At 63.9% G+C, this 57671-nt stretch carries 40 protein-coding genes and 5 pseudogenes (2 of these 45 running past the window's edge); 23 read left to right on the top strand and 22 right to left on the bottom strand.

Translation table 11 applies throughout. The annotated features are described in order from the left end of the window. Both LRS56_07260 and LRS56_07255 read right to left on the bottom strand, forming a co-directional pair. Nucleotides 1–206: the 5' end (the start) of a SidA/IucD/PvdA family monooxygenase gene (locus tag LRS56_07260; GenBank protein ID WDU64285.1), read on the bottom strand. The gene continues 1132 nt to the left of window position 1, outside the view; 206 of the gene's 1338 nt are visible here — the first part of the coding sequence; the start codon lies at nucleotides 204–206; its stop codon lies off the left edge, out of view. 120 nt (nucleotides 207–326) lie between these two features. After that, nucleotides 327–854, bottom strand: a complete 528-nt coding sequence (locus tag LRS56_07255; protein WDU65703.1) for a sigma-70 family RNA polymerase sigma factor — start codon at nucleotides 852–854, stop codon at nucleotides 327–329. A gap of 210 nt (nucleotides 855–1064) precedes the next feature. Between LRS56_07255 and LRS56_07250 the strand changes: the two genes are divergently transcribed. The 14 genes and pseudogenes from LRS56_07250 (at nucleotide 1065) to LRS56_07185 (ending at nucleotide 17297) form a co-directional block, all read left to right on the top strand. After that, the gene (locus tag LRS56_07250) at nucleotides 1065–2234 is read left to right on the top strand and encodes an efflux RND transporter periplasmic adaptor subunit (protein ID WDU64284.1); all 1170 of its coding nucleotides are present in this window, start codon (nucleotides 1065–1067) and stop codon (nucleotides 2232–2234) included. After that, a complete protein-coding gene (locus tag LRS56_07245; GenBank protein WDU64283.1) occupies nucleotides 2224–4206 on the top strand; it encodes a MacB family efflux pump subunit in 1983 nt (660 codons plus the stop codon). The genes LRS56_07250 and LRS56_07245 overlap by 11 nt, the downstream gene beginning before the upstream one ends. Next, a complete protein-coding gene (locus tag LRS56_07240) occupies nucleotides 4199–5614 on the top strand; it encodes an efflux transporter outer membrane subunit (GenBank protein ID WDU64282.1) in 1416 nt (471 codons plus the stop codon). The genes LRS56_07245 and LRS56_07240 overlap by 8 nt, the downstream gene beginning before the upstream one ends. A gap of 102 nt (nucleotides 5615–5716) precedes the next feature. Further along, the gene (locus tag LRS56_07235; GenBank protein WDU64281.1) at nucleotides 5717–6463 is read left to right on the top strand and encodes an alpha/beta fold hydrolase; all 747 of its coding nucleotides are present in this window, start codon (nucleotides 5717–5719) and stop codon (nucleotides 6461–6463) included. 107 nt (nucleotides 6464–6570) lie between these two features. After that, complete coding sequence (locus LRS56_07230; GenBank protein ID WDU64280.1) at nucleotides 6571–7338, top strand: FCD domain-containing protein; 768 nt, start codon at nucleotides 6571–6573, stop codon at nucleotides 7336–7338. Between the two features lie 228 nt (nucleotides 7339–7566). Next, nucleotides 7567–8769 carry an ABC transporter substrate-binding protein gene (locus LRS56_07225; GenBank protein WDU64279.1) on the top strand — a complete coding sequence of 401 codons (1203 nt, stop codon included), beginning with the start codon at nucleotides 7567–7569 and terminating at the stop codon, nucleotides 8767–8769. 57 nt (nucleotides 8770–8826) lie between these two features. Then, a pseudogene (locus LRS56_07220) lies at nucleotides 8827–9688 on the top strand (branched-chain amino acid ABC transporter permease). A gap of 48 nt (nucleotides 9689–9736) precedes the next feature. Then, nucleotides 9737–10699 carry a branched-chain amino acid ABC transporter permease gene (locus tag LRS56_07215; protein ID WDU64278.1) on the top strand — a complete coding sequence of 321 codons (963 nt, stop codon included), beginning with the start codon at nucleotides 9737–9739 and terminating at the stop codon, nucleotides 10697–10699. Next, nucleotides 10696–11445, top strand: coding sequence for an ABC transporter ATP-binding protein (locus tag LRS56_07210; GenBank protein ID WDU64277.1), 750 nt, complete (start codon nucleotides 10696–10698; stop codon nucleotides 11443–11445). Before LRS56_07215 ends, LRS56_07210 begins: the two co-directional genes overlap by 4 nt. Beyond that, a complete protein-coding gene (locus LRS56_07205; protein WDU64276.1) occupies nucleotides 11445–12140 on the top strand; it encodes an ABC transporter ATP-binding protein in 696 nt (231 codons plus the stop codon). The genes LRS56_07210 and LRS56_07205 overlap by 1 nt, the downstream gene beginning before the upstream one ends. Nucleotides 12141–12154: 14 nt before the next feature. Then, entirely contained in the window at nucleotides 12155–13423 is a 1269-nt protein-coding gene (locus tag LRS56_07200; protein WDU64275.1) for a Zn-dependent hydrolase, read from the top strand. Next, a complete protein-coding gene (locus LRS56_07195; GenBank protein WDU64274.1) occupies nucleotides 13420–14823 on the top strand; it encodes an amidase in 1404 nt (467 codons plus the stop codon). Before LRS56_07200 ends, LRS56_07195 begins: the two co-directional genes overlap by 4 nt. A gap of 547 nt (nucleotides 14824–15370) precedes the next feature. After that, nucleotides 15371–16234 (top strand): LysR family transcriptional regulator, encoded by an 864-nt coding sequence (locus LRS56_07190; GenBank protein ID WDU64273.1) that lies wholly within the window; start codon nucleotides 15371–15373, stop codon nucleotides 16232–16234. Nucleotides 16235–16292: 58 nt separating this feature from the next. Then, a complete protein-coding gene (locus tag LRS56_07185; GenBank protein ID WDU64272.1) occupies nucleotides 16293–17297 on the top strand; it encodes a LacI family DNA-binding transcriptional regulator in 1005 nt (334 codons plus the stop codon). Here the strand turns inward: LRS56_07185 and LRS56_07180 are convergent. The 6 genes from LRS56_07180 to LRS56_07155 all read right to left on the bottom strand — a co-directional run bounded on the left by LRS56_07180 (nucleotide 17294) and on the right by LRS56_07155 (nucleotide 24245). Then, the gene (locus LRS56_07180) at nucleotides 17294–18019 is read right to left on the bottom strand and encodes an SDR family oxidoreductase (protein WDU64271.1); all 726 of its coding nucleotides are present in this window, start codon (nucleotides 18017–18019) and stop codon (nucleotides 17294–17296) included. The genes LRS56_07185 and LRS56_07180 overlap by 4 nt on opposite strands. 134 nt (nucleotides 18020–18153) lie before the next feature. Next, nucleotides 18154–19686, bottom strand: a complete 1533-nt coding sequence (locus tag LRS56_07175) for an FGGY-family carbohydrate kinase (GenBank protein WDU64270.1) — start codon at nucleotides 19684–19686, stop codon at nucleotides 18154–18156. Between the two features lie 3 nt (nucleotides 19687–19689). Beyond that, on the bottom strand, nucleotides 19690–20769 hold the full coding sequence (locus LRS56_07170; GenBank protein WDU64269.1) for an alcohol dehydrogenase catalytic domain-containing protein: 1080 nt from the start codon (nucleotides 20767–20769) through the stop codon (nucleotides 19690–19692). 22 nt (nucleotides 20770–20791) lie between these two features. Beyond that, on the bottom strand, nucleotides 20792–21784 hold the full coding sequence (locus LRS56_07165) for a ribose ABC transporter permease (protein ID WDU64268.1): 993 nt from the start codon (nucleotides 21782–21784) through the stop codon (nucleotides 20792–20794). Continuing rightward, nucleotides 21750–23258, bottom strand: a complete 1509-nt coding sequence (locus LRS56_07160; GenBank protein WDU64267.1) for a sugar ABC transporter ATP-binding protein — start codon at nucleotides 23256–23258, stop codon at nucleotides 21750–21752. The genes LRS56_07165 and LRS56_07160 overlap by 35 nt, the downstream gene beginning before the upstream one ends. Before the next feature lie 63 nt (nucleotides 23259–23321). Further along, the gene (locus tag LRS56_07155) at nucleotides 23322–24245 is read right to left on the bottom strand and encodes a substrate-binding domain-containing protein (protein WDU64266.1); all 924 of its coding nucleotides are present in this window, start codon (nucleotides 24243–24245) and stop codon (nucleotides 23322–23324) included. Nucleotides 24246–24584: 339 nt separating this feature from the next. On the opposite strand from LRS56_07155, the pseudogene LRS56_07150 reads away from it, so the two are divergent. Then, a pseudogene (locus LRS56_07150) lies at nucleotides 24585–24836 on the top strand (sterol desaturase family protein). After that, a complete protein-coding gene (locus tag LRS56_07145; GenBank protein WDU64265.1) occupies nucleotides 24833–25930 on the top strand; it encodes an SMP-30/gluconolactonase/LRE family protein in 1098 nt (365 codons plus the stop codon). Before LRS56_07150 ends, LRS56_07145 begins: the two are co-directional and overlap by 4 nt. A gap of 59 nt (nucleotides 25931–25989) precedes the next feature. On the opposite strand, the gene LRS56_07140 is transcribed toward LRS56_07145, so the two are convergent. The 6 genes and pseudogenes from LRS56_07140 to LRS56_07115 form a co-directional block, all read right to left on the bottom strand. After that, entirely contained in the window at nucleotides 25990–27462 is a 1473-nt protein-coding gene (locus LRS56_07140; GenBank protein WDU64264.1) for a hypothetical protein, read from the bottom strand. A gap of 129 nt (nucleotides 27463–27591) precedes the next feature. Continuing rightward, the gene (locus LRS56_07135) at nucleotides 27592–27939 is read right to left on the bottom strand and encodes a hypothetical protein (protein WDU64263.1); all 348 of its coding nucleotides are present in this window, start codon (nucleotides 27937–27939) and stop codon (nucleotides 27592–27594) included. 2 nt (nucleotides 27940–27941) lie between these two features. Beyond that, nucleotides 27942–28936, bottom strand: a pseudogene (locus LRS56_07130) (hypothetical protein). 137 nt (nucleotides 28937–29073) lie between these two features. Beyond that, nucleotides 29074–30138 carry an iron ABC transporter permease gene (locus LRS56_07125; protein WDU64262.1) on the bottom strand — a complete coding sequence of 355 codons (1065 nt, stop codon included), beginning with the start codon at nucleotides 30136–30138 and terminating at the stop codon, nucleotides 29074–29076. Next, on the bottom strand, nucleotides 30128–32590 hold the full coding sequence (locus LRS56_07120) for an FtsX-like permease family protein (GenBank protein ID WDU64261.1): 2463 nt from the start codon (nucleotides 32588–32590) through the stop codon (nucleotides 30128–30130). The genes LRS56_07125 and LRS56_07120 overlap by 11 nt, the downstream gene beginning before the upstream one ends. After that, nucleotides 32587–33246 (bottom strand): ABC transporter ATP-binding protein, encoded by a 660-nt coding sequence (locus tag LRS56_07115; protein WDU64260.1) that lies wholly within the window; start codon nucleotides 33244–33246, stop codon nucleotides 32587–32589. Before LRS56_07115 ends, LRS56_07120 begins: the two co-directional genes overlap by 4 nt. A gap of 275 nt (nucleotides 33247–33521) precedes the next feature. Between LRS56_07115 and LRS56_07110 the strand changes: the two genes are divergently transcribed. Then, entirely contained in the window at nucleotides 33522–34196 is a 675-nt protein-coding gene (locus tag LRS56_07110) for a histidine phosphatase family protein (GenBank protein WDU64259.1), read from the top strand. A gap of 187 nt (nucleotides 34197–34383) precedes the next feature. After that, nucleotides 34384–36038 (top strand): annotated as a pseudogene (gene arnT, locus LRS56_07105) (lipid IV(A) 4-amino-4-deoxy-L-arabinosyltransferase). Here arnT and LRS56_07100 read toward each other — a convergent pair. From LRS56_07100 to LRS56_07075, 6 genes are all read right to left on the bottom strand, one after another. Continuing rightward, entirely contained in the window at nucleotides 36039–36962 is a 924-nt protein-coding gene (locus LRS56_07100) for an ATP-binding cassette domain-containing protein (GenBank protein WDU64258.1), read from the bottom strand. A gap of 145 nt (nucleotides 36963–37107) precedes the next feature. Next, nucleotides 37108–37935, bottom strand: coding sequence for an alpha/beta hydrolase (locus LRS56_07095; protein WDU64257.1), 828 nt, complete (start codon nucleotides 37933–37935; stop codon nucleotides 37108–37110). A gap of 127 nt (nucleotides 37936–38062) precedes the next feature. Next, nucleotides 38063–39670, bottom strand: a complete 1608-nt coding sequence (locus tag LRS56_07090; GenBank protein WDU64256.1) for an ABC transporter ATP-binding protein — start codon at nucleotides 39668–39670, stop codon at nucleotides 38063–38065. Further along, nucleotides 39667–40494: an ABC transporter permease gene (locus LRS56_07085; protein WDU64255.1), complete on the bottom strand. Its 828-nt coding sequence runs from the start codon at nucleotides 40492–40494 to the stop codon at nucleotides 39667–39669. The genes LRS56_07090 and LRS56_07085 overlap by 4 nt, the downstream gene beginning before the upstream one ends. After that, nucleotides 40491–41471: an ABC transporter permease gene (locus tag LRS56_07080; protein WDU64254.1), complete on the bottom strand. Its 981-nt coding sequence runs from the start codon at nucleotides 41469–41471 to the stop codon at nucleotides 40491–40493. The genes LRS56_07085 and LRS56_07080 overlap by 4 nt, the downstream gene beginning before the upstream one ends. Next, nucleotides 41468–43051, bottom strand: coding sequence for an ABC transporter substrate-binding protein (locus LRS56_07075; GenBank protein ID WDU64253.1), 1584 nt, complete (start codon nucleotides 43049–43051; stop codon nucleotides 41468–41470). The genes LRS56_07080 and LRS56_07075 overlap by 4 nt, the downstream gene beginning before the upstream one ends. 317 nt (nucleotides 43052–43368) lie before the next feature. Between LRS56_07075 and LRS56_07070 the strand changes: the two genes are divergently transcribed. Further along, complete coding sequence (locus LRS56_07070) at nucleotides 43369–44718, top strand: tetratricopeptide repeat protein (GenBank protein ID WDU64252.1); 1350 nt, start codon at nucleotides 43369–43371, stop codon at nucleotides 44716–44718. Nucleotides 44719–44788: 70 nt separating this feature from the next. Here the strand turns inward: LRS56_07070 and LRS56_07065 are convergent, their stop codons facing one another. Next, a complete protein-coding gene (locus LRS56_07065) occupies nucleotides 44789–45781 on the bottom strand; it encodes a P1 family peptidase (protein WDU64251.1) in 993 nt (330 codons plus the stop codon). A gap of 307 nt (nucleotides 45782–46088) precedes the next feature. Between LRS56_07065 and LRS56_07060 the strand changes: the two genes are divergently transcribed. Genes LRS56_07060 through LRS56_07045 form a run of 4 tightly spaced genes read left to right on the top strand, consistent with a single transcriptional unit; the run spans nucleotide 46089 to nucleotide 51990 of the window. Further along, complete coding sequence (locus LRS56_07060; GenBank protein WDU64250.1) at nucleotides 46089–48524, top strand: TonB-dependent receptor; 2436 nt, start codon at nucleotides 46089–46091, stop codon at nucleotides 48522–48524. A gap of 57 nt (nucleotides 48525–48581) precedes the next feature. Then, nucleotides 48582–49913, top strand: a complete 1332-nt coding sequence (locus tag LRS56_07055) for an LLM class flavin-dependent oxidoreductase (protein WDU64249.1) — start codon at nucleotides 48582–48584, stop codon at nucleotides 49911–49913. A gap of 3 nt (nucleotides 49914–49916) precedes the next feature. After that, nucleotides 49917–50882: an LLM class flavin-dependent oxidoreductase gene (locus tag LRS56_07050; protein ID WDU64248.1), complete on the top strand. Its 966-nt coding sequence runs from the start codon at nucleotides 49917–49919 to the stop codon at nucleotides 50880–50882. Further along, nucleotides 50872–51990 carry an LLM class flavin-dependent oxidoreductase gene (locus LRS56_07045; GenBank protein WDU64247.1) on the top strand — a complete coding sequence of 373 codons (1119 nt, stop codon included), beginning with the start codon at nucleotides 50872–50874 and terminating at the stop codon, nucleotides 51988–51990. The genes LRS56_07050 and LRS56_07045 overlap by 11 nt, the downstream gene beginning before the upstream one ends. Before the next feature lie 12 nt (nucleotides 51991–52002). Here LRS56_07045 and LRS56_07040 read toward each other — a convergent pair. Next, nucleotides 52003–57671, bottom strand: a pseudogene (locus tag LRS56_07040) (amino acid adenylation domain-containing protein); it runs 589 nt beyond the window's last position.

Raw genomic sequence — 57671 nt, 5'->3', positions numbered from 1 at the left:
TTGAGGAACGAAATCTGCAGTTCGCTCTGGGTCACCAGGGTATTGCCGTGCCAGCGGTAGTCGGCCTGTTTGTCGAGAAACAGCACGTCCAGTTTGCCCTGGGCCTTTTCACGCTCCTGCAGGGCGATGGCCAGCGCCAGGTTCGAAGGGCCAAAACCGATACCGATCAGGTCGTGAACCGCGGGCGAAGCAATTGCCTGTGTCATTCCAGTGTCCTCTGGATAAGCCCCTTGGCGGTCGGGGCGGGAATACCTTCAAAGCCTGAACAACAGGCCGTGTGTTGATAGGAAACGAGGACAGTGAAATAAAATTTAACTGATCGATGATCAGTAGGCTTCCCACTCGCGCATCCGCACCCGGCAGTGCTTCATCGCGTTGACGATGTGTTTTTCCACCAGCGCACGGGAAATGTTCAGGCGCTCGGCGATTTGCAGGTGGGTCAACCCTTCGAGTTTGCGCAGCAGAAAGCTGTCGCGACACGCCTGCGGCAGCTCGGACAGGGCGCGTTCGAGCATTTCCAGGCGCTGGCCGTGGTCGTGGCTGGTGTGGGGCGAACAGGTGGCAAAACGCTCTTCGGCGTCCAGCACGTCCAAAGGCTCGACCTGGCGCAAGGCGTTGCGCCGGTGACCGTCGATCACCAGGTTCAGCGCGGTGCGGTACAAGAAGGCGCGGGGTTGTTCGATCGGGGTGTCGCTGGAACGTTCCAGCACCCGGACATAAGCGTCATGCACCACATCCTCGGCCACCTGACGGTTGCCCAGCTTGGCGTTGAGGAAACACACCAGCTCGCGATAGTAGTTTTCCAACATGACTCCCGACCGCCGGGTGGCGGCATTAGGTCCTTGAGTGCAAATAGACAACGTATTCAGTAATGGCAGTTTGGGTGTGTGCAATTTATAGTAATTCTCATCTACTTTTAAAGCAGACTTGCATCAACGGACGATATTTTTTCTTCAAGGGACCTGTAACCGCTTGTGTAACAGCCTAAATCTCCGGGCAATTCTCTCGTTTAACTGACAGCTCCCCGCAACTGCGGTCCGAACTTTCCTGGCTGGAACCAAAGCATGAAACGCCCTCGCCCTGCCCGACGCGCCTTGCTCGTTATCGCGTGCCTGCTACCTATCATCGCCGTCGCCGCCTGGCAGGTGCTGCCGCCGGGGCGTGACGCCCTGGCCACTGTCACCGTCACCCGGGGCAATATCGAAAACAGCGTCACGGCCCTCGGCACCCTGCAACCGCGGCGCTATGTCGACGTAGGCGCGCAGGCCTCCGGGCAGATCCGCAAGATTCACGTCGAGGCCGGGGACAAGGTTCAGGAAGGCCAACTGCTGGTGGAAATCGACCCTTCCACGCAAAAGGCCAAGCTCGACGCCAGCCGCTATGCCATCGAAAACCTCAAGGCCCAACTGCAGGAGCAGAAGGCCCAGCACGAACTGGCACGCCAGAAATACCAGCGCCAGCAGCGCCTGGTGGCCGGTAACGCCACCCGTGAAGAAGACGTGCAAACCGCCAAGGCCGAACTGAGCGCCACCCAGGCCCGGGTGGATATGTTCCAGGCGCAGATCCGCCAGGCCCAGGCCAGCCTGCGCAGCGATGAAGCGGAGTTGGGCTATACGCGCATCTATGCGCCGATGACCGGCACCGTGGTCGCGGTAGACGCACGCGTCGGCCAGACCCTCAACGCGCAACAGCAGACGCCGTTGATCCTGCGCATCGCCAAATTGTCGCCAATGACCGTGTGGGCCGAAGTCTCCGAAGCCGACATCGGCCACGTCAAACCCGGCATGACCGCCTATTTCACCACCCTCAGCGGCGGTAGCCGGCGTTGGTCCAGCACCGTGCGGCAGATCCTGCCGATCCCGCCCAAGCCCCTGAATGAAACCCAGGGCAGTGGCAGCCCCAACAGCTCGAGTAAAAGTGGCAGCGGCCGCGTGGTGCTGTACACGGTGCTGCTGGATGTGGACAACAGCGACAACACGCTGATGGCCGAAATGACCACCCAGGTGTTTTTTGTCGCCGGTGAAGCCAAGGGCGCCCTTACCGTGCCGGTCGCCGCGCTGCAGGGCACGGCAAGTGCCGACCGGCAGATCGCCCGCGTGGTGGCGGACAACGGCCGCATCGAAGAACGCGAAGTGCGCCTGGGCATCAGCGATCGGCTGCGGGTCGAGGTGCTCGACGGCCTGAATGAAGGCGATCACCTGCTGATCGGTCCGGCCGACGGCAATGGGGGTTGAGGTGACCACGCCGCTGATCGAACTCAAGAACATCCGCAAATCCTACGGCGGCGGCGACAGCCCGCAGGTTGACGTGTTGCGCGGCATTGACCTGTCGATCCATGCCGGGGAATTCGTGGCGATCGTCGGTGCCTCCGGCTCCGGCAAGTCCACATTGATGAATATCCTCGGTTGCCTCGACCGCCCCAGCGTCGGCGAGTACCTGTTCGCCGGGGAAAACGTCGCGCACCTGGACAGCGACGAACTCGCCTGGCTACGCCGCGAGGCCTTCGGCTTCGTATTCCAGGGCTACCACCTGATCCCTTCGGGTTCGGCCCAGGAAAACGTCGAGATGCCGGCGATTTATGCCGGTATCAGCGCCGCCGAACGGCATGCCCGCGCCACCGCGCTGCTGACTCGCCTGGGCCTGGCCGAACGCACCGGTAACCGCCCTCACCAGCTGTCCGGCGGCCAGCAGCAGCGCGTGTCGATTGCCCGCGCACTGATGAACGGCGGCCATATTATCCTCGCGGATGAGCCCACCGGTGCCCTCGACAGCCATAGCGGCGCCGAGGTGATGACCCTGCTCGACGAACTGGCCGGCCAGGGCCACGTGGTGATCCTGATTACCCACGACCGCGAAGTGGCGGCGCGGGCCAACCGCATCATCGAGATTCGCGACGGCCTGATCATCAGTGACTCGGCCGCTGGCAACGAGGTAGCGCCAAGCGCCACTGCCGGTGCCTTGCAAGCGGTGGACCTGCGCCAGCGCCTGGTCGACGGCGCCGAGCACAACGGCGCCTGGAAAGCCGAGCTGGTGGACGCGGTACAAGCCGCCTGGCGCGTGATGTGGATCAACCGCTTCCGCACGGCGCTGACCCTGCTGGGGATCGTCATCGGCGTGGCGTCGGTGGTGGTGATGCTGGCAGTGGGCGAAGGCAGCAAGCGCCAGGTGATGGAGCAGATGGGCGCCTTCGGCTCCAATATTCTGTATGTCAGCGGGTCCTCGCCGAACCCGCGTACGCCCTTGGGCATCATCACCCCCGAAGATGTGGCCGCGCTGGCCACCCTGCCGCAGGTCAAACGGATCATGCCGGTCAACGGTGCCGAAGCCGGTGTGCGCTTTGGCAACATCGACTACATGGCCTATGTGGGCGGCAATGACACCAATTTCCCGATTATCTTCAACTGGCCGGTGGTGGAAGGCAGTTATTTCACCGAGGCTGACGAGCGCTCGGCCGCCACCGTCGCGGTGATCGGCGCGCGGGTGCGCGACAAGCTGTTCAAGGGCCTGATCAACCCCATCGGCCAGTACATCCTGATCGAGAATGTGCCGTTCCAGGTGATCGGCGTGCTCCAGGAGAAAGGCTCCAGCTCGGGCAACAAGGACAGCGACGACCGCATTGCCATCCCTTACACCTCGGCCAGCATTCGCCTGTTCGGCAGCTACAACCCCGAGTACGTAGTGATCGCCGCCGCTGACGGCAACCGTGTGCACGACGCCGAGCTGGCGATCGACCAGATGCTGCAACGCCTGCACCACGGCAAGCCGGATTACCACTTGACCAACAACGCGGCGATGATCCAGGCCGAGGCGCGCACGGCGAACACCCTGTCGCTGATGCTCGGCTCGATTGCCGCGATTTCGCTGCTGGTGGGCGGCATCGGCGTGATGAACATCATGCTGATGACCGTGCGCGAGCGCACCCGCGAAATCGGCATCCGCATGGCCACCGGCGCTCGCCAACGCGACATCCTGCGCCAGTTCCTGACCGAGGCGGTGATGCTCTCGGTGGTCGGCGGCCTGTGCGGTATCGCCCTGGCCCTGCTGGTGGGCGGCGTGCTGGTGCTGGCCAAGGTGGCGGTGCAGTTTTCCCTGGTGGCGGTGCTCGGCGCGTTTGGTTGCGCGCTGGTCACCGGCGTCATATTCGGCTTTATGCCGGCCCGTAAAGCTGCCCGGCTCGATCCGGTTAAGGCATTGACCAGTGAATAAACGATCCATCCCCACCCACCTGTCCCTGCTCAGCCTGTGCCTGTTACTCAGTGCGTGCGCCGGCACCCCGGCCCGCGTCGACAGCGGTATCGCGCCGCCGGCCGCCTGGCAATTTGCCGAGCGCGAGGCTGCCCAGGCCACCAACCAGCGCTGGTGGACGCAATTTGGCAGCCCGCAGCTCAACCGTCTGGTCGACCAGGCGCGGCGTGACAGTTTCGACGTGGCCGCAGCCATGGCCCGTGTGCGCCAGGCCCAGGCCAGCGCGGTGATTGCGGGGGCGCCGTTGCTGCCGGAGGTGAATTTCAATCTCGCCACCAGCCACCAGAAGTTACTGCGCGGCGACGGCGGGCCAGACCTGGATGCATCGCAAAGCGATGACGTGGTCGACAACTTCGGGGCCAACCTCACCGCCAGCTATGAAGTGGATTTCTGGGGCGGCCGCGCCGCCGCCCGCGACAGCGCCCTGCACAGCCTGCAAGCCAGCGAGTTTGACCAGGCGACCGTGGAGCTGACCCTGCTCGGCAATGTGGCCGACCGCTACGCGCAAACCCTCGCGGCACAGCAGCGCTTGCAGATTGCCGAGCTGAACCTGGCCAATGCGCGCAATGTGCTCAACCTGGTACAAACCCGCTATGACGCCGGTTCCGCCACCGCCCTGGAACTGGCCCAGCAGAAGAGCCTGGTGGCCGGCCAGCAACGCCAGTTGCCGCTGATTCAGCAACTGGCCGAAGAATCCCGGATCACCCTGGCCGCCCTCCTCGGTCAGCCGGTGCAAGCGCTGGACCTGGGCGCCGAGCCGTTCCAGGCGCTGACCTGGCCGACCATCGGTGCCGGCCTGCCCAGCCAATTGCTGAGCCGCCGCCCCGACATCGCCAAGGCCGAGGCGCAACTGGCGGCAGCGCAAGCCGACGTCACAGTGGCGCGTGCCGCCATGCTCCCGACCATCACCCTCGGCGCCACTCTGGGTTCCGACGCCTATAAAGCCATGGACATCCTGCGCAGCCCGTACTACACGCTGACCGCCGGCCTGGTGGGCCCGATCTTCAATAACGGCCGCCTCGGCGCCGAGCGCGACAAAGCCCGCGCCCGCCAGGACGAGCTGCTGCAGACTTACCGCGGCGCAATCATCAACGGCTTCGCCGATGTGGAAAAGGCCCTCAGCAGCATCACCCGCCTGGACCAGCAGCGCGAATGGCAGGCCGAGGAACTGCAGCAAGCCCAGAGCGCCTTCCAGATCGCCGAAAGCCGCTACCAGGCGGGCGCCGAAGACCTGCTCAGCGTGCTGGAAACCCAGCGCACGCTGTACGCGGCGCAGGACTCGAATGTGCAACTGCGGCTGTCGCGATTGCAAGCCAGTATTGCGCTGTACAAGGCACTGGGTGGCGGCTGGCAAACAGAAATCCGATAAACAAAACTCGATTCTCCTACAAAACCCGACATATCGACCTACATTCATCTTCCACGGTCCTTGGTAAAAAAGCCGCATCAAACGGCTGACCAGGACCTCCCGATGATGGTTGCGAAATACCTCGCGTGTGGCGCTGTATGGCTGATGGCGAGCCTTGCCCACGCAGTCCCGCTGATCCCGCCCACCGCGATCGACTGGTTACTGGACTGCCCACATCCCCCCTTTGAACAGCCGGACCACGCGGTGCTTGAACGGACCCAGTGCGCCAGTGTGGAAGTGCCTCGCGACTATGCCGCGCCCCATCGCGGCAGGGTGCGCCTGGCCCTGACCCGTGTCGGCGCCCGCGACCCGCTCAGCCGAGAGGGCGTGGTGTTCATTCAGGCCGGCGAGTCGCACAAGGCTCAAGGCGCAACCTTTGCTGTCCAACTGGTCAGCCGCTGGGAGTCGTTTACTACCCAGGCCTATCGCACCCTGCTCAACCGCTATGACGTCATCGAACTGAGCCCCCGCGACCTGAGCCAGGAAAACGGTATCGAGCAGGCGGCGCAAGACATGGAATTTGTTCGCGCACAACTCGGCGAAGCCAGGCTCAACTACCTCGGCAACGCGGATGCAGCCAGGCTGGGCAGCCGGTATGCGGCGCTGTATTCCGAGCGCGTCGCCCGCATGGTATTGGTCAACGCCGGGCACGGGGCACCGCTCGATTCCGGCGTCGAGCAATTGCTGCTCAAAGAGTCGGCCGGGGCCGTGACCACCGGGTGCGTCAACCGCTGGGTCGGAGATTTTCTGGTGTTCGGCAAACAGCCACCCGCGTCTGCGCGCTGCCTTGATTCTGGCAATTGGCAGTAACGCGTCGTTTACGACCTGTTACCGCCGAAAACGACACCCTGCGTTGACGCTTCGGCCCAATCGTTATTAAGTGCTATTTATCCGCATTAATACGATAAATCGAACCCATGCTCAGTCGCCCGCTACGACGCAAACGCCAGAAGCTCTCCGATATAATTGTCGAGTCGGTCAAGCGCTCCATCGTCACCGATGCCCTGAAGCCCGGCGACCGCCTGCCCACCGAGCGCGAACTGATGGAAAGCTTCCAGTGCTCCAAGGGTTCCGCCCGTGAAGCCCTCAAGGCCCTGGAAGTGGAAGGCCTGGTGAGTACGCGTACCGGCCCCAGCGGCGGCGCTTACCTGAACCAGGCCGGTACCGAGCCGGCCAGCCGCGCATTGCGCAACTACCTGCACTTCCAGCACCTGGACGGCGAGCAGGTGTACCAACTGCGCAAGGTCATCGAGGTGGAATTGGCGGTGTCAGTGCTCGGGCGCCTCAGTGAGGACGACTACCAGGCGCTGCAAGCCAACGTGGATTTTTGCAGCGCGCCGGAAGACAGCGAAGCCGGGCAACGCGAACAGCGCCTGGCGGAATTGGAGTTCCATAACCTGCTGGCCCAGGCGTGCCCCAACCCGTTATTGAGTTTCATGGCGCAGTTTCTAAACGACCTGCTGCGCGACCTGGTGGTGCTGAAAAAAGCCTACAAGCCCAAGCGCAAGCAGTTCGACGCCGCCAACCTCGACTATCACAAGCAGTTGCTGCTTGCCTTTCGCGCCGGTGATGAAAGCGCCGTGCGCAGCCTGATGCATGAACATATGTGCGACGCCGAACACCACATGACGGCGCTTGAAGGCCAGGTCAGCCCGCACTTCCTGCTGGAGTTTGATCATCGATAAGAACACCGCAAAGCCAATGTGGGAGCGGGCTTGCTCGCGAATGCGGTGTTTCAGTCACTGCATGCGTAGCTGACCCACTGTATTCGCGAGCAAGCCCGCTCCCACATTTCGACCCGGTTCCAACCGCCAGACCGTTTCACCCCACCCAATAACAGGCCTGCCCACAGGCCCAGCTCCACCGTATCGCCCTTGCCGCTCCTGCCAATAACTAAACCAGGGAGTCACCCAATGCAGCGTCGTACGTTGTTGAAAGCCAGTCTTACCGCAGCCGCCGCCCTCAGCCTCCCGCTGAGCGTGCGCTCTGCATTCGCCGCCGAGCCCTTTACCTTTTACGGCCTCAAGTCCATGTCCGGCGCTTTTGCCAGCTATGGCAAGTTTGCCGACATGGGTTCGCGCCTGGCGGTGGAACAACACCCCGAGATTCTTGGCCGCCCGCTGAACTACAAGGTCATCGACACCGAAGGCAACGCCGGCAAGGCGGTGCGCAAGGTGCAGGAAGCCATCCAGCAGGACGGCGCACGCTTCTTCCAGGGCTGCACCCTGTCATCGTCCGCGTTGGCGGTGGCCAAGGAAGTCGACAAGGTCGGCGGCGTGTTCATGACCCCGGTCGGCGCCGATGAAGTCACCGGCAAGGACTGCAACAAGGCGACCTTTCGCTGGTCGGTGCCCACTTACGGCGCGATCCGCGAAACCATGGTGCCGCTGATCAAGCTGCTGCCCAACGCCAAGCGCTGGTACACCATCACCCCGCAATATGTGTTCGGCGAAGCGCTGCTCGAAGGCGCAAAAAATGTGCTCAAGGAAAACGGCCTGGAACACGTCGGCAACAGCTATCACTCCTTGCAGGAACAGGAATTCTCCGGCTACCTGACCAACGCCATCGCCGCCAAACCCGATGTGCTGGTGCTGCTGAACTTCGGCAGCCAGTCGTCCAACACCCTGCGCCAGGCGGTGAACTTTGGCATCAAGGAGCGCATGAAAGTGCTGCTGGTGTGGTCCGCCGGACTCGACCAATTCCAGGAACTGGGCAGCGATGTGCTCGAAGGCGTGTACCTCGGTGCACAGTACTGGCACCAGGTCGACACCCCGCTCAACCGCGAGCTGGTCAAGCTGACCCAGGCCAAATACGGCATCAACCCCACCTACCCGCTGGCCGCCGACTACATCAGTACCAAGGTCATGCTGGAAACCATCATCACCACCGGCAGCTTCGACGGGCCGACCGTGGCCAAGGCCATGCAGGGCCTGAGTTTTGAAGGCCCGACCGGCAAGGAAGCGATCCGCGCCGGCGACCACCAGGTGATCAAGGACTACTACCTGATGATCGGCAAGGCCACCGGCGACATGGCCGACAAGGACGACCTGGCCAAAGTGCTCAGCGCCGGCCAATCGTTCCCGCCAGTGGAAGCCACAGGCTGCACGCTCGCCTGACCCCCTGAATCTTGCAGCGCAGGGCCGCCCAAGCGGCGTCCTGCCGAGGGTTTCTGCATGCTTAATCTTTACCTGTTCCAGATACTCAACGGCCTGGGGTTGGGAATGATCTACTTCCTGATCGCGGTCGGGCTGACGATCATTTTCGGCCTGCTCAACTTCGTCAACTTCGCCCACGGCGCGTTCTTCCTGCTGGGCGCCTACATCTGCTACACCGCCGTCAGCCTCACCGGCAACTTCTGGCTGGCGCTATTGATCGCGCCGCTGGTGGTGGCTGCGCTGGCCTGGGTGATTGAGCGCCTATTGATCCAGCGGATCTATCACTTGCCGCACATGTTCCAGATTCTGGTGACGCTGGGTATCGCGCTGATCATCCAGGAAGCCAGCGTGATGATCTGGGGCCCGGTGGGCAAAAGCGTCGCCGTGCCCGGAACTGCTGCGCGGCGTGCTGGTGGTGGGGGATTTTGTCTATCCCTACTACCGCCTGTTCCTGATCGTGTTTTCCGGGCTGGTGGGCCTGGGCCTGTGGCTGTTGCTGGAACGCACGCGCTTCGGCGCCCTGGTGCGCGCCGGCAGTGAAAGCACCGAAACCGTGTCGCTGCTGGGCACCAATATCTTCCGCCTGTTCTCCATGACCTTCGCGCTCGGCGTAGCCCTGGCTGGCGTCGCGGGCGTGCTGTTCGCGCCGTTGCGCGGTGCCCAGCCCTTTGTCGGCCCGGAGATTCTCGGCGTGGCCTTCGTGGTGGTGGTGATCGGCGGCATGGGCTCGTTCAGCGGCGCGCTGGTCGGCGGTTTGCTGGTGGGCGTGGTGCAAAGCCTGATGACCACACTCTGGCCCCAGGGTGCGAGCCTGATGATCTACGGCGCAATGGCCGTGGTGATTCTGGTACGCCCCTACGGCCTGTTCGGGAGAGCCTGAGATGAGCGAGAAACCCCCCTGCCGTTTGCCAAGACCCAATCCAAAGCCATGTTGCTGTGGGTGCTGGCGGTGTTGATCGGCTTGCCGTTGATTTTGCCCTCGGCGACCCTGGCCACCGAGATCCTGATCTTTGCCATGGCCGCCCTCGCCTGCAACCTGTTGCTGGGTTACACCGGGCTGCTGTCGTTCGGCCAAGGCATCTTCTTCGGTGCCGGCGCCTACTGCGCAGCCTTGCTGATGATTCACCTGCAACTGGGCCTGTTCAGCGCGTTGCTCGGCGCCGCCCTGGCCGGTGGTTTCCTGGCCTTGCTGGTGGGCGCCCTGGCGATTCGGCGCACCGGCATTTACTTCGTGATGTTGACGCTGGCGTTCAGCCAGATGGCCTACTTCGTCGCCTACACCTTGAGCGACTGGACCGGCGGCGACAACGGCTTGCTCAGCGTGCCGCGCCCGGAAATCCGTATCGGTGAAACCGTGCTGCTGTCATTGGCCGACGCCCGCGCCTTCTATGGGTTTGTCGCGGTGCTGTTCCTGCTGATCTTCATCGGCGCACGCCGGGTAATCGCCTCGCCGTTCGGCAGCACCTTGATGGCGATCCGCGAAAACGAAACCCGCGCCTCGGCCATCGGCTACGACACACGCCACTTCAAGATCCTGGTATTTGTGCTGTCCGGCGCGGTCACCGGGGTTGCCGGGGCGCTGTACGCGATGCTGCTGCACTTTGTGCCGCTGTCGAATATCGACCTGGCGATGTCCGAAAACATCCTGATCATGACCATCGTCGGCGGTACCGGCTCGCTGTTCGGCTCGTTGCTGGGCGCCGGGTCCATCGTGCTGCTGGGGGATTTCCTCTCCGACCTGTGGCCGCGCTGGCTGATGCTGCTGGGGGTGATCCTGATCCTGGTGGTGATCTTTATGCGCGGCGGCTTGTGGGGCGGCTTGGCCTCGCTGTTCGAACGCGTGCGCGGCAGCCGCAAACCCACCGTCATCGCCAAGGAGGAAGGGCTATGAGCATCCTGCTGGAAACCAACAATCTGGAACTGGCCTACGGCGCGTTCCATGCGGTAAATGGTGTGAACCTCAAGGTCGAGGCCGGCACCATCCACACCATCATCGGCCCCAATGGCGCAGGCAAGACCAGCCTGTTCCATTGCCTGACCGGCGAACGCCAGGCCACCGCCGGGGCGATTCATTTCGACGGCAAGAACCTGATGCGCAAACCCGCCCATGCCCGCGTCGGCCTGGGCATGGCGCGTTCGTTCCAGCTCACCAGCCTGTTCCAGAACCTCAGCGTGCGCGAGAACCTGCGCCTGGCCGCCCAAGGCCGCGACGGTGCGCGTGCCTTGAACTTCTGGCGCCGCGTGGACAGCAAGCGCGAACACCTGGAGATGGCCGACCAGGTGCTGGAGCGTCTGCAACTCACCCGCCGTGCCGACACCCTGGCCGGCGAGTTGTCCCACGGCCAGCAACGCGTGCTGGAAGTGGGTATGTCGATCTGCTCCAAGCCCAAATTGTTGATGCTCGACGAGCCCACTTCGGGCATGGGCATCGATGACATCCCGATCATGACCCAGCTGATCAGCGACCTCGGACGCGACCATACGGTGCTGCTGATCGAACACAACATGAGCATCGTCATGTCCATCAGCCAACGCATCACCGTGATGAGCCACGGGCAAATCCTGGTCGAAGGCACGCCGCAATTCGTACGCGCCGATGAGCGTGTGCGCACTGCTTACCTTGGGGAGGCCGCCTGATGCTGATCGTCGAGAATATCCATTCCTACTACGACAAAAGCCACGTGCTGGAAGGCGTGTCGCTGACCGTCAACCCCGGTGAGCTGGTGACCCTGCTCGGCCGTAACGGCGCCGGCAAGACCACCACACTGCGCAGCATCCTCGGGATTATCTGCCCGCGCCAGGGCCAGATTCATTTCAACGGGCAGGCATTGGTCGGGCAGAAAATCTTTGAAATCGCCCGCCAGGGCCTGGCGCTGGTGCCGGAAAACCGTGGGATTTTCCGCCTGCTCACGGTCGAGGAAAACCTGCGTATCGCCGTACGCAAGACCAGCCGCTGGCAGCTTGAAGACGTGTACGGCATGTTCCCGCGCCTCAAGGAGCGGCGCAAAAACGCCGGCCACGCGCTGTCCGGCGGTGAGCAACAGATGCTCGCCATCGCCCGCGCCCTGCTCAACGACCCCAAGCTGCTGATCCTCGACGAACCTACCGAGGGCCTGGCCCCGGTGATCGTCGACGAGCTGGTGAAGATCCTGCGCAAGGTCAAGGACGACGGCCTGCCGGTGTTGCTGGTGGAACAGAACCTGATGGTCTGCGACAAACTCGCCGACCGCCATTACGTGCTCGAACAGGGCCGCGTGGTGTACGAAGGCAGCGCCGAAGCCTTCCGCGCCGACCCGACCATCAAGAACCGCTACTTGGCCCTGAGTGCCTGACCGGAGATTTGCCCATGAATAGCTTTGCGCAACCGCTCAAGAGCAACGCCCCGCTGATCAACCGCGACCGCCTGTGGCAATCCCTGATGGACCTGGCCCAGCTCGGCGCCACGCTCAAAGGCGGCGTGTGCCGCCTGGCCCTCACCGACGTCGACCGCCAGGCCCGCGACCTGTTTGTGCACTGGTGCGAGGCCGCCGGATGCAGTGTCAGTGTCGACGCCATCGGCAATATTTTTGCACGCCGCCCTGGGCGCAACCCGGCCCTGCCCCCGGTGATGACCGGCAGCCATATCGACACCCAGCCCACCGGTGGCAAGTTCGATGGTTGCTACGGGGTGATGGCCGGTCTGGAGGTGATCCGCACCCTGAACGACCTGAATATCGAAACCGAGGCGCCCATCGAAGTAGTGGTCTGGACCAACGAAGAAGGCTCGCGTTTTCCGCCGTGCATGATGGGTTCCGGGGTGTTTGCCGGCAAGTTCGACCTGCAGGACACTCTGCACAAGCTCGACGACCAGGGCCTGTCGGTGGGCGCCGAATTGCAGCGCATCGGCTATGCCGGTTCACGGGCGGTACTCGGTCACCCGGTGGGCGCGTATTTCGAGGCGCATATCGAGCAAGGCCCGGTGCTGGAAGACCAGGCCACCACCATCGGCGTGGTGATGGGCTGCCTGGGCCAGAAGTGGTTCGACCTGACCCTGACCGGCGTCGAAGCCCACGCCGGCCCCACGCCGATGCACTTGCGCAAGGACGCCCTGGTAGGCGCCGCCGAGGTGGTCAGCGCGGTCAACCGCATCGCCCATCAGCAGCAGCCCCACGCCTGCGGCACCGTCGGTTGCCTGAACCTGCACCCCGGTTCGCGCAACGTGATTCCCGGCCAGGTGCACATGACCATCGACCTGCGCCACTTGCACGCCGACACGCTGCAAGCCATGGTCGATGAGGTGCGCGGCGTGATCGAAGCCACCGCCCAGCGACACGGCTTGAGTTTCGAGCTGACCGCCACCGCCGACTTCCCGCCACTGGACTTCAACCCGGCCTGCGTCAACGCCGTGCGCGATGGCGCCGCTGCCTTGGGTTTGAGCCATATGGACATCGTCAGCGGTGCCGGGCATGACGCGATTTTCGTCGCCGAACTCGGCCCGGCCGGAATGATTTTTGTGCCGTGCGAAGGCGGCATCAGCCACAACGAAATCGAAAACGCCGCGCCGGATGACCTGGCGGCGGGCTGCGCTGTATTGCTGCGCGCCATGGTGAATGCGGCGCAGGGGGATCTGGCATGAGTGAAATCGCTGATTTGACGGCAGTCCGGCTGCTGGCGCACTACCGGGACAAAACCCTGTCCCCGGTGGAGGTGACCGAAGACACGCTGCTGCGCATTGAGCGTTACAACCCCGTGGTAAATGCCTACTGCCATGTCGACCCGGAGGGCGCATTGAAGGCCGCACGGGCATCCGAACAGCGCTGGCTCAAGGGCGAGCCCTGCGGTGCACTGGACGGTGTGCCGTCCTCAATCAAAGACCTTACGCTGACGCTCGGCATGCCCACCCGCAAAGGCTCGCGCACCACCTCCGACCAAGGCCCGTGGGACGTGGACGCACCGTTCCCGGCCTTCATGCGCAAGGCCGGCGCGGTGCTGCTGGGCAAGACCACCACCCCGGAATTCGGCTGGAAAGGCGTCACCGACAACCCGCTGTACGGCATCACCCGCAACCCCTGGGACACGCGCACCACGGCGGGCGGCTCGTCGGGCGGCGCAGGTGCGGCGGCGGCATTGAACCTGGGCGTGCTGCACCAGGGCAGCGACGCAGGAGGCTCGATCCGCATTCCCTGTGCATTTACCGGCACCTTCGGCATCAAGCCGACCTTCGGTTATGTGCCGCAATGGCCGGCCAGCTCCATGACCATTCTGTCGCACCTGGGGCCGATGACCCGCACCGTGGAAGACAGCGTGCTGATGCTGCAAACCATCGCGCAACCGGATGCACGGGACGGCTTGATCGGCGCGCCGCGAGCCACGCCATGGCTGACGCCGGGTACGGATCTGAAAGGTTTGCGCGTGGCCTACAGCCCAACCTTCGGGTATGTGGATGTCGACCCGCAGGTGGCCAGGGTGGTTGCGCAGGCGGTCGAGGGCCTGGTGCAACTGGGCGCCCAGGTCGAGCAGATCGACCCGGGGTTCAGCGACCCGCTGGAAGTCTTCAGCACTTTATGGGCAGCCGGCGCGGCGCGCTTGACCAGCGCGATGAGCGATGCGCAAAAGCGGCTGCTGGACCCCGGGCTGTTGCGTATCGCGCAACAAGGCGCAGCGTTGAGCCTGCGCGACTTCAACGACGCCCTCGAAGCGCGTGCGGCACTGGTGGCACGGATGGCCGCATTCCATGAGCATTACGACGTACTGGTGTCGCCGATGATGCCGATCACCGCGTTTGAGGCGGGGCACAACGTGCCGCCGGGTTCGAGCTTGCAGGAGTGGACGCAGTGGACGCCGTTTACTTACCCCTTCAACCTCACCCAACAACCGGCGGCGTCGGTGCCGTGCGGGCTGGCGGCGAATGGCTTGCCGGTGGGGTTGCATGTGGTGGGCGCGCGGTTTGCCGATGAGCAGGTGTTGCGGGTGTGCCAGGCGTACGCCAAGGCGTTCCCCACCGAGCACGTGCAAGCCCCAAAAACCCCGACCTGAAATACACTCCCCTATAGGAGCGGCTTGCCGGCGATGGCGTCGTGTCAGACACCCCACGCGTCACTGACACACCGCGATCGCCGGCAAGACCGCGTACCCACGATGCGAAGCGAGCCGCTTTTGATCTTAGGCGCCCCGTCAAACACGCTGGCCGTAATTCGACAGGGATTTGGGGGTAAACCGGCAGGGATGCCGGTTTAGCCGCCCCGCGCCATGGATGGCGCGTGGCGGCGGCCCCCAAATCACTGTCGGATTACGGGCACACCGAGCCTAGGCGAGGTGCCGAGTGTTGGGGCAAGAGCGTTTTGCTTACTTTTGCGCTTTTCAAAAGTGAGCCGCTGTAAAAGCGGAACCAATAGCAGCCGATACCTAAATAACGGATATGTACACCGCACCTCCGCCTTCGCGAGCAAGCCCGCTCCCACAGTTGGATCGCGGGGCTACAGTTCGAGTGTGGTCGGCTGTCAGGCAGCCTTCGCAGGCAAGCCAGCGCCCACAGTTTCGACCACATTCCATTACACTGTCCCCATTCATCCCCGGGGGCTTCATGGACATCGAACTGGCACGCACCTTCCTCGAAATCACCCGCTGCGGCAGCCTGGCCGCAGCGGCCGAGAAACTGCACGTTACCCAGACCGCCATTACTGCCCGCGTGAAAAACCTTGAGAGCCAACTGGGCAGCACGCTGTTCATCCGCAATCGCGCCGGTGCACGCCTGACCGCCGACGGCGAGGCCTTTGTGGTGTACGCCAACCAGCTGCTGCAAACCTGGGAGGCCGCCAAGCGTGACCTGCCGCTGCCCGATGGCTATCGCAATGTGCTGCATATCGGCGGTGAAGTAAGCCTGTGCAACCCGCTGATGCTGGGTTGGGCCCAGGCCCTGCGTGAACATATCCCGGGGCATGCACTGCGTACCGAAGTGCGTGAAGGCGACTACCTGCTGCGCCAACTGGAGCTGGGCGTGCTCGATGCCGCGCTGGTGTTCCAGCCGCAGTACTGGCCCGGCTTGCAGGTGGAGCAGGTGCTGGAAGAAAAACTGATTCTGGTGCAACTGGTGAGCAAGCCGGCCCCCTACGTCTACATCGATTGGGGCCCGGGCTTTCGCCAGCAGCATGACGCGGCCTTACCCGACCGGGCCCGCGCCGCGTTGAGTTTCAACCTGGGGCCGCTGGCCTTGCAGTACATCCTGGAGAATGGCGGCGCCGGGTATTTCCGCACGCGGGTGGTACAGAGCTACCTGGACAGCGGCGTGATGCAGCGCGTGGCCAAGGCGCCCGAGTTCAACTTCCCGACGTTTGTGGTGTATTCACGGGCGCGGGATTCGGCGGTGTTGCAACAGGCGCTGGGGTTGCTGCGCGACGTGGTCAAGGCTGAAACCGACTGGTCGCAACGCTGGGACCCGCTGATTTGAAGCAACAATACCCGCCGCGCATGCTAGCCTGCGGGTGTTTCCTTTCGCAGCCTTACCGATGAACAAGAAAAAGTCCGTCACCATCAGCGACATCGCCAAACGGGTCGGCATGACCACCATCACGGTGTCCCGCGCACTGAGCAAACCCGACCTGGTCAAGCCGGCCACCCTGGCACGCATCCTCGAAGTGGCGCGGGAGATGGACTACGTGCCCAACGCCTTCGCCCGCGGGCTCAAGCGCAGTGAAAGCCTGATCATCGGCGTGATCACCGCGTCCGTGGACAACCCGTTCTACAGCGAAATGATCAAGGCGATTTCCCGCGAGGCCAAACAGCACGGCTACACCATCATGCTGGTGGACACCGATGAGCTGGAAGAGCTGGAAAGCAAAGCCGTGGATACCCTGTTGGGTTACCGCGTGGCGGGGATCATCCTGTCGCCGGTCTCGGATGAGCCGAGCTACCAGCCCGACTACCTCGAACGCCTGGGCAACGGCAAAACCCCGGTGGTGCTGCTTGATCGCACGCTCCATGACAGCCCGTTCAGCCGCGTGGTGCTCGACAACTACCACAGCGGCATCCAGGCCGCGCACTACCTGCTGCGCCAGACGCCTGCGCTCAAGCGCCTGCTGGTGCTCACCGGTCCCGAGCACTCACGCATCACGGTGGAGCGCCTAAAGGGCCTGCGCGAAGTGCTGGCCGAACATCCCCAGGTGCAGGTCGAAGTACAGGCCGGCGACTACACGCTGATGCCCTCCTACCTGCACACCCTCGACTACCTGGCCGAGCACTCGGCGCCGGACGCGATCATGGGTTTCAACCAGTTGATCACCCTGGGCGCCCTGCGCGCACTGCGCATGCACAACATCCCCCACGACAGCCTGACGATCTGCGGCATCGACCGCCTGCCCTTCGCCGATATCTTCGGCGTGCCCATCGCCTGCGTGGCCCACGATGCGTCACTGGCCGGCAGCAGTGCGGTCCGCCTGCTGCTCGATCACCTCGAAGACCCGTACAAACTACGGGATAAGGTGGTGATCGCCGGCCAGCTGGAAAACGGCTAGCGGCTGGTGTAGCCGCCGTCGATGGGCAGGCTGACGCCGCTGATCATGCTGGCGGCGCTGCTCAGCAGGAACAGCACCGGCAAGGCCACTTCTGCGGTTTCGGCAAAACGCCCAAGGGGAATGGCCGCCAGCGCCGGATCGCGCTTGGCCGGGTCGGACCAGGCCATGGTCGCCATCGGCGTGAGGGTGACTGTTGGGTTGACGCTGTTGACGCGAATGCCGAAACGGCCCCACTCGGCGCACTGCACGCGGGTGATCGCATCCAGCGCAGCCTTGGAGGCGCAGTAGGCCAGGTGATCGTCCAGCGCCACCAACGAGGCTTGGCTGGAGACGTTGACGATGCTGCCGGCGATTTGCGCTTCGATCATTTTTGTCGCGACACGGCTGGCCACCTGGGCGGCGGCGCGGGCGTTGACCTGCATCACCTGGTCGAAGGCCTTGGCGCTGATCGCGATGGCGGGTTCCAGGCGCGAGATGCCCGCGCAGTTGACCAGGCCGTGCAGCGGCGGCAGGTCCTGCAGGGCGGTGTCGAGGGCGACGCTGTCGGCGATGTCCAGACACAGGGCGTGGCAGCCGAGCTGGGCCAGGGCCTGCGCGTCGCGGCCCAGGGCGAAGACTTCAGCGCCGCTGGCGATCAGTTGCAGGGCGATTTCGCGGCCAATGCCGCTGCTGGCGCCGGTGACGAGGATGCGCTGGTGGGTGAAGTTGAAGGTGGTGGTCATGGTCACTATTCCATAGACAATGAAGATCCCTGTGGGAGCTGGCTTGCCTGCGATAGCGCAGTGTCAGCCAGCTCATTCGCCACCGGTACACTGCCATCGCAGGCAAGCCAGCGCCCACATTGGGTGGTGTTGAGTCAGGTGGTTTGCAGGTTATGCATGATCGGTTTCAGCGCCGGATACAGCTTCAGGTATTCGCCAAACGCACGCTCATACGCCTCGACATTTTGCGCATTCGGCTCAGCCCGCAACGCCAGTTGCACCCAGCCCTTGTCCATCTCCCCGTCACTCACCAACCCCACTGTGTGCGCGGCCAGCAACGCCGCGCCGAGTGCCGCTTCCACCTCCTGCACGATGGTGTACACCGGGTACCGCGTAACGTCCGCGATGATCTGCATCCACAGGTCCGAATGGCTCGCGCCGCCCACCACGATCAAGCGTGGGTCCAACGAGTGCGCGCCACGAGTGCCCGCCTCGATATTGTGGCGCAGGGCAAAACTCACCCCTTCCAGCACGGCGCGGTACAGGTGGATGCGGCTGTGGTAGAGGTTCAACCCGACAAAACTGCCACTGGCGCGGTCATCCCATACCGGGCTGCGTTCGCCCATCAGGTAGGGCAGGAACAGCAAGCCTTCGCTGCCCGCCGGGATCTGCCGGGCGCGCTGTTCCAGCAACACCAGGCTGTCCTGCCCGCTGGCTTTGGCCTGTTGCTCTTCGGCCTGGCAGAACTGCTCGCGAAACCAGCTCACCGACGCGCCGGCGGTGATCGCACCGCCGAAGATGTAGAGGTCGCGGTGACCGTTGTAGACGTGAGGAAAACTCACCAGCCCGTGACGCGCATCCACGTGCTGGTTCAGGTAACCCCAGCACATGCTGGTGCCGATCATCGCCACATGGTTGCCCGGCTGCGTAACGCCCGCCGCCAGGGTCGCCATGGCCGCATCCACGCCGCCCGCCAGGATCGGCGTGCCGGTCTGCAGGCCCAGGCGCGTGGCCCAGTTATCCAGCAGACCACCCACCACCTCACCGGAATGCACCAGGCGCTCGGGCATCATCGCCAGCGGTATGCCCAGCGCGTCGAGCATCTCGCCCGACCAGCCGCGCGCCGCCACGTCATACACCCCGCCGATATTGCCGGCGCTGCTATGGTCCACCGCCAACTCCCCGGTGAGGCACCAGTTGATATAGCTGTTGGGCGGCAGCAGGTAGCGGGTGTTGGCCCACACCTGTGGCTGGTGCTGCTTGAGCCAGAGCATCTTGGTGAAGCCGTAGTAACTGTCCACCGAGTTGCCGGTGACCGCGTACAAGCGCTCCAGGTCCACATGCTCACGCACCCACGCCACCTGCTCGCCGGCGCGGCGGTCCATCCAGATCAGGCACGGGTGCAGCGGTGTGATCTGCGCGTCCACCGCAATCCCCGAGCCGCCATACAGGCTGCTGATGCACAGCGCCTTGACCTGCTCCGCCGCCACGCCGGCCTTGGCCATGCACTGCGCCACGCAGGTCTCGACGGCATCCAGCCAGACCTGCGGCCATTGCTCGGCCCAACGCACTTTCGGGGTATCCACGCGATACCCCTGGCTGTGCTGGGCGATGATCGTGCCTTGACCATCCACCAGCAGCGCCTTGGTGCTCTGGGTTCCTATATCGACCCCCATTACGTATTCCATAGATCAGACCACCGGCTTCAACAGCACCTTGATCGACTTGGTCGAGTTGGCCAACTCAAACGCTTCGGCAAAGTTATCCAGCGGAAAATCATGGGTGACAATGCCTGTGGAGGTCACCAGGCCGCGCTCGAACAGGTCGATGGCGATCGGGTAGCAATACGGCCCCAGGTGCGCGCCACGTACGTCCAGCTCCTTGCGGTCGCCGATGATCGACCAGTCGACACTGGTCTCGGCGCCGAACACGCTGAACTCGACAAAACGCCCGAGCTTGCGGATCAGGTCCAGGCCCTGGGTCACGCCGGCCGGTACGCCGGTGGTCTCGATGTAGACGTCACAGCCATAGTTGTCGGTGAGGCCGTTGATGATTTCACGGGCGTTGTCTCGGGACGGGTTGATCACCACATCGGCGCCGAACTTCTTCGCCAGCTCCAGGCGTTCGTCGACCATGTCGATCACCACCAGCTTCTTCGGGGTCTTCAACGCGGCAACCTGGACCATGCACAGCCCGAGGGTGCCGGCGCCGGCGATCACCACCACGTCGTCGAGCTGGATATCACCACGGTTGACGGTATGGATCGAACAGGCCATCGGCTCCACCAGCGCCGAGTCTTCCAGCGACACCGACTCGGGAATCTTGTGCACGATGGCGGTCTTGGGGATGCGCATGTACTGGGCCATGCCGCCTTCGGCCACTTCTCGCTGGAAGCCGAAGATGTTGTGCACTTCGCACATCCAGTACTTGCCGGATTTGCAGAAACGGCACTTGCCGCAGGGCACGATCTGCTCGGCGATCACCTTGTCGCCTACCGCGACTTCGAAGTGCTCCTCGGCGCCCTCGCCCGCTTCCACCACATAGCCGAAAAACTCGTGCCCCGGCACCACCGGCGCCTTGACCCACGGGTTGTCGCCGCCCCAGAACATCGCAGCGCCGGAGTGGCATTTGCAGTCACTGGCGCAGATGCCACAGGCGGCGATACGGATCACCAGTTCGTTGGGACGGGCCTGGGGTTTGCCGATGCGTTCCAGGCGATAGTCTTTGGGGCCGTGGCAAACGACGGCTTGCATGTCGGTGTACTTGTCCATGGTGTTCGGTCCTGTCTTGAGTTTATTTATGGCGCTGACGGCTGATAAAGATCGCCAGCAAAATGATCCCGCCCTTGATCACGCTCTGGACGTAGGGCGAGACCCCGAGCATGTTCAGTCCGTTATTGAGTACGCCGAGCAGCATGGCGCCGAGCAAGGTGCCGACGATCACGCCGCGCCCACCGGCAATCGACGCACCACCGAGTACCACGGCAGCAATCGCATCCAGTTCGAACGACACGCCCGCATTCGGCTGGCCGCTCATCAGGCGTGAGGTGAGTACCAGCCCGGCAATTGCCGCCGTCAGGCCGCTGATGCCGTACACCAGCAACTTGAAACGCGCTGCACGCACGCCGGACAGACGCACCGCTTCTTCATTGCCGCCAATCGCGTAGATGTAGCGACCGATACGCGTGTGCTGCAGCAGCACATAGGCCGCGGCGTAGGTGACCAGCATGATCAGGATCGGCACTTCAATACCGAACAGGCTCTGGCGCCCGAAGAAACCGAACCACTCCGGCAGCCCGGAAATCGGGTAGCCGTCGGTGTACATCAGGCCCAGGCCACGGGCGATGCCCATGGTCGCCAGGGTGACGATGATCGGCGGCATGTGCAGGTAGGCGACGAACAGCCCGTTGCCGATGCCGAAGGCCACGCCGATCAACATCCCTGCGCCAATTGCAAGGCCGGGCGGCAGGCCCGCGACCATCAACCCGGCCGTGAGCGTGCCGGACAACGCCATCACCGGCCCCACCGACAAATCGATGCCGCCGGTGAGAATCACGCAGGTCATGCCCACCGCGATAATTGCGTTGATCGACACCTGGCGTGCGATGTTCGACAGGTTGCTGGTGGTCAGGAAGGTGTCGCTGGCAAGGATCATCACCAGGGTCACCACCACCAGCCCCACGAACGGATAGAACGCCGGCGAGCGCACCAGCCGCGCCAGGTTCAGGCGCAGCCAGCTGTTATCGCCGGTACTAATGGACGTATTCACTTGAGCCCCCTGTTGCATGGCGCATGACCTCTTGAGGATTGACGGCGGACGCTTCCAGCAGCTTGACGATGGCGCCCTTGTGGAACACGGCGACGCGGTCGCACATGCCGATGATTTCCGGCAACTCGGAGGAAATCATGATGATTGCGTAACCCTGTTCGGTGAGGCGGCGCATCAGCGCGTAGATCTGCGCCTTGGCCCCCACGTCGATACCACGGGTGGGTTCATCGAACACCAGCACGTCGCAGTGGTGGTTGATCCAGCGTGCGATCACGACCTTTTGCTGGTTGCCGCCGCTGAGGTTGAACACCCGGCTTTCGCTGCTCGGGGCTTTGATCGACAGTTGCTTCATCAGGCCTTCGACGCTGGCGCATTCGCGGGTCTTGTCGATCAGGCCCGAGGCGTTCTGGTATTTGGGCAGGTTGTTCAGCGAGATGTTTTCACGGATGCTGAAATCGGTGATCAGCCCTTCGCTCTTGCGGCTTTCCGGCAGCAGGCCGATGCCATGGGCCAGGGCCTGAGCCGGGTCGTCGAGGCTGATTTTTTCGCCGCGCAGCCACACGTCTTTGCTCACCGACGGCAGCGCGCCCATCATGCCCAACGCGAGTTCCGTACGCCCGGAACCGACCAACCCGGCAAAGCCGAGAATCTCGCCCTTGTGCAGTTGGAAGCGGTTGTGCGGGCCGTTGCGTACCAGTTGGATGTCCTTGACCTCCAGCAACAGCGGGCCGCGTGCGCTGGTCGGCTTGGGTGGAAAACTGCATTCCAGGCGACGCCCGACCATCATCTCGACCAGGCGGTCGATGTCGCTGTCGGCCACGTCTGTGACGCCTACATTGCCGCCGTCGCGCAAGACGCTGATGCGGTCACACACCTGGAAAATCTCCTCCAGGTGATGGGAGATAAAGATCACTGCCACGCCCTGGCGCTTGAGCTCGCGCATGATCTCAAACAGCAGCTCGGCCTCGCTCGGCGTCAGGGTTGCGGTGGGCTCATCCAACACCAGCAGGCGCGCATCCAGGGCCAGGGCCTTGGCGATTTCGACAAACTGCTGTTCGGCCACACTCAAGTGCTTGACCGCGCATTGCAGGTCGATGGTCACGCCCAGGCGCTTGAACAGAGCCTGGGACGCCTCGACCATTTCGCGCTTGCGCAGCAGGCCAAAGCGGTTGCTCAACTCGTGGCCGAGGAAGATGTTTTCCACCGCCGTGAGGTAGGGAATCAGGCTGAATTCCTGGAACACGATGCCGATGCCGGCGGCAATCGCATCACGGTAGGTCGCGAAGTGCTGCGCCTGGCCGTCGATCAGGATCTGGCCTTCGTCTTGATGCTCGACGCCGCCGAGGATTTTCATCAGGGTCGATTTTCCCGCGCCATTTTCCCCGAGCAGGGCATGGATCTCGCCGCGCTCGACTTGCAGGTTGATCGACTTCAGGGCCTGTACGCCCGGGTACCGCTTACAGATGTTTTCCAGCTTGAGAAGACTGCTCATACCGCCGACCTCGTATTCAGAAGGATGACCTGGGCCCCACGAATTGCGTGGGGCCTGGGTGATTTACCAGCTGAAATCCTTGGCCTTGGCCTGGTCGATCAGGGTGATGTCCACCGGAATCGTGGCAGGCACTTGCGAGCCCCACTTCTTGGCCAGGGCGATGCCCAGGGCGAGGCGAATCTGGTCACGCGGGTATTGGGCCGAGGTGGCGATGAATTTGCTGCCGGGCTTCTGGATCGCCTTGATCGCTTCCGGCGCGCCGTCGACGCTGACCAGCTTCACGTCCAGGCCGCTGGCTTCGATGGCCGAGAGCGCACCGAGCGAGCCGTTGTCATTCACGCTGAAAATGCCCTTGAGGGTCGGCTGGGCCTGCAGCATGTTTTCGGTGACGGTCAGCGCCTGGTCACGTTCCTGCTTGCCGTTCTGGATGCTCACGATCTTGATGTCCGGATGCTTGGCCACAGCTTCCTTGCAACCGCGCACGCGCTCCAGGATCGGCACCACGGCGATGCCGTCGAGGATGGCGATATTGCCCTTGTCGCCGATGTGCTTGGCCAGGTATTCACAGGCCTGGAAACCGGCGTCGAAGTTCTTCGAGCCGACGAATGAGTCCAGCGGCCCCTCCGCCTGGGCATCCACCGCCACCACCACGACACCGGCGGCATGGGCGGACTTGACGGCCGATTGCACGCCGACCGAATCGGTGGGGTTGATCAGCAGGATATCGATGCCTTTTTGCAGCATGTCTTCCACATCACTGACCTGCTTGGACACGTCGTGGCGGGCGTCGGTGATGATCAACTTCGCACCGATACTCGCGCCCGCTTCTTCGAGGGCGTTTTTCATGGTGACGAAATAGGGGTTGTTGATTTCCTGGAAGGACGCGCCGATGCGGATCGGTTTGGCAGCGTCGGCAAAGGCTGGGGAAACGGTGCCGAGGGTGATGCTTACAGCCAATAAACACAGGGTTTTCGGGAGAATTTTCATGGCGTGGGTCTCTGTTTTGTTTTTATTTTTAGAGCAAATGTTATCGTTAACATTTTGCGAGAAGCTAGCAAGGAAATGAGGGGTGTGCAAGCCCCCACTGGTCGCTTCGGGTTACGCGGTCAATGTGGGAGCTGGCTTGCCTGCGATGGCATCCACGCGCTGTGCCTGATACCGCAAGGTGTCTGCATCGCAGGCAAGCCAGCTCCCACACCGGTTTCATGCGCAGCGCAAAAACTCGCACATTCCCCACCACCAACTAAGCTCAGCCTCCAACAAAAAAACACCGAGCAGCCTGCCATGCCCCGCCCCACCGAGACCTTTAGCGGCCGTTACGACCTCGGGCTGTTTGCCGGGTGCAGGCTCCTGGGATATTTACTTTACGAAGTGTTTCACGCCTGCAAGCACCTGCCTGCCGAACATCCGGTGGCGCGCCTGCCGTGGCTTCGCCAGATGTACCGATTGCATGCCCTGCACCACCGTCGCGAGCTGATGCAGGGGCGCAATTTCAATATCGTCCTGCCGCTGATGGATTATCTGTTCGGCACCCTGCACTGGGAACCGCGCCCCAACGACAACCAGGAATCGTCATGAGTATCCGTCCAAGAAAACTGCGTCATCTGATGTTTGTGTTGCTGCTTGCAGTGATCGCTTTTCTGTTGCTGATGCCCACCAAGGTGCAACCGGTGAACTGGGTACCGCCCAAGGCGCCCTCGATGACGGACGGGCTTTACGCCGAAAACCAGCGCCTCAAAGGCGTACAGAAAATCGGCGCCCAAGACATCCCCGGCCCCGAGGCCCTGTTGCTGGATGCCCAGGGGTTTCTGATCAGCGGCCTGCATGACGGGCGGATCATCCGCACCTCCCCCGACAGCCGCAGCCTGGAAGTGCTGGCCAACACCGGCGGGCGCCCACTGGGCATGGCGCTGCACCCGGATGGGCGGTTGATCATTGCTGACGGGGTCAAGGGCCTGCTCGCGCTGGATACCCGTCGCCAGCTCACATCGCTGAGCACCGCCGCCAATGGCGTGCCCTTTGGTTTTACGGATGATGTGGCCGTGGACGCCGCTGGGCGCTATGCCTACTTCAGCGATGCGTCGAGCCGCTGGGGGTATGGCCAGGATGGTGAGGCGGTGATCGAGCATGGCGGCGATGGCCGGCTGCTGCGCTATGACTTCAACAGCGGCACCACCGAGGTATTGCTGGAGCAGCTGCAATTCGCCAATGGCGTGGCCCTCGGCCCGGACGAAAACTACGTGCTGGTCAATGAAACCGGCGCCTATCGCATCAGTCGTTATTGGCTCAAAGGCGAACGCGCCGGCCAGCACGACCTGTTTATCGACAACCTGCCGGGCCTGCCGGATAACCTCAGCTTTAACGGCGAGGACCGCTTCTGGGTCGCACTGTACTCGCCGCGCAACCCCTTGCTGGACAGCTTTGCCGGCTACCCGCTGCTGCGCAAGGTGATGGTGCGGGCACTGATGGTGGTGCCCAAGCCGATCGAGCGCAAAGCCTTTGTGCTGGGGCTGGATACCAAGGGCAAGGTGATCGCCAATTTGCAGGATGGCAGCGCCGGCAACTACTCGCCGATCACCACCGCCCGGGAGTATGGCAACTGGTTGTACCTGGGCTCGCTCAAGAGCACCAGCATGGCGCGCCTGCCATTGGCATTGGCACTGGAGCCATAACGCAAAAAGGGCATACAGGCGCGAGGCCTGTATGCCCTGGAGTCTAACGCGTCAGTTCGTTAGGCCTTGGTGCTGCTCAGCAAGGTCTGCGTGCACAGGTGGCCAAAGCTCACATACGGAACATTGTCCCCACCGACGCCGATCCCTGGATACTCCAGCACTTCCATACGCCACACGCCGTAGTTGAACTGGGTACGCCAGGTGTTGTTGTAGCCTTGGGCGTAATCGACAAAGGTGGTCTGGAAATCACCGGAGCAGGTGCCCACATTGATGGTGCCGGCGGCCTCGCCGGAACTGTCGGTGGCAGCCGAATATGCCTGGTAAACGATGTCGCCATTGTCCGGGTCGATACGCTGGTCAAGGAAGACAATCGGGTGCAGCCCCACCAGCGGCATGCCAGTGCTGTCCGACAAGCCCATCTTCCAGGTCAGGTTCCGATAGGCTTGAGTGGTCATGTAGCCGTAACCCACATCGGAAGCCGAAGACGGGATGCGGATCACGCTCGGCTCGCCTTTCACATCCGAGGTATTGATGCGTGGGTTGGAGCCAAACGACAGGTTGTATTTACCCGTCGCACTCCAGGCGGCATTCGGGTTCGGACGCACACGCAACTTGACCACACCGCCAACGCCCGGGTTGGAGACCGAGTCCGACTTGAGGGTCGGGTCCACCACGACCCACTGGCTTCCATTCAGGCGTTCCAGGATCCACTGGTTGCGGGCATCGGCCGTCAACGCAAAGCCCACGCTCTGGCCACGTACGGCCTTGAAGTCGAAGTAGTCGACATCATTGACGCTGTCCGCGTTGCCGCTGAGATAGTTGAGCGTGTCCGGCAGTTGGAAAGCCGTGTCCGGCGTGTCATTGGGCTCGAATGCATCGAGATTGGCGTCAACCGCCACCCCGAACTGGAAACTCGATCCCTGCACCGCCGCATTGGCCTCCATGAACCAGTAGTAATCACCGGCCGGCAGCACACCACTGAGGCTTTCATCGCCAGTACCCGGGTTATCGGAAGTGCCCAGCGGAATCGGGTTGCCCTGGCCATCGTCCTGGAACAGGGTCAACGACATATTGGTGCCCGCCGTCTGGCCGACCAGCAGCGCGTTGATCCGGGCCTTCTGCGGCAGGTTGAAGTGGTAGCACAGCAAGTCGCCGGTCTGCACACCATTGACCGTGTACAGCTGGTTCACATCCAGGGTGGTTTCACAGCCCTGCACCAGCGCCGCCTGCACGGCGCTCGCCTGTTGGGCGTCGGCTTTCGTAACCTTAGTCACCGGAGCTGATGCCGTGCGGTTTTCCACCCCCAAACCGGCCTTGGCCTTGGCGGCAACCACAGGTTTCTTCAGTTGCTGTTTCAGCGCCGCAGAAGCCTTGGTAGCGGGCACATTACCAGCCGCTTTGAGGGTTTGCTTGATGGTCGGTTGCGCCGCTTGCGCAGCCAGATGAGGGTATTGCTCGGCGAGGGCAAAGCCCGAAACGAAGCAAGTGGCCGCCATGGCCGCGCCCAGCATAAAGGCTTTTTTCGATTTCATTTTTTATCCATCCATAGTTAAAAAGTGAAGCTCAGGTGACATCCGGTCACCTGGGATGGAATGTAGAATATTACTGGATGGATGTACAGTATTTTTTCGAAAAAATATCCTCAGGAAAAGAAGGCACCTCTAGAGCCAGGTACACCAATAGCCCCAGCTGATAGCCCAGGTCATCGCAAGGCGATAGGGCCACACGGCCCAACGCTTGAGTGATAACGGAATGGCGGCCAATTGCGCCTCAGTCACAAAGCCTTCTTTCAAGGAGCTTTTTGAATGGGCGAGGATATCAATGATCAGACACATCAGATTAAAGCGCCGGTTTCTCCCCCAGAGTTGTTTACGCTTACGAACCTCCGGGTTTTCACTGAAGTAACTTTCCAGCTCCTCGAATTTTGTACGTCCGGCAAAAAGCAACAGTCCCACCACGGCGAAGGTTCCAACAATCATCACAACGGTGTAGACGAGAAAAAACGACATCGTTAAGCCCCCTCCGGTTGAAAGATCAAATCACCATCAATCTCTATGATCTTGCCGCCCAGAAACGCACCGCCATTGCCGATTTTGCTGCCTCCATAATACCCACCCGCAGCACCACCGATAATTGCGCAGGTCAGAGCACCGCTTCCTCTAGTCGCGACACCTAAAAAAAGTTGCATGCACGACGAGTTAGCTTAGCGCCGAAAAAACCTCCACCAGCAGCGCCCACCACCCCACCCGCCAACCTCCCCGTCTCCACATACTTCGCCCTCCTGCACTGCGCCTCCCGCCCCGTCACACATGCCTCCTTGATTTCCAACCCTGCATTCCCCACATCCAACGCCAACCCCACATAAGTCCCCTTGCCCAACCACTTCGACATCTGCGCGATCTCGCGAATCCGCTTGGCGTACCCTGCGATCTCGCCTTTATGCAGATAACTCTTGGTCGAAATCCCCAGCACCTTTTTCAACGATTCATTGCCCTGCAACCCCGTGCCAAACCGTGCCGCGCCGTGCAATTGCAGCTCCAACCGGCGGAACAATGCCTGGCGTTGCTGAATAAATGCTTCCCGGTCCAACCCGCCGCCTTTGAGCCGCTGGTGCAACCGCTCCACGTCTTCCAGCGTCTGCGCCACCTCATCCAGGTGCCGCGCCCACGCCGAAGTCGCACTGCCGATGCCAATCGAGCCATACGTCAGAAAGCTCTGCAGCAGGTCATAGTTGTCGATCACCGCCGCGCCGGCCGCTGCCTGCATGTCCAGATTGCGACGAACGTCTTCGGCATGGCGCATCAACCAGGCTTCTTCAAATGAACACCCCACGCTGTAGGGGTCGGGAATAATCACCAGTTGCCCGGGCGCCACCAGCCCCGGGCGCAGGTGGCGGTTCAGCACATCAAAATGGTCCGAGCGCTGCTGGCTCAATGCGCTGCCCATCGCACGTTTTTTCAGACTGGTGTAGTCCGTCATGTGGTCATTGATATAACTCTGCGCCATGCCTTACATCCGGGATGCAAACAAGATGGCGTCGAAATATAAGCAAGCGAACCCGGTCCGGACACAAGTCCGGGGGGCCGAAATCACATTTGGGAATTAACCTACTTGATTGAGAACAAGCGCCTACAGAAACGCACTCAATACCCGGTCATCTCCAGGTAACCCACCCCACCCTCGAACTGCACCGGCCCTTCCCAGTAAGGAATACTCAGGTTCATCCAAGCGTTCGGGTTGACGGCCTGGGTGGTGATATCCAGCTGTTTGCCGGGAATTTTCAGCGACCAGCGCGTAGGAATATGGCGCCCATCGATAACAGTGGTTTGCAGCGGCGCCAGTTGGATATCGGCGTTATGCAGGGTCTGGGTACGGCCTTCGCGGTCGATCCAGGTGCCGGTCAGGTACGACGCGCCATCGGTTTGCCGTACACGAAACAGCATCAATTGCTCACCACGGTCCAGGTGCAGCGAGAACCAGTCCCAACCGCTCTGGGTGGCGCCCAGGGGTTGGCTGCTCCATTCGCGGTCGAGCCAGGCGGGGCCGCTGACCTGGTAGGTGTTGCCGTCGAGGGTGACGCTGCCATTGGCGCTGAAAAACGGCTGGCTGTAGTAGTACGACGCCTGGCCCTGGTCGGATTTACGGCTGTAGCCGCCCTCGCCCTGCAGCACCAGCGGGCGGCTTGAGGTCAGGTGCAAGTCGTAGGCGAAGTGCGCACCGCCGGCCTTGAGTTGCATGTCCGCCAACGCACTTGGGCTACCGGGGCGGGTGGCGAAATTCCAGTCATCGATCCAGGCATTGAACGGCACCGCCTGGGCTCCCGCCTGGCCGACGCCGCCACGGGCGTAACGCTCGGCGGCGTAGTGGCGCGTGGCGGAGGTGACGGCGGCGTGGCCGAGCCAAATCGTCGCGTCCTGCCAGCCGGTATGTTCGGGCCCGGCCTTGAGGGCATTGCGAAACAGTGTCCATTGCACCCCGAACACATTGCCCTGGGCATCCTTGAGGTTGGCGGTGACGTACCACCATTCAATGCGAAAACCGGCGTGCGGGCCATGGTCCTCGGGAAAACTGAAGAGTTTGCCGGGGACCACCTGGGCAAAGTCCGCCGCGTCACTGCCCAGGCCGGCGAAGCTCGCCTGTGGCGCGGGTTGTTGGTCACATGCGCCCAGTAACAGCAAAACAGCCCACAGCAGTGATTTAATCTTCATGGGCAAAGGTCCTCAACAAATCCGCCGGGCGGCTGCGATACAACTGCCACAGCGGCCAGGCCGACGCCAGCAACGTGGCCAGCAGCGCCAGCCCCAACAACTGCGCAAGCTGCCATGGGAACACCTGCAACGGCAGGCGCCAGCCAAAGGCCTGCACATTGATCACCACGTCCAGGCACCACGCCAGCAAGAGGCCCAGGGGTAAGGCGAGGACCAATGTGAGCACCGCCAGCAGCCAGGTCTGCCCCAGGTTCAGCAGCATCAATTGCCGTCGCGTCACCCCCAACGCCCACAACGGTGCGAGTTGGCCCAGGCGGCTTTGGCTCTGGGTCAGCAGGCTGATGAACAGCGCCACGCCAGCCACGCCGAGGGTGAGGCTGTTCAGCGCGGCAGTCGCAGCGAACGTGCGCTCGAAGACCTGGCTCGACCAGCCCTTGAGCTGCTGCTGATCAACAATCCGGCTGTCTTCCAGAGCAAATGCGCGCTGCACCTCACGCACCAGCGGCGCCACATCGGGCGGCGCGACCCGCAGGTTGAAGCGCGCCGGTGACAACGTCGGCCAGTGGGCCAGCAGGTGCGTGGCGTTGACCAGCACGTGGCCCTTGGGGTTGCCGTAATCGGCGTAAATTCCGACCACCGTGGGTGCCCACACACCTTGCGGCGTAGGAATGCTCAGCGTATCGCCGAGCTTTACGGCCAGGCGCCGCGCCAGTTGTTCGCTGAGCATCAGGCTGTCGTTTTGCTGCAACTGGTCCCAGGGCGCGCTGGCTGCTTCCAGCAACGGCCAGTGCTGGCGATAGGTCGGGTCATCGACCACGCCAAACACGTCCGCCGGCCAGCCCTGCAATTGCACGGCGACCTGCCAGGTGGGCAGCACGGTTTGCACCAAGGGTTGCTGGGCCAGCCAGGTGCTGAGTTGCTGCGCCTGGGCCGGGGTCTGCGGGTTGAGGTACAGCTCGGCGGTGAGGCGTTGTTCCAGCCAATTGTTGAACGTGTGGCGAAAGCCCGACGTCATCGAGCCCGCGCCGATATTCGCGGCCAGGGCCAATAGCAACGCCATCAGGGCCAGGCTCAGGGCCGGCAATTGCTGGCGGCAGTCGGCGAGAAACCATTGGCCCAGCACCGAACGGCTGCGCCCCAGCACGGCCTTGAGCAAGGCGTTGAGCAGCACCGGTAAACCGAGGGCAGCCCCCAGCAGCAACGCGGCCATCAGTACAAACCCGGCAGCCAGGCTGTCCCCCCGCCATAGCGCCAGCAGCGCGATCAGCAACGCCGTGCCCGCCACCCAGCCCTGACGCCGCAACCAGCGCCCATGGGCTTCGTGCCAGGCCTGCGCATTGGCCAGTGCCAGCAACGGCAAACGCGCCGCCCGCCACACGCTGCTGGCGCCAGCGAGCAAGGCGCCGAGCAGGCTCAAGCCCAGCCCCGCCAACCACCACCATGGGCTCAGGCTCAATTGCCCCGGTACCTCGGCGCCATACAGGCCGCGCAGGCTGGCGGCGACATCCGGCAGCAACAGGCTGGCCAGCAGGTAACCACTGGCCACGCCGAGCACGCCGCCCAGTAACGACAGGGCGCCCAGTTCCACCCCGAGGCTGAGGATCAGCATCCGCGCACTCACCCCACAGGCGCGCAAGGTGCGCAACAGCCCGCGCCGCTGTTCCAGCGCCAGGCCGATGGCGGCGTGCACGATAAACAGCCCCACCACAAAGGACAGAAAGCCCAGCGCATCGAGGTTCAGGTGAAAGCTCTCAGTCAGGCGCGCCAGGTTATTGTCCTGCGCCTGCTTGAGTTGCAGTTCGGCCGGTGGTGTGGGATGGCCGGCTGCGAAAGCCTTGTCCACCAGCAACCGCGACAGGCGCCCGGGCATGCCCAGCACCGGTTGGGCAAAGCCGATATCGGTCAGCAGCAGGCCGGGCGCCATGTCTTGTTGGATGTGCAGGGGCGGCAAGCGCTGCCCGCTCAGCGTCACCGGCTGTTCACCCTCCTGCAGCCCCAGAGCCTGCAAGGTTTGCGGCGCGATCCAGGTGCGCCCCGGCGGATCAAAGAAGGCAAGCATTTGCGCCTGGCTCAAACGCTGCCCCGCCACCGTGCCGCTGCCGGGCAACGACACCGGGTCGATCCCCATCAATTGCAGGCGCACCTCTTCCAGCCCTTTGAGCTGCACCCGGCCCTGGACCACCGGCGACACCGGCCAACCGGCGCGGCGCAGTTCGGCGAACAGGGCTTGCGGGAAACTTGCACCGTCGGGCGCACTGAGACTGGCCTGAGGTTCGCCGCCGATCAGTTGGCTGGCGCGGGCATAGCTGTCACGCGCCTGGCTGTTGAGCGCCTGCACCCCGGTCAACAAGGCGGTGGCCAGCCACAGCCCGGTCAGCACGCTGAAAAACTGCACCGGATGGCGCCGCCAATGGCTGAGCAGTGCGCGCAGCGCCCAATAAAACACCCTCATGTAGAAACGACCTGACCACGCTGCAACACCACCTGCTGGTCCAGGCGGGCAGCGATGCGCGGGCTGTGGGTGACCATCAACAGGCTGGTGGGGCTGTCGCGCAGCAGGTCGAGCAGCAGTTGCAGCACCTCGTCACTGGTGGCTTCATCGAGGTTGCCGGTGGGCTCGTCGGCCAACAGCAAGCCCGGGCGCGAAGCCAGCGCCCGCCCTACCGCCACCCGCTGCTGCTGACCGCCGGAGAGTTGTTCCGGGTAACGCTTGAGCAAATCGCCCAGCCCCAGGCGCTCCACCAGTTGCGCCTGCCATTGGGCATCGAAGCGCCCCGCCAGGCGGGCCTGGAAGGCCAGGTTGTCGTCGACGCGCAAGCTGCCGATCAGGTTGAACTGCTGAAACACCAGGCCGATTTCGGTGCGTCGCCAGTGGGCCAGTTGGGCTTCGCTCAGTTGTTCAAGACGCCGCTCACCCACCTGGATGCTGCCGCCATCCACCCGGTCCAGCCCCGCCACCAGGTGCAACAGGGTGCTCTTGCCACTGCCCGACTCGCCCATCAACGCCAGGCTGCTGCGGGCGGCCAGGTGCAGGTCGACACCGGCCAGCACCGCCAGTGGCCCCTGAGGGGTGGCATAGCTTTTGAAGACACCTTGCACCTGCAACATGTGAGCGCTCGTTTGAGGAGTGACCATCGAGAATAACGGCTGCCGATCAAGGCCACGCAAATTTTTCACATGGATTTCACCGGTTGCCCACTCACCGCGCTTTAAATTACCGGCCAAGCGTCACTTGTCGGCAACTTGTTAGTTGCCACAGCTGACAACTTTTTAACTGCAACATGTTCAGCGAAAAGACAGCCGCCCTGTGACAGCCTCTGGCGTTACTGTGGGCATTCGCCAACACGTTGCGCCGAATTAGTACAACACTGCCCACAGTGCCCATGGTGAATGAATTGGTTGACCTTACCCTGACCAAACCACGCTTGCGCCGGGGCTTCTTCAAGCGCTTGCCGGCTCTCTGGCTGGGGATTGTCGTGGTGGCATTGCTGCTCACCGCCAGCCTGTTCTGGCCTGCATCACCCCGCGACCTGGGTGTGGGCAATCGCCTGCTGACCTCCGAGGTTCTGCCGCTGTGGCGCGACGGTGACCTGATCGTACTGGTGCGCCACGAAGAGCGCTGCGACCGCTCGACCAACCCCTGCCTGGGACCGGTCGAGGGCCTGACGACAAACGGCAGCCAGCACGCGGAAAACCTCGGCAAAGCCTTTAAAACACTGGGTATGGACACCAGCGACGTACTCGCCAGCCCGGCCATTCGCACCGCCCAGACCTTACGCTTCATGTTCGGTAAAAACGAGCTGACCTCGGGCGAGAAAGCCGTCTGCGGCACGGCCATGGGTGAAGAACTGCTCAGCCACAAAACCCCGGGACGCAACCTGGTATTCATCACCCACAGCGGCTGCATTGCCGACTTCGAAACCACCCTGGGCTATCCCCACGCAACCTTCCCCGAGTACGGCAGCGCGCTGTTCGTGCAGGTATTGCCCAACGGCAAGTTCAAGACCCTGGGTATCGTGAACAACCCCGACTGGCCCAACGTACTCAAGCAACTTTAAGTAGTTAGCGCCCGCCGCCACGGCTTATGTTCAGCAAAAAGACAGCCATGTTCTGGCATGTTTAATTGCGCCTTTTAATTAAGGACGTTATGAAATCTTTCTGTCATCCAGTGAACGCTTTGATGTTTTCGGCTATTACTTCATTACTTCCAGAGCCCGGTTTTAAACGTCAAGGAGCGACGTTGTGATCACTCGATTTAACCCGCTGGTGGTATTACTGCTGGCCATCGCCACGTTTTATCTGCTGCCCCTGGGCCTGCATGGTCTGTGGATCCCCGACGAAACCCGCTACGCCCAGATCAGCCAGGAGATGCTCCATAGCGGCGACTGGGTGGCGCCGCACTTCATGGGCGTTCGGTATTTCGAAAAACCCGCCGCCGGTTATTGGCTGATCGCCCTGGGCCAGGCCGTGTTTGGCGAGAACCTGTTCGGGGTGCGCATCGCTTCGGCCCTCACTACCGGGTTGAGCGTATTGCTGGCTTACGTGGTGGCCCGCCGCCTGTGGCACGACCCGCGCAAAAGTTTCGCCTGCGCCCTGCTCTACCTGAGCTTTGGCCTGGTGGCCGGGCAAGCCGGGTATTCCAACCTCGACCCGCAATTTACCTTGTGGGTCAACCTCAGCCTGGTAGCCCTGTGGTTTGCCCTCGACAGCACGCGTACACGCGAGCGTCTGGGCGCCTGGGCCGTGCTGGGTGCGGCCTGCGCCATGGGCTTTTTGACCAAGGGCTTCCTGGCCTGGGCGCTGCCGGTGCTGATTGCCGTGCCGTACATGCTCTGGCAACGGCGCCTGGGCGAGTTGCTGCGCTACGGCCCGGTGGCGGTAGGGGTAGCGGCGCTGCTCTGCCTACCGTGGGCGCTGGCGGTGCACCTGCATGAACCGGACTTCTGGCGCTTCTTTTTCTGGAATGAACACATTCGCCGTTTCAGCGCCGACGACGCCCAGCACGTACGGCCATGGTGGTTCTTTTTGCCGATCATGGCCGTGGCCTGCCTGCCCTGGGCCGGCTTGCTGCCCAACACGCTGCACAAGACCTGGACCGAAAAACGCCAACCGTCAATCGCCTTCCTGGCCCTGTGGCTGCTGCTGCCGCTGGGCTTCTTCAGCCTGAGCAACGGCAAGCTGCCGACCTACATCATGCCGTGCCTGCTGCCGCTGGCGCTGTTGATGGGGCATACCCTGAGCGACCTGCTCCGCGAAGGCCGCGCCCGCACGATCTGCCTCAACGGCCTGTTCAACTTCGTGATCGGCCTGGCGGCCATGATCGGCCTGATCTACCTGCAAATCGCCAGGCCGCTGTACGGCAACAGCCATGCCGAGATGTTCAGCCTGTCGCTGGCGTTTATCGTGCTGCTGGTGTGGGTGCTCACCCACCTGCTGCAAGCGTTTCGCCCGCTGACGTTGTGGGCAACGCCGGTGTTGGGCATCGGCGTGCTGGTGGTCCTGCTGCCCTGCAGCATGCCGGCGCAAATCGCCGACAACGAAATGCCCGATCAGTTTGTGCTCGAGCATCTGGAGGAGTTGCAGCACACCCACGCGCTGCTGAGCAATGAACTGGGGAGCGCCAGCGCCATGGCCTGGCGCCTGAAACGCGACGACGTGGCCTTGTATGACACCGAGGGCGAGTTGCGCTACGGCCTGCAATACGCGGGTGCGGTAAAGCGCAAAGTCGAGTTGGAGCAGGTCCAGGACTGGCTCAAAGAAGCACGCCAGCACGGCTCGGTCGGCGTGCTGCTGCGGGTCAACAGCACCAGTGAAATGCGCGAGGCCGGGCAACTGCCGCCGGGCGGCAAACACTACTCAAGGGTTACCTGGAACTGATCCTCTACCCGCCGCTACCCTGATCAGCAAGGCTTGCTCTTGCCGGGCTCAAGGGCTTCGCCCGGCGGCGCGACGCCGAGCCCCGCCAGCTGTTCCTGCACCGCCCGCCCCTCAGCGCGATTGCGGATAAACCCGGCGCGGGTAAAGCGCTCCAGGAACGGTACAGGCAAGGTTTTATCAGGCGTGGTCGGCGGGTGTTCGGCCACATCGCCAAACAGCGTGTAGGCCGCGCTGGGCAGGTGCCGGGGGTTGATGTCGCTGGTGATGCGGCCTGCCTGCAGGACGATAGCGCGGTTGGTCACGCGTTGCAGGTCGGACAAGCGTTGCGAGATATACAGAATCGCCACACCGCGTGCACGCTGGCTGTCGATCAGCCCCAGCAGGCGTTCGGCATCGGCTTCGGACAGCGCGGCGGTGGGCTCATCGAGAATCAGCAGTTTGGGCTGCAGGGCGAACGCCCGGGCGAGTACCAACCGTTGTCGATCGGCCTGGCCCAGGCGCTCTACCGGAAGCTGCAACGGCAACTCCAGGCCCAACCCGGCGGCGATTGCCTCAGCGCGTTGCAGCAGGCTTTTGCGGTTGAGCAGAAAGTCCGCGTCGGGCTGGCCCAACTCATCGAGCAACAGGTTTTCCGCCACGCTCAGGCCCGGCGCAATCGCATCATCCGGCCGTTGGTGCACCGCCACAATCCCTACCCGGCGCGCCGACAACGGCGAGGTGAAGCGTTGTCGCTGCCCCTCTACCCACAGCTCGCCGGCATCCGGCGCCAGGCTGCCGCTGAGGATCTTCACCAGGGTCGATTTACCTGCCCCGCCGGCCCCCAGCACTGCCACCCCCTCACCCGGGTAAATATCCAGGTTGACCTGATCCAGTGCACGCTGGGCACCAAAGGTCTTGCACAGGCCCAGCAGGCGGACCAGAGGCTCGGGGGCAACAAGGTTGCTCATGGCTAATCTCTAAGGCGCAACGATGACTCATTACACTGTACGGCGGCGATGATTTATGCCGTACAACAATGAGTTAGGTTGCGAATTAAAGGCATTACCTCAGGAACAATCCAATAGCTGAATCGCATAGCAAAAAGTTTTCGGGTTATAAGCGCTTAGCCAGCAGCGCGTTGAATGCGTTGAGCACCGCGTCGGGCTTTTCCAGCATCAGCTGGTGGCCACAGGCTTGCAGCACTTGGAAATCGGCATTCGGCAACTGCCCGGCCAACGCCTCGCCGCCGCTGGCGGGGGTCAGGCCGTCGCTGTCACCCGCCAATACGCTGACCGGCAACACCAGGCTGGGGATCTGCTGCGCGTCCGGCCATTGCGCATGCCTGGTCAGGGCCTTGAACATGTACAGGCGATTGCGCTCGGTGAGTTTTTCCTCATAGGCCACCAGCGCCGGGTCGGCCGAGGCGTGCCAGGCGCGCTCGCGAAAGCCCTTGGCCAGGACCGGGCGTAGCCACTCCAGAATCCACGCCGGCAATGACATCAACCCACCACCGACGGCAGGCCGGTACAGCTGAGTGCCCAGCAGCAACGCCGCCTCAATCGGCACCGTCGGCCGTGCCAGCAACGCACTGAGGCTCAGGCCGGTGCCGAAGGAGTGGGCGATGATCAGGTTACGCGCAGCGGCGTAGTGCTGCAGGATCGCCAGGTAGTCCGCCACCAGTTCGGCCCAGGCGTAAGCGGGATCGTCACGCGGCTGCGGGCTTTCGCCATGGCCCAACAGGTCCCAGGCCACCAGGCTGTAGCCTTCGGCCTCAAGGGCTTGCCATTGGAGGCGCCATTGGTCCTTGTTGCCGCCGGCGCCATGGCAGAAAAACACCACGGTGTCGGGCTGGGTGGTGCCCACCTGATGGGCAATGCTCAGGCGGCGCCCGGGGCGAATCTCCAACAGCTCGCCACGTACTACCGGCAGGTCAGTAAACATAAACAGCACATTCCTCGATAAATAAACTCGGTCGACTGTGGGAGCGGGCTTGCTCGCGAAAGCGGTGTGCCAGTCGCCGAATAGGCTGGCTGATCTAGCGCTTTCGCGAGCAAGCCCGCTCCCACATTCAGATGGTGTATGCCTCTGGAATCGGGGCCGTCGGCACACACTGCAACAACGTGCGGGTATAAGGATGGCGCGCATCGGCGAACAGCTTCGCCGTGTCGCCCTGCTCCACCACCCGCCCGTGCTGCATCACGGCGATCCGATCACACAAACGCGCCGCTACGCGCAAATCGTGGGTGATAAACACAATGCTCAATTTCAGCTGCCGTTGCAGGGACTCCAGCAATTCCAGAATCTGCACCTGAATCAAGGCATCCAGGGCCGATACGCACTCATCGGCAATCAGCACCTTGGGTTCCACCGCCAATGCGCGGGCGATGCCGATGCGCTGGCGCTGGCCGCCGGAGAACTCATGGGGGTAGCGTTCGAACGCCGTGGCGGGCAGGCCCACCCGTTCCAGCAAGGCCCGTGCGCGCTGTTCGGCGTCGGCCCTGGAGCGGCCCTGCACCAGCGGCCCGGTCATGACGATGCGGCCCACGGTCTGGCGTGGGTTGAGGGACGCGAACGGGTCCTGGAAGATCATCTGCACCTCACTGCGCAACGGCCGCAAACGCGCCTCGGGCAACCCTGCCACGTCCTGGCCCAGCCATTCGATGTGCCCGGTGTCGGCCCGCAACAGCCGCACCAGGCAGCGGCCCAAGGTCGACTTGCCCGACCCCGACTCCCCGACGATCCCCAAGGTTTCACCCTCACGCAACTGCAGCTCGACGGCGTCCAGCGCCTGGGTGGTGCGCCGGCCCCACCAGCCATTGCGGGTACTGAACACCTTGCCCAATTGCTCGGCCTTGAGCACCACCGCGCCGTCAACCGTACCGCGCGGCGCCAGCGGTTGGGCCGACACCGCCGCCAACAGTTGCCGGGTATATAGCGCCTGGGGCTCACGCAACACCTGGTGCGCGCTGCCCTGTTCCACCACGCGGCCTTTTTCCAGCACCAGCACGCGGTCGGCAATCGCCTCGACCACAGCAAAGTCATGGGTGATAAACAACAGCGCCATGCCTGTGTCTTGCTGGATGCTGCGCAACAGGTCGAGGATCTGCGCCTGGGTGGTCACGTCGAGGGCCGAGGTGGGTTCATCGGCGATCAACAGCGCCGGCTCGAATGCCAGGGCCATGGCGATGACCACCCGTTGGCGCTGGCCACCCGAGAGTTCAAAGGGATAGGCCAGGCGCAGGCGCTCGGGGTCGGGCAGGCCGACATAACCGAGCAAATCCACGACCCGCCGCCGACGCTCGCCCGCAGCTTTCACGCCATGGGCGCGCAGGGTTTCATCAATCTGCTCCCCCACCCGCAGCAGCGGGTTCAGCGCGCTCATGGGTTCCTGGAACACCATACTGATGTCGCGCCCGCGCAGTTCGCGCATGGCGGCTTCGCTGCGTTCCGCCAGGTCTTGCTCGCGAAACACCAGACGCCCGCTTTCCACCCTCAGCGGCACCGGCAACTGGCGCAGCAGGGCCTTGGCCAGCATCGACTTGCCCGAGCCGGACTCGCCCACCACACACAGGCATTCGCCACTGCGCAGTTGCAGCGACAGGTCATACAGCGCATGGCTGCGGTCGGCACCCGCCGGCAAGGCGATGCGCAGGTGCTCGACACTCAATAACGTCATAGCGACCTCCCCGGTTCAAACGCCACGCGCAGGCCCTCGCCCAGCCGATTTACCGCCAGTACACACAGCACAATCGCCAGCCCCGGCAAGAAACTCATCCACCACGCATCCCGCAACAGGCCACGGGACGCGTTGATCATATAACCCCAGCTCATCGCCTCCGGGTCGCTGAGGCCAAGGAACGCCAGCGCGGCTTCGGTGAGGATCGCCGTGGCCATCACAAACGTCATGACCACCAGCAACGGCGCCAGGGCATTCGGCAGGATCTGTTGGCTGATAATCCCCCAGGGCGACTGGCCCAGCACCCGCGCCGCCTGCACGAATTCGCGCTGGCGCAGGGTGAGGAATTCACTGCGCACCAGGCGCGCCACCGCCGGCCACGCCACCAAGGCAATCGCCAGCACGATAGTGCCCAGGGACGGTTCCAGCACCGCCACCAGGATCACCGCCAGCACCAGTTGCGGGATGATCTGGAAGAACTCGGCGACGCGCATCAGCACGCCGTCGACCCAGCCGCCGAAGTACCCGGCGATGGCGCCCACCACCAGCCCCACCAGCAAGGTCGCCAGGCTGGTCAGCACACCCACCGCCAGCGACAGGCGGGCGCCATAGAGCAAGCCGCTGCCGAGGTCACGCCCGAGCTGGTCGCTGCCCAGCCAGTGCGCCGGGTCGTGGAACGGCGCCAGCATCGGCTGGGCGTTCATGTCCCACGGCGAGCTGTCGACGAGCCAGGGCGCAGCCAGCGCCAGCGCGGCCAACAGCAGCAGGAACAGTGCGCCGATCAGCGCCGAGGGTTGGCGCACAAAGCGCTTGAGCACGCTCATCCGCCCTGCCCTCCGGCGCCGATACGTGGGTCGAGCAAACGGCAAATCACATCGGTCAACACGTTGAAGCCCACCACCAGAGTCGAAATAACCAGAAAGCCGCCCATCAACACGCCGTAGTCACGTTGGGCCAGGGCGTCGTACAACAAGCGGCCGATGCCGGGCCAGGCATACACCACCTCCACCAGCAACGCGACGCTGGCCAGTTGGCCCAGTTGCAAACCGGCAAAGGTCACCACCGGCAACAAAGCGTTGCGCAGCACATGCACCCAGAGAATCCGTCGCGGGTGCAAGCCTTTGGCGTGGGCGGTGCGCACGTACTCCTGGCCCAGCGCGTCGAGCACGGCGGCGCGGGTCAGGTGGATGTACAAGGCGAGGAACATCACGCTCAAGGACACGCACGGCAACAGCAGATGCTGCAAACGGTCCAGCACCGAGAAATCGCGGCCCACGGTCTCCATACCAAACGCCGGCAGCCAGTCCAGGCTCACGGAAAACAGCAGGATCAGCAGCATCGCCAACCAGAACGACGGTATCGAATACAGCAGCAAGGCCCCGTGGGAAATCAGCCCATCCAGCCAGTGCCGTTTCTGCCGGGCCCGCGCCGCCAGCACCCCGAGGGTCACCCCCAGCACCGACGACAGCACAAACGCCGAGCCCATCAACGCCAGCGTGGCCGGCAAACGCTCGGCGAGCAGCGACCACACGGCGGTCTGGTTGCGGTAGGAATACCCGAGGTCCAGCTGGGCGACATGGCCGAGGTAGATCAGCAATTGCTGGAGCAGCGGTTTATCCAGGCCCATGGTCTGGCGCAGTTGCTCGATAAACTGCGCATCATCCACCCCCGCCTCACCGGCCAGCAGCAGCGCCGGGTCGCCCGGCGCCAGGCGGATCAGCAGGAAACTCAACACCAACACCGCCACCACCATCAGCAGCGCCTTGCCCAGGCGCCCGCCGACATACAGCACGCCATTCATGGTGCCGGGGCCTCGAGGTACACGCTTTCGTAGTCTTCGTTAAGGCTGGTGGCGGTCTGCAGCAGGTTTTTGACCTGGCTGTGAAACAGCGTCGGGTAGCGCATCTCGAAGATCGGCGCGATGGGCAAGTCGGTGTTCAACAGGTTCTCCAACTTACTGTAGAGCTGCTTGCGCTCCGGGCCTTGCGGGGTATCGGCGAGCTGGCGCCACAGCGCATCCGCCTCGGGGCTGTTGTAGCCGCTGACGTTGGCGAACGGCGAGGTCTTGAGAATATAGTCGGAGCGGAACAGGTAGGCGCTGGTCAGGTACGGGTCGCCGATCTGGAAGATAAAATTGTAGGTCAGGTCGAAGTCCCAGTCGCTGACACGCTGGAACCAGGTCGCCGCATCCGACGTCACCACCTGCACCTTGAAACCCAGGGGTTGCAGGGCCTGCTTGGTGTATTCGGCCAGGCGTTCCCAGGCGCCGCCCTTCTCGCCATTGAGCAGGCGGATACGCACCGCGCCCACGTCCACACCGGACTCGGCGATCAGCGCCTTGGCCTTTTTCACGTCATAGGCGTACTGCGGCAACTGCGGGTCGTGGTACGGGGTGCTCGACACGAACTCGCCCTGGGCCACCTTGCCCGAGCCGAAGAAAATGTTATCGACGATGAACTGGCGGTTCAGCGCATACAGGATCGCCTGGCGCACCTTGGGGTTGTTCAACGGCGGCTTGCGCGTGTTGATCTGCAGGAAGGCCAGGCCGGCGTACAGCTCCCAGCCTTTCTCCGACGACTGCACATCCGCCAACGCGCTGAGGCGCTTGAGGTCGGCGTAATCGGCATCGCCACTGCGCAGCACTTGCACGTCATTGCGTTCAAACGCAGCGGCACGCGAGGAGCCGTCGGGGATCACGTGGAAGACAATGCTATCGAGGTGCGGCAGGCCCTTCTTCCAATAGTTGGGGTTCTTGGCCAGCTTGATATAGGCGCCGCGCTTCCACTCCACAAACACGAACGGCCCGGTGCCCACCGGTTTGAGATTGTAGGGGTTGTTGCGAAAATCGGTGTTCGCGTACAGGTGCTTGGGCACCACCGGGCGCAGGCCGCTGCCCAAGGCCGAGAGCAACGGCGCGAAGGGTTTCTTCAGGTGGAAGACCACTTGCAGCGGGCCCTTGGCGGTGATGCTGTCGACGTACTCGGTGATGATCCCGCCGAGGCGCTTATCCACTTCGGGGTAGAAGGTCTGGAAGCTGAACACCACGTCATCGGCGGTAAAGGCCGGGCCGTCGTGCCAGTGCACGCCGTCCTGCAAATCGAAGGTGTAGGTGAGGCCGTCCGGCGAGAGGCTCCAGGCTTTGGCCAACACCGGTTTGGGGTTGAGGTCGGTGTCGAAAGTCAGCAGGCCCTGCAGCACCTTGCCGCTCACATATTGCGTGGACACATGGCTGACCACGCCGTGCATCAGCGAGGGCGGCTCCGGCTGAGCCACCAGGTTCAGCACCCCGCCGTCCTGGGGTTGCGCCAGCGCCTGGCCGGCCAGCAACGCAGTGCACAACCCCACGGACGAGAGGACGCGGCGAAAAGAGAATGGGCGCATGGAAGCTCCTCGATTGGAAAGACATGCGGAGGATTTTGCAAGGGCTGTGCCATGGGGGTTTCAAGCGCGATTGCGGGTGTTATGGATAGCCAGGGTGATGAAAAAACCACAGCGGCCTGCACGAGTGTGCAAAAAGCAACAGCAACACAAGTCCACTGTGGGAGCTGGCTTGCCTGCGATAGCGGTGCATCAGCCACCCAATTCATCACTCAGCCACCGCTATCGCAGGCAAGCCAGCTCCCACAGGAAACCTGTGTGTTCAGATGGCACAAGGTTTGCCCCTGTATTCGCCATTCGAATAGATGAGCGTTTACAGCATGTCACTGGATTACCTGGGCAACCCCATCGACACCACCCACCCCGCCACCCGCCAGGGCCTGGACGATTTCATCGGCGGCTTTCTCGGCTACCAGCCCCGCGCCGAAGGCATTCTCGCCATCGCCGATGCCGACCCCGACTCCGCGCTGGCGAATGCGTTCGCCGGGTTGCTGTTGATGTTTATCGAGTCCCCCGAAGGCCCGGCCCTGGCCGAAAAATATCGCCTGCGCGCCGCCGCCGTGAACACCGACCATCCCCGCGCCCAGCTGTACCTGGCCGTGCTGCATGCCTGGATCCATGACGAACCGGACGCGGTCCTGCAGCTCAGCGAACAGCTGCTTGAGCGCTACCCCCGCGACCTGTTCGCCGCCAAGCTCAACCAGTACCTGGAATTCAACCGGGGCAACTGGCCGGCGCTGCTGCGCATCGGCCTCAAGGCCACGGCTGGCGCGCCGGACATCGCCCACAGCCACGGCTTGCTGGCCTTCGCCTACGAGCAATGCCACTTGCTCGAAGAGGCCGAAGCCAGCGCCCGCGAGGCCCTGCGCCTGCAACCTTCGGAGCCCTGGGCCCAGCATGCGCTGGCGCATGTGCTGCTGACCCAGGGCCGCATCGAAGAAGGCACTGCGTTCCTCGAAGGCGTGAAGCATCATTGGGCCGGTTTGAACTCGTTTATGTACACCCACAACTGGTGGCACCTGGCGCTGTTCTACCTGGCCCGCGGTGACGATCAGCGGGTATTGGCGATTTACGACCAGCATGTGTGGGGCATCCTGCCGGAGTATTCCCAGGACCAGGTCGGCGCCGTGTCATTGCTGGCGCGGCTGGAACTGGCCGGCATCGACGTGGGCGAGCGCTGGCAAGCGTTGGCGCCCTACCTGCAACGCCGGGTGGGCGACACGGTGCAGCCGTTCCTCAGCGTGCAGTACCTGTATGGCCTGGCGCGGGCGGGCAAACCCGAGGCGGATACGCTGCTGGCGGCGCTGCGCCAATACAGCGTTGAGGCGCGGCCGGTGTGGGCCGAAGTCACCCTGCCATTGGCCCTGGGGCTGCTGGCCCATGCACGCGGGGATGCGCAAGGCGCACTGGCGCAACTGGGCATTGCACTGCCACGCCTGAATGAGATTGGCGGCAGCCATGCCCAGCGCGACCTGTTTGCCCAGGTGGAACTGGATGCAAGGTTGCAGGCGGGGGACTGGTTTGGCGCGCAGCAAACCCTGGAGTTGCGGCGCAGGTATGACGGCTGGGATGTGCCGACCAATCGCAGTTTGGTGCGGGTGTATGCGGCGTTGGGGTTGCCGCAGCAGGCGGCAAAGGCCCAAGAGCGGGTATCGCGGTTTACCGGCTAGACATCGATCCAAATGTGGGAGCTGGCTTGCTCCCACAGGATGACCGAGTCGGGCCTGAAAAACCGGCAGGCTAGCCCCGCGCCGCAAACACCCCTCTGGCAATCGCCCGCGCCACACAGTCCGCCGCCGCTGAGCCGATGCAGCCGATCTCCACCTGCCGCCGTGGCCCGTCGGTCAACTCTACCGCCGCCGAGGCCAGGGCAAACACCGTATCCCCATCAAACGGCAAATGCGCCGGGCGCACGGCTCGCGCAACCCCGTCCTGGGCCATGATCGCCACGCGCTTGCACTCGGCCACGCTGAGGCGTGCGGTGCTGGCGACCACCACCAGCGTGGTGTTGGCCCCGGCTTGCAGGCGGCCCATGGAGTCCAGGCGCGACAGCTCAGGCATCGGGTCACTGCAATCCATTACCCCCTCGGGCCGCTGGCCGCCGAACTCCCCCGCCACTTCCCAGGGCCAGGCCCAGAAGGTTTTGCCGTCGGGCATGTACACCGAGCCAATCGGGTTGGCGACCACCAGCGCGGCAACGATCAGCCCATCGCCCAAGTCCAGGGAGGCCGTGCCAATCCCGCCTTTCAACACCCCGGCCATGGCACCACGCCCGGCGCCTACGGAGCCCAGCTCAAACGCCTCGCCGGCATTGGCCAGCGCCTCAAAACCCAGGCGCCGATAAGGCGGTTCCAGGCCCCAGTCCTTGTCACCGCCGTTGGCCAGGTCGTGCAATACAGCCGCCGGCACGATGGGGATGGCTGGCGCTCCGGGCTTGAGGTGCAGGCCCACCTGCTCTTGGGACAGCTGCGCCGCCACCGCATCCGCCGCGCCCAGGCCAAACACCGAGCCACCGGCGAACACTAGCGCGTGCAGCTGGCCGACCATGTTTTCCGGCTCAAGGGCGGCGGTTTCACGCCCGCCGGGGCCGCCGCCACGAATGTCAATGCTGGCGGTCCAGAAACCATCGGGGCGGATCACCGTGACGCCGGTGTCGACGTGCCGGTCCGTGGCGTGGCCGACGGTAAGGCCTGGGATATCAGTGAGGGCGTTGCGCGGGCCGGGTCTAGGCATACAGAAAAAACTTCCTTCGGTTCAGGTATGGCGCTGAGTCAGCAAGGCGTGTGCCAAGCATCGGCTTCCCGGTCCTGCGCTGCAAAACCCGCTTGCCGCAAAAACCCTCTGCACAAAAACCAACACCCTGCCTTGCGGGCTGCTAGAAAAACACCAACGCCCCCTCAAACCTCCAATCAAACCGTTGTTATCAAAGGATTTTTACAAATGGCACAGCCCTTGCTCTGCTGCCTTCACCAGAGCTTGAACCCAACAAGCCGACCTCGATCAAGGCCACACGCCTTAACCCACTGGAGTGTTTCCCATCATGAATGCATCACGCGCCGCAGGCCGCCGCCCCGGCAAGGCCTTCGCCCACACCCTGTTATTCCTCGCCCTGTGCGAGGCGGCCGGCTACAGCAGCCTGACCCTCGCCGCCGAAACCCCGGCCAGCGACAACCCCCTGGACACCGTGGTGGTGATCGGCAACCGCGGCCAGGCGCGCACCCTGGCCGATAGCCCGGCGCCGGTGGATGTGATCTCGTCCAAGCAGCTGCTCGCCACCGGCCAGGGCGACCTGACTCGTGCGCTAAGCAAGGTGCTGCCGTCACTCAACCAGCCGGCCTCGTCGGGCTTCGGCTCGACCTCGGTGGTGCGCCCGATCAGCCTGCGTGGCCTCAACGGCGACCAGGTGCTGGTGCTGGTCAACGGCAAGCGCCGCCACAACAGCGCGCTGCTCAACAACGGCACCTACCTCAATTCCGGCTCGCAACCGGTGGACCTGGACATGATCCCCACCGCCCTGGTGGATCACGTGGAAGTGCTGCGCGATGGCGCCTCGGCGCAATACGGCTCGGATGCGATCGGCGGCGTGGTCAACATCGTGCTCAAGCAGACCGACCACGGTGGCAGCCTGTCCACCAGCTACGGCCAGAACTATGAAAACGGCGACGGCGAAACCGTGCGCCAGACCGGCAACGTCGGCCTGGCCCTGCCCAATGACGGGTTTATCAACCTGGCGCTGGACGTGAAAAAGCAAAACGTCTCCGACCGCTCCGACAACGCGCCGTACACCGACTCCGCCGGCAATACCAGCCTGCAGCACACCTACTACGGCACCGGCCTGCCCGAGGCGAAGAACTTCAGCCTGGGTTATAACGCCGAACTGCCGGTCGCCGACGCACTGACCCTGTACTCGTTCTCCACCTACACCCACCGCAACTCGGAAAAACCCCTGGCGTTTCACCAGCCGTCGTCGTTCAACGGCATCCAGACCCCGTACCCGGAAGGTATCGAAGACAACCTGCGCTTTATCGAGGACGACTTCCAGGTCGCATTCGGTGGCAAGGGCCAGGTCGCCGGCTGGGACTACGACCTGTCCAGCACCTACGGCCAGGACCATGCCCGGGCCACGCTGACCGACACCTACAACCTGAGCTACGGCCCCACGTCGCCGACCTCGGTGGACACCGGTGTGAAAACCTTCAGCCAGTGGACCAACAACCTCGACCTGACCCGCGCCTTCGACCTTGGCCTGTACAAGCCGACGCAGATTTCCTGGGGCCTGGAACATCGCTATGAGAACTACAAGATCGGCAAGGGGGATGTCGCCTCCTACGCCAGCGGGCCCTTCAGCACCGGCGCCAACGGTGCGCTGATCCCACCGGGGACTATTTCCGGGGCCGGCACCACCCCCGCCGACGCCGCCGAAAAAAGCCGCGACAGCCTGGCCGGCTACGGCGAGATCGGCCAGGACTTCACCGACAAATGGCACGTCGACCTGGCCGGTCGCTACGAGCACTACGACGACGGCTCGGGCAACACCACCAATGGCAAGCTCTCCACGCGCTACCAGTTGACCCCGATCCTGGCCGTGCGCGGCACCGTCAGCACCGGCTTTCGGGCGCCCTCACTGGCCCAGCAGATCTACAGCGCCACCTCGCAAACCAGCGTGAATGGCCAACTGTTCGACTACCGCAACGTGGCGGTAGATTCCGACGTCGCCAAGGCGTTGGGCGCCAGCAAACTCAAGCCGGAAAAATCCACCAACATCAGCCTCGGCATCACCCTGCAACCCACCGAAGCCACCAGCATCACCCTGGATGCCTACCAGATCCAGATCAAGGACCGTATCGCGCAAACCGGCTACCTCGGCGGCACCCCGCAGATCAGCGCGATCCTCGCCGCCGCCGGGCTCAACCCGAACCAGGCCGTCACCTACTTCACCAACGCCCTGGACACCACCACCCGCGGTATCGACCTGGTCGGCGATTATCGCCAGGACATCGGTGCCTGGGGCAACCTGAAATACACCGCAGGCTTTAACTGGAACACCACGCAGATCGACGATATCCACGCCTCGGCCGTCGCCGCCCAGGCACTTGGCCCGGATGGTGGCTATGACCGTCAGCGCCAGGGCAACCTCAAGTACGGCCTGCCGCAATCCAAGCTGCTGCTGGGCACCACCTGGACCTACGACAAACTCGAGGTGGGCCTGAACCTGACCCGCTACGGCGAATACACCCAGTACGGCACCGCCGAGGCGTTCGACCGCACCTTCTCACCGGCGTGGATCACCGACCTGAACATCGACTACCACCTGACCAAGGCGGTCACCCTGAACGCTGGCGCCAACAACCTGTTCAACAAGTACCCGGAACGCACCGACCTGGCCAGCAGCTCGGGCGGTTTCCCCTATGGCAACTTCTCGCCTTACGGCACCACCGGCGGCTACTGGTACACCGGCGTGACCTACAACTTCTAACCCAGCTCACGGGGCCGGTTTACCGGCTCCGTGCCTGACCTCGATGGGAGCCTGTTCATGACCCGCCGCACCGACCAACTCAAACTCGGCGCCTTCCTCGCCAACAGCGGCCACCACGTCGCCGCCTGGCGTCACCCGCTGGCCCAGGCTGACGCCAGCCTGGATTTCGAGCACTTCAAACACATCGCCCAGACTGCCGAGCGCGGCAAGTTCGACGCGCTGTTCATCGCCGATGTGGTTGCGCTGTGGGGGCATCATCACGATGCCCTGAGCCGGACCGCCCGCGCCGAACACTTCGAGCCACTCACCTTGATGTCGGCCCTGGCCGCCGTCACCCAGCACATCGGCCTGATCGCCACGGCGACCACCACCTACAACGAGCCGTACCATATCGCCCGCAAGTTCGCGTCGCTGGACCACCTGTCCAAAGGCCGCGCCGCCTGGAACCTGGTGACCTCGGTGGTCTCGGATGAAGCCTGGAATTTCGGCCGTGAAAACCACGTGGACCACGGCGACCGCTACCAGCGCGCCGAAGAGTTCCACGATGTGGTCAAGGACCTGTGGGACAGCTGGGACGACGACGCCTTTACCCGCGACAAGGCCAGTGGCGAATATTTCGACCCGGCCAAGTTGCACACCCTCAACCATCGCGGCCAACACTTTGCGGTGCGCGGCCCACTGAACGTGGCACGCCCGCCCCAGGGCCATCCGGTGCTGGTGCAGGCCGGCGCCTCGGAGCCGGGCAAACAGCTGGCCGCGCGCGTGGCGGAAGTGATCTTCGCCCACGCCCATAACGTGCAGAGCGCCCAGGCGTTCTACCAGGACATCAAGCAGCGTGCCGCCGCCCTCGGCCGCGATCCGGACCACATCAAGATCCTGCCCGGCGTCACCCCGTTCATCGCCGACACCCGCGAACAGGCCCAGGCACTGTTCGAAGAATTCCAGGCGCTGATCGACCCGGTGCTGGGCCTGCGCCTGCTGGCGGATACCTTGGGGGATGACATCGACCTGTCCGGCCATGACCTCGACGGCCCCTTGCCCGAGACGCCGGTGGGCCAACGCGGTAGCCGGCGTGACAAGGTGCTGGAGCTGGCCCGCACCGAGCACCTGAGCATCCGCCAGCTGTACCTGCGCCTGGCCGGCGGCAACCCGGTGATCGGCACCGCCGAGGACGTTGCCGACTACTTCGAGGCATGGTTCCAGGCCCGTGCCTGCGACGGCTTCAATGTGTTCTTCCCGTACTTTCCGGGGGCCATCGACCTGTTCGTCGAGCACGTGATTCCGCTGCTGCAGGCACGCGGCGTGTTCCGTCTTGAATATGAAGGCGCTACGCTGCGAGATAATCTCGGCCTGCCGCGCCCGGCCAACCGGTTCACGCAAGGAAACTGACGCATGCCCCTTGAATTCAGCTGGTTGATGCCCCTGTGTAGCCCCGACTGGGCGGCGCGGCCGGGGCAGTGGATTCAGTTGGCCCAGGCCGTGGAGTATGCCGGCCTCGATGGCCTGTGGATTCCCGGCGGAGCCTTGTGCGCCGACAGCCTGGGCGTGGCGGCAGCGTTGTGTGCGCATACACAGCGGGTGCAATTGTCGGTGAGCGTGCCGCCCGAGGTGATGCTGCCGGCGGCGCTGGCCACCACCCTGCAAAGCCTGCAATCGATCAGCGGCCACCGCGTGCAGCTGCACCTGCCGAACAGTGAGCGCAGTGCATTTGGTGAATGGCTCAACCGCGACCAACGCAGCGAACGCATTGGCGAATACCTGGAAATCCTCCAGCAACTGCTCACGCCGCAAGACGGCGGCCTGGATTACCAGGGCCGCTACTTCCAACTGGAAAACGCCGGCGTCGCCCGCCGCGAACTGCCCGCGCCAGGGCTGGTGCTGGACGACAGCCAAAGCCACACGCTGGTGGCCGCCCACGCCCAGACCTGCCTGCTCGCGCCGGGCCACCCCAACGCACTGGCCAAGGAGATCCAGCGCTGGCGGGCGATCCAGCCGGCGCTGAGGTTTGCCTGCACCTTCGGCCTGATCCTCGGCGACAGCGAAGACCTGGCCTGGGAAGCGGCCGCCACGCTGCTGCCGATACCGGTGTTGCCCGACGAGCCGCTGGCCACCCTGCCCCGCGCCCGCCACCCGCTGCGTCAATGGGAAGTGCACCCGAACCTGCTGCAACTGGCGCCTGGGCAACCGCTGATCCTGGTGGGCAGCCCGCAACAGATCGCCACGCGCCTGCAGGAACTGCACGGGCTGGGCGTGAACCAGGTGATTGTGGAGGGTGGGCCGGCGGTCAGCGAGGTGCTGCGCTTTGGCGAACACGTGGTTTCCCTTCTGCGCAAGGAGCGCCTGCACGATGAACACTGATGTACGCCCGCCAATCCAGCTGGACTGGTTTTTGCCCACCAATGGCGACGGTCGTCACCTCACCAGCAGCGGCTTGCCCAAGGTCGGGCTGTTCCAGCAAGGCGAACGCGCGCCCACCCTGGGCTACCTGCGCCAGATCGTACGCGCCACCGAGCAGGCCGGCTTCGACGGCATCATGGTGCCCACCGCCAGCGGTTTCGAAGACCCGTGGCTGATCACCGCCGTGCTGGCCCAGGAGGTGCGTCGTCTGAAATTCCTGCTCACCCTGCGCCCAGGCACCGAGCTGCCCGCTTACACCGCGCACCGCGCCGCCACCTTGCAACTGCTCAGCGAAAACCGCCTGGCGCTGCACGTGGTGACCGGTTCCAGCCGCTTCGAACAGCGCTCTCTGGGCGATTTTCTGGAACACGACGAACGCTACGCGCGCACCGCCGAATTCCTCCAGGAGTTCCAGGCCGTATGGGCCGACCAGCCGTCGGCACATCCTGGGCGGTATTACCGCAGCGGCATCCACACCCCCATCGCGCCAGGGGCGCAGGTGCCGTCGATCTATTTCGGCGGCGCCTCCGAAGCGGCCGAACGCGTCGGCGCGGCCCATGGGCAAACCTACCTGATGTGGTGCGAGCCGCCCGCGATGATCGCCGAACGCATCCAGCGCATGCGCGACCTTGCCGCCGCCCAGGGTCGTACGCTGCGCTTCGGCCTGCGCCTGCACGTATTCGCCGCGACCACCGACGACGCCGCCTGGGCCCATGTGGAACGCCTGCTGCAAGAAATCCCCAAGGACGCCATCGACCAGGCGCAACGGCAAATGGCCGCGTATGAATCCGTGGGCCAGAGCCGCCAGACCCAACTGATGCAAGGCCGTGGCCGCGGTGCACGCGAGCTGGAGGTGTCGGCCAACCTGTGGGCGGGCGTGGGCCTGGTGCGCGGCGGCGCGGGCACAGCCCTGGTGGGCAGTTATGCGCAAGTGGCGGAGCGGATCGAGGAGTATCACCAGTTGGGGGTCGACAGTTTTATCCTGTCGGGTTTCCCCCATCTGGAAGAAGCGATTCACGTCGGGGCGGAGGTGTTGCCGTTGCTGCGCAAAATCGATGCAACACCTTGACCGCGCCTCCACTCAGATCCGGCGGCGGCGGTTGAGTTGCGGGATCGCGGTTTGCGGGGCCTCCACGCGCGGCACCTGGGCCACGGTGCAGGCCGCCAACTGGGCCAGCGTCGGCTGGCTGAACAGCGTCCGCGCATCCACCTCCAACCCGGCCTTGCGCAGCCGCGCCACCAGGTTCACCGCCAGCAGGGAATGCCCGCCCAGTTCAAAGAAGTGGTCGTGGCGCCCTACCCGTTCCAGCTTCAAGACCTCGGCCCAGATACCGGCCATCAACGTTTCGACTTCGCCCAGTGGCGCCTCATAGGCCCGGCTGACCACCGCGTCCAACCCCGGCTCCGGCAGGGCCTGGCGGTCGAGTTTGCCGGCGGGGTTGAGCGGCAATACCTCAAGCTGCACAAACGCCGCCGGCACCATGTACTCCGGCAGTTGCTCCAGCACATGCGCCCGCAACGCGTCCGGGCTCGGCGCCTCTGCGCGCAGGGTGACATACGCCACCAGGCGTTCTTCACGAATCAGCACCGCCACCTCGCGCACCGCGGGATGTGTCAGCAGGCGTGCCTCGATTTCCCCCAACTCCAGGCGCACGCCACGCAGTTTGACCTGAAAGTCATTGCGCCCCAAAAACTCAAGGTTGCCATCCGGGCGGTAGCGCACCAGGTCGCCGGTGCGATAGAGCCGGTCACCCGCCACAAACGGGCTGTCGATAAAGCGCTCGGCGGTCAGTTGCTCCAGGCCCAGATAGCCGCGTGCAACCCCGACCCCGCCAATGTGCAACTGGCCGCTGACGCCCAAGGGCACCGGCGCGTCGTGCTCATCCAACACATACAGGCGGGTGTTGCTGATTGCGCGACCGATCGGCAATTGCAGCGGCGGCACGGGTGCACCGGGCTCCAGCGTCCAGGCGCTGCTGTCCACCGTGGCCTCGGTGGGGCCATACACGTTATGCAGGCGCACCTTGGGCAAGCGCGCCTGCACGCCACGGGCCAGGGCTTCGGTGAGTTCGCCGCCGCCGCACAGCACATCGGTAAGGCTGGTGCACAGCGCGGACTCCTCCAGTTCGAGGAACTGCTGCAGCATCGCGGGCACGAACTTGATCACCGTGATCTGTTGCGCACGAATCACCTGCGCCAGGTACGCCGGTTCGCGATGCCCATCGGGCCGCGCCAGGACCAGGCGCATGCCGTTGGCCAGCGGCCAGAACAGCTCCCACACCGAACCGTCAAAGCTTGCCGGCGCACGCTGCAACAACGCACCGCCCTCGGCATTCGGGCACAGCTGCGAGCCCCAGTGCATCAGGTTACCGAGGCCACGGTGCTCGACCATCACGCCTTTGGGCGTGCCCGTGGAGCCGGAGGTGTACATCACGTAGGCCAGGTTGGCCACGCTCAGGCCGGGTACCAACGGGTTGCCCACCGGTGCGTGGCTCCAGGCGCAGTGGTCGAAATCGATCACCGGGATCGACACCTCGCCCACCACCTCGCGTGTGGCCGCGTGCACCAGCAGCGCCACCGGCCGGCTGTCTTGCAGCATGTAGGCCAGGCGTTCGCGGGGGTAGCCCGGGTCCAGCGGCACATAGGCGCCGCCGGCCTTCGAGGATCGCCAGCAGGCCCACCACCAGCTCCAGCCCGCGCTCCACGCACAGCGCCACCCGCGAGTCCGGCTGCACGCCGCGCTCGCGCAGGTGGTAAGCCAGCTGGTTGGCGCGCTCGTTAAGCTCGCGATAGGTCAGTTGCTGCTCGCCCGCCTGCACCGCGATGGCATGCGGGTTCAGCCGCGTGTGCGCTTCGAACAGTGCGTGCACGGTCAGGGTGTCGGGGTAGTCGGTGGCGGTGGCGTTGAAACCCACCAGGAGTTTTTGCAGCTCGCCGGCAGGCACCACTTGCACCTCACGCAACGGCGTTTGTGGCGCGTGCTCCAGCGCGTCCACCAGCCCCTTCAACACGCAGTCCAGATAGCCCAGCAGGCGTTGCGCGCCGACCTGGCGTGGCGCCTTGGCCTTGAGCTGAAAGCCGCTGGCGGTATCGTCCACCGTGAGCATCAGCGGGTAGCTGAGGATGTCTTCACTGCTGAGCAAGGCGATACCGGGGACTAACTTCAGCCCAGGGTCGGCGCTGGTGTGGCGGTAGTTGAGCAGGCTGTTGAACAGCGGCGCCGCGCTGCTGCAACGCTGGGCCAGGGCCAGCGAGGCCTGTTCATGGGCGAGCAAGGCGCTGAGTTGGTGGTGGGTGTCCTGCAGCGCATCCACCACGGTTTGCCCGGCCAAGCGCACGCGCAACGGCAGCGTGTTGATAAACATGCCCAGGGCGCGGTCGGCGCCCTCGCCCGCTTGCAGGCGGCCCAGCAGCACGGTGCCGAACACCACGTCATCGCGCCCGGCGACGCGGCTGAGCACCTGGGCCCAGGCCAAGTGGAACAGGCTGGCGGCGCTGACCCCATGGGCACGTGCCTGGGTGCGCAAGCGAAGGTTGAGCGCATCGTCGACAGGCCGTTCACAGGCTTCGATGTCCGCACGATCCGCCTGGCGCTCCTGCAAGCCGAAAGCCAGGGTCGGCTCATCGACATCGGCCAGGCGTTCGCGAAAAAATGCCTCGTGCGCGGCCTGGCGCGCTGGCAGGCGGGCCTGTGCCACCACGTTGCGATACGGCACCGGCGCCGGCAATTGGGCCTGTTCGCCCAGCAAATGAGCGCGAATTTCGTCCACCAGCACGCGGGTCGAGGTAGCGTCGTTGACCAGGTGATGGAAGCGCAGCCGGGCGATCCAGCGTGCGTGCTGCGGCTGTTCGGCGTAGTCCAGGGCCATCAGCGGCGCCTGGCGCAAGTCGAGGGGCTCAGGCGGTTCGCGCAGCGGTTCGACGCGCAATTGCGCTGCGCGCCACACCACTTGCATCGGTTGTTCGAGGGCATCCCACGCCAGGCTGGTGCGCAGGATATCGTGGCGGTTGATCACCTGTTGCAGGGCCTGGGCGAAGGCGTCGAGTTGCTCGCGGCGCGCAAAGCTGAACAACGCGTGTTGCTGGTAGGGGTCGCGCTCGTCGGTGAGGTGATGGTAGAGCAACCCTTCCTGCAAGGGCGCCAGCGGGTAGATCTCCTGCACATTGGCCGCGCCCCCGGCACGCCGGCGACGATGCGCTCGATGCTCGGCAGGTCGAGATCGGCCAGCGCCAACAGGTCAGGGGTGATCCGGCTACAATCGGGCGGCACACGGTTGGCCGGCACTTGCACCTCCTGGCCCTCACTCACCGCCGCCAGCGCCGCCAGGGTCGGCTGGCTGAACAACACCTGCACATCCGCACGCAGCCCGGCCTGGCGCATGCGTTGCACCAACTGCACCGCCAGCAACGAATGCCCGCCCAGTTCAAAGAAGTGGTCATGCCGCCCCACTTGCTGCACCTGCAACAGGTCGGCCCAGATCTGCGCCAAGGCGGTTTCCACGCCCTCACGCGGCGCTTCGAACAGCCGCGTCACAAACGCCGCCTGGGTGGGTGCAGGCAACGCCTTGCGGTCGAGTTTGCCGTTGGCGGTCAGGGGCCACACGCTCAACTGCATGTAGGCAACCGGCAGCATGTAGTCCGGCAACGTGGCCTGCAGATGGCTGCGCAGGGCTTCGGTATCCAGCGCATCAGGCGCGACACACCAGGCCAGCAATTGCCCGTCGCGATACTGCACCACGGCTTCCTTGACCGCCGGATGGGTAGCCAGCGCCGACTCGATTTCACCCAACTCGATGCGCACGCCACGGATTTTCACCTGGTCGTCATTGCGGCCCAGGTACTCCAGGTTGCCGTCGGGCAGCCAGCGCGCCAGGTCACCGGTGCGGTACAGGCGGCCCGGGCTGAACGGGTCATCGAGAAAGCGTTCGGCCGTCAGTTCGGAGCGGTTCAGGTAACCGCGCGCCACGCCTTTGCCGCCGACATACAGCTCGCCCGTGACGCCGATGGGTACTGGGCGCTGCTGCGCATCCAGCAGGTAAACCGTGGCATTCGCGACGGGCGTACCGATGTGCAACGGCGCGCCCACTTCGACACGGCCGGAGGTGGCGACCACCGTGGCTTCGGTGGGGCCGTAGTTGTTGACCACCGCAAAACCCTGGGCTTGGTTGAAGGCGCGCAGGCGGTCGCCGCCGATGAGCAAGGTGCGCAGGGTCGGGTGGCCCTGTTGCTGGCTGAACGCGTACTCGGCCACCGGCGTCGGCAGAAAGCACACATCCAGGGGCTGTGCGCGCCACCAGTTCAGCAATGCGTCGATGTCTTGCGCACCGTCGTGGGCAGGCGGCAGGTGCAGGGTGGCGCCCACGCACAGCGCCGGCCAGACCTCCCAGGCCATTGCATCAAAACCAAACCCGGCCACGCTGGCAGTGTGGCTGCCCGCGTGCAAGTCGAAGGCCCGGCAGTGCCAGTCCACCAGGTTCGCCACGCTGTGGTGCTCGACCATCACCCCCTTGGGCAGCCCGGTGGAGCCGGAGGTGTAGATCACATAGGCAAGGTTCGAGGGTTTGACGGCAACGCGAGGGTTGGTGCCCAGGTGGAAGGTCGGGCGGTCCAGCAGCAGCACCGGCACCTCCAGCGCCGGTACACGCGCCAGCAAGTCATGCTGGGTCAGCAGCGCCACCGGCGCGCTGTCCTGCAACAGGTAATCCAGGCGGTCGGCGGGATGGGCCGGGTCCACGGGCACATAGCAGGCGCCGGACTTGAGCACCGCCAACAGCCCCACCAACGTGTCCAGCCCGCGTCGCGCCAGCACCGCCACCCGATCATCCGGCTGCACGCCGCGCTCGATCAGTTGGTGGGCCAGGGCATTGGCCTGCTGATTGAGCTGGGCGTACGTCAACGGCCGGCCCTGTTGCACGGCGGCCACGGCGTCCGGCGTGCGGGCGGCTTGGGCTTCGATGCGCAGGTGCAGGAGGTGCGGCTCGTTTACCGGTTGCGCGGTGGTATTCCACTGCTGCAGTTGGCGCTGCTCGGCGGGCGGCATCAGCGAGAACTGACTGATCTTGCGTTCGCTGTTGTCCAGGCCCTGTTCCAGCAGCCAGGTAAAACGCTGCGCCAGCGCCTGCACTTCGTGGTGCTGGAAGTACCCCTGGTTGTACACGCAATGCAGGCTCGCGGTGGCCTGGTAGCGGTTGCTGCGCAGGTGGAAGGCAATCGGCAAGGTTTCATGGTGATTGGACACTTTGATCGCACGGGCCTGCACCTGGCCGAAACGCAGGTCATGGTCGTCCTGCTCGTACGACACCGACAGGTCGAACAACTGGCCGCGATCGGTGCGACGCAGGCCCAGCTCGCGGTTCATCTCACTCAACGCGAAGCGCTGGTGGCGAAAGTCCTGCTGGAGCTGGTCGCGTACACCGCGCACCAGCGCGCCGAACGGCACCTGTTGGCTGAACTGAAAACGCACCGCACTGACCTGGGCAAACAAGCCCACGGTGGCGCGAAAACCCGCGTTGGAACGGTTGAGAATCGGCAACCCCACCACCCATTCCTCACGCTGGTGAGCACGGGTGAAATACACGTACAGCGCGGCCAGCAACACATGAAACGCCGACGCTTGGTAAGCGTTGGCCATCTGTTCCATACGCTCGAGCAGCGCCACCGGGAAGGGCTCGACCAGCGTGTTGCTCGGCAGCTGCGCAGTGTGCCGTGGCTGCAGCAACGGCTCGGGCAGCACTTGGTATTTGGAGAGCC

The organism is Pseudomonas poae (assembly GCA_028869255.1).
In the GTDB taxonomy this organism is placed as follows: domain Bacteria; phylum Pseudomonadota; class Gammaproteobacteria; order Pseudomonadales; family Pseudomonadaceae; genus Aquipseudomonas; species Aquipseudomonas poae_C.
The sequence above is the reverse complement of the archived record's forward strand: the minus strand, read 5'-3'. Positions and strand labels throughout refer to the sequence as shown.

Bases quoted from the DNA above. Each gene is read 5' to 3' on its own strand.
- LRS56_07245 (WDU64283.1), top strand. From the start codon at position 2,224: ATGGGGGTTGAGGTGACCACGCCGCTGATCGAACTCAAGAACATCCGC.
- LRS56_07195 (WDU64274.1), top strand. From the start codon at position 13,420: ATGAGTGAAATCGCTGATTTGACGGCAGTCCGGCTGCTGGCGCACTAC.
- LRS56_07215 (WDU64278.1), top strand. From the start codon at position 9,737: ATGTTGCTGTGGGTGCTGGCGGTGTTGATCGGCTTGCCGTTGATTTTG.
- LRS56_07140 (WDU64264.1), bottom strand. From the start codon at position 27,462: ATGAAATCGAAAAAAGCCTTTATGCTGGGCGCGGCCATGGCGGCCACT.
- LRS56_07225 (WDU64279.1), top strand. From the start codon at position 7,567: ATGCAGCGTCGTACGTTGTTGAAAGCCAGTCTTACCGCAGCCGCCGCC.
- LRS56_07090 (WDU64256.1), bottom strand. From the start codon at position 39,670: ATGACGTTATTGAGTGTCGAGCACCTGCGCATCGCCTTGCCGGCGGGT.
- LRS56_07125 (WDU64262.1), bottom strand. From the start codon at position 30,138: ATGAAGATTAAATCACTGCTGTGGGCTGTTTTGCTGTTACTGGGCGCA.
- LRS56_07190 (WDU64273.1), top strand. From the start codon at position 15,371: ATGGACATCGAACTGGCACGCACCTTCCTCGAAATCACCCGCTGCGGC.
- LRS56_07095 (WDU64257.1), bottom strand. From the start codon at position 37,935: ATGTTTACTGACCTGCCGGTAGTACGTGGCGAGCTGTTGGAGATTCGC.
- LRS56_07145 (WDU64265.1), top strand. From the start codon at position 24,833: ATGAGTATCCGTCCAAGAAAACTGCGTCATCTGATGTTTGTGTTGCTG.
- LRS56_07050 (WDU64248.1), top strand. From the start codon at position 49,917: ATGCCCCTTGAATTCAGCTGGTTGATGCCCCTGTGTAGCCCCGACTGG.
- LRS56_07175 (WDU64270.1), bottom strand. From the start codon at position 19,686: ATGGAATACGTAATGGGGGTCGATATAGGAACCCAGAGCACCAAGGCG.
- LRS56_07205 (WDU64276.1), top strand. From the start codon at position 11,445: ATGCTGATCGTCGAGAATATCCATTCCTACTACGACAAAAGCCACGTG.
- LRS56_07075 (WDU64253.1), bottom strand. From the start codon at position 43,051: ATGCGCCCATTCTCTTTTCGCCGCGTCCTCTCGTCCGTGGGGTTGTGC.
- LRS56_07210 (WDU64277.1), top strand. From the start codon at position 10,696: ATGAGCATCCTGCTGGAAACCAACAATCTGGAACTGGCCTACGGCGCG.
- LRS56_07045 (WDU64247.1), top strand. From the start codon at position 50,872: ATGAACACTGATGTACGCCCGCCAATCCAGCTGGACTGGTTTTTGCCC.
- LRS56_07065 (WDU64251.1), bottom strand. From the start codon at position 45,781: ATGCCTAGACCCGGCCCGCGCAACGCCCTCACTGATATCCCAGGCCTT.
- LRS56_07230 (WDU64280.1), top strand. From the start codon at position 6,571: ATGCTCAGTCGCCCGCTACGACGCAAACGCCAGAAGCTCTCCGATATA.
- LRS56_07155 (WDU64266.1), bottom strand. From the start codon at position 24,245: ATGAAAATTCTCCCGAAAACCCTGTGTTTATTGGCTGTAAGCATCACC.
- LRS56_07055 (WDU64249.1), top strand. From the start codon at position 48,582: ATGACCCGCCGCACCGACCAACTCAAACTCGGCGCCTTCCTCGCCAAC.
- LRS56_07080 (WDU64254.1), bottom strand. From the start codon at position 41,471: ATGAATGGCGTGCTGTATGTCGGCGGGCGCCTGGGCAAGGCGCTGCTG.
- LRS56_07250 (WDU64284.1), top strand. From the start codon at position 1,065: ATGAAACGCCCTCGCCCTGCCCGACGCGCCTTGCTCGTTATCGCGTGC.
- LRS56_07165 (WDU64268.1), bottom strand. From the start codon at position 21,784: ATGCAACAGGGGGCTCAAGTGAATACGTCCATTAGTACCGGCGATAAC.
- LRS56_07135 (WDU64263.1), bottom strand. From the start codon at position 27,939: ATGTCGTTTTTTCTCGTCTACACCGTTGTGATGATTGTTGGAACCTTC.
- LRS56_07235 (WDU64281.1), top strand. From the start codon at position 5,717: ATGATGGTTGCGAAATACCTCGCGTGTGGCGCTGTATGGCTGATGGCG.
- LRS56_07200 (WDU64275.1), top strand. From the start codon at position 12,155: ATGAATAGCTTTGCGCAACCGCTCAAGAGCAACGCCCCGCTGATCAAC.
- LRS56_07115 (WDU64260.1), bottom strand. From the start codon at position 33,246: ATGTTGCAGGTGCAAGGTGTCTTCAAAAGCTATGCCACCCCTCAGGGG.
- LRS56_07110 (WDU64259.1), top strand. From the start codon at position 33,522: ATGGTGAATGAATTGGTTGACCTTACCCTGACCAAACCACGCTTGCGC.
- LRS56_07170 (WDU64269.1), bottom strand. From the start codon at position 20,769: ATGGACAAGTACACCGACATGCAAGCCGTCGTTTGCCACGGCCCCAAA.
- LRS56_07180 (WDU64271.1), bottom strand. From the start codon at position 18,019: ATGACCACCACCTTCAACTTCACCCACCAGCGCATCCTCGTCACCGGC.
- LRS56_07185 (WDU64272.1), top strand. From the start codon at position 16,293: ATGAACAAGAAAAAGTCCGTCACCATCAGCGACATCGCCAAACGGGTC.
- LRS56_07160 (WDU64267.1), bottom strand. From the start codon at position 23,258: ATGAGCAGTCTTCTCAAGCTGGAAAACATCTGTAAGCGGTACCCGGGC.
- LRS56_07085 (WDU64255.1), bottom strand. From the start codon at position 40,494: ATGAGCGTGCTCAAGCGCTTTGTGCGCCAACCCTCGGCGCTGATCGGC.
- LRS56_07100 (WDU64258.1), bottom strand. From the start codon at position 36,962: ATGAGCAACCTTGTTGCCCCCGAGCCTCTGGTCCGCCTGCTGGGCCTG.
- LRS56_07120 (WDU64261.1), bottom strand. From the start codon at position 32,590: ATGAGGGTGTTTTATTGGGCGCTGCGCGCACTGCTCAGCCATTGGCGG.
- LRS56_07070 (WDU64252.1), top strand. From the start codon at position 43,369: ATGTCACTGGATTACCTGGGCAACCCCATCGACACCACCCACCCCGCC.
- LRS56_07060 (WDU64250.1), top strand. From the start codon at position 46,089: ATGAATGCATCACGCGCCGCAGGCCGCCGCCCCGGCAAGGCCTTCGCC.